The organism is Plesiomonas sp. ZOR0011 (genome assembly GCF_000800945.1).
Taxonomy (GTDB): Bacteria; Pseudomonadota; Gammaproteobacteria; order Enterobacterales; family CAMTGL01; genus Plesiomonas; species Plesiomonas shigelloides.
Genome location: NZ_JRKB01000043.1, coordinates 1 through 56,463 on the forward strand (window position 1 = coordinate 1; position 56,463 = coordinate 56,463).

Annotated in this window: 44 protein-coding genes, 1 tRNA gene and 1 pseudogene; 16 read left to right on the forward strand and 30 right to left on the reverse strand. The window is 51.6% G+C overall.

Annotated features, from left to right (window positions below; translation table 11 throughout):
- Positions 1–228: 228 nt before the first annotated feature.
- Complete coding sequence (locus L975_RS08025; protein ID WP_010862228.1) at positions 229–1,065, reverse strand: protein-glutamate O-methyltransferase CheR; 837 nt, start codon at positions 1,063–1,065, stop codon at positions 229–231.
- 3 nt (positions 1,066–1,068) lie between these two features.
- The gene (locus tag L975_RS08030; RefSeq protein ID WP_010862229.1) at positions 1,069–2,010 is read right to left on the reverse strand and encodes a chemotaxis protein CheV; all 942 of its coding nucleotides are present in this window, start codon (positions 2,008–2,010) and stop codon (positions 1,069–1,071) included.
- 92 nt (positions 2,011–2,102) lie between these two features.
- Between L975_RS08030 and flgA the strand changes: the two genes are divergently transcribed.
- The 3 genes from flgA (at position 2,103) to flgN (ending at position 3,753) form a co-directional block, all read left to right on the forward strand.
- On the forward strand, positions 2,103–2,834 hold the full coding sequence (flgA, locus tag L975_RS08035; protein WP_133240562.1) for a flagellar basal body P-ring formation chaperone FlgA: 732 nt from the start codon (positions 2,103–2,105) through the stop codon (positions 2,832–2,834).
- A 126-nt stretch (positions 2,835–2,960) separates the two neighbouring features.
- A complete protein-coding gene (flgM, locus tag L975_RS08040) occupies positions 2,961–3,278 on the forward strand; it encodes a flagellar biosynthesis anti-sigma factor FlgM (RefSeq protein ID WP_010862231.1) in 318 nt (105 codons plus the stop codon).
- A 55-nt stretch (positions 3,279–3,333) separates the two neighbouring features.
- Entirely contained in the window at positions 3,334–3,753 is a 420-nt protein-coding gene (gene flgN, locus L975_RS08045; protein WP_010862232.1) for a flagellar export chaperone FlgN, read from the forward strand.
- 173 nt (positions 3,754–3,926) lie between these two features.
- Here flgN and L975_RS08050 read toward each other — a convergent pair whose 3' ends face one another.
- Both L975_RS08050 and L975_RS08055 read right to left on the reverse strand, forming a co-directional pair.
- Positions 3,927–4,382: an LPP20 family lipoprotein gene (locus L975_RS08050; protein ID WP_010862233.1), complete on the reverse strand. Its 456-nt coding sequence runs from the start codon at positions 4,380–4,382 to the stop codon at positions 3,927–3,929.
- Positions 4,383–4,485: 103 nt separating this feature from the next.
- Positions 4,486–5,118 carry a FlgO family outer membrane protein gene (locus L975_RS08055; RefSeq protein ID WP_039045479.1) on the reverse strand — a complete coding sequence of 211 codons (633 nt, stop codon included), beginning with the start codon at positions 5,116–5,118 and terminating at the stop codon, positions 4,486–4,488.
- A gap of 174 nt (positions 5,119–5,292) precedes the next feature.
- On the opposite strand from L975_RS08055, the gene L975_RS08060 reads away from it, so the two are divergent.
- The 7 genes from L975_RS08060 to umuC all read left to right on the forward strand — a co-directional run bounded on the left by L975_RS08060 (position 5,293) and on the right by umuC (position 12,354).
- A complete protein-coding gene (locus tag L975_RS08060; RefSeq protein ID WP_047708056.1) occupies positions 5,293–6,468 on the forward strand; it encodes a flagella assembly protein FlgT middle domain-containing protein in 1,176 nt (391 codons plus the stop codon).
- A 70-nt stretch (positions 6,469–6,538) separates the two neighbouring features.
- Positions 6,539–6,615 (forward strand) — tRNA-Arg (locus L975_RS08065).
- 508 nt (positions 6,616–7,123) lie between these two features.
- The gene (locus L975_RS08070; protein WP_047708058.1) at positions 7,124–8,002 is read left to right on the forward strand and encodes an NAD(P)-dependent oxidoreductase; all 879 of its coding nucleotides are present in this window, start codon (positions 7,124–7,126) and stop codon (positions 8,000–8,002) included.
- A complete protein-coding gene (locus L975_RS08075; protein WP_039045426.1) occupies positions 7,999–8,739 on the forward strand; it encodes an SDR family NAD(P)-dependent oxidoreductase in 741 nt (246 codons plus the stop codon). Before L975_RS08070 ends, L975_RS08075 begins: the two co-directional genes overlap by 4 nt.
- 267 nt (positions 8,740–9,006) lie before the next feature.
- Complete coding sequence (gene dbpA / locus L975_RS08080; protein ID WP_039045427.1) at positions 9,007–10,410, forward strand: ATP-dependent RNA helicase DbpA; 1,404 nt, start codon at positions 9,007–9,009, stop codon at positions 10,408–10,410.
- A 246-nt stretch (positions 10,411–10,656) separates the two neighbouring features.
- Positions 10,657–11,079 carry a translesion error-prone DNA polymerase V autoproteolytic subunit gene (gene umuD, locus L975_RS08085; RefSeq protein ID WP_039045428.1) on the forward strand — a complete coding sequence of 141 codons (423 nt, stop codon included), beginning with the start codon at positions 10,657–10,659 and terminating at the stop codon, positions 11,077–11,079.
- A 3-nt stretch (positions 11,080–11,082) separates the two neighbouring features.
- On the forward strand, positions 11,083–12,354 hold the full coding sequence (gene umuC / locus L975_RS08090; protein WP_039045429.1) for a translesion error-prone DNA polymerase V subunit UmuC: 1,272 nt from the start codon (positions 11,083–11,085) through the stop codon (positions 12,352–12,354).
- A 59-nt stretch (positions 12,355–12,413) separates the two neighbouring features.
- Here the strand turns inward: umuC and L975_RS08095 are convergent, their stop codons facing one another.
- On the reverse strand, positions 12,414–13,400 hold the full coding sequence (locus L975_RS08095) for a membrane protein (protein WP_047708060.1): 987 nt from the start codon (positions 13,398–13,400) through the stop codon (positions 12,414–12,416).
- A gap of 205 nt (positions 13,401–13,605) precedes the next feature.
- The gene (locus L975_RS08100) at positions 13,606–13,989 is read right to left on the reverse strand and encodes a hypothetical protein (protein WP_039045431.1); all 384 of its coding nucleotides are present in this window, start codon (positions 13,987–13,989) and stop codon (positions 13,606–13,608) included.
- Positions 13,990–14,317: 328 nt separating this feature from the next.
- On the opposite strand from L975_RS08100, the gene L975_RS08105 reads away from it, so the two are divergent.
- From L975_RS08105 to L975_RS08115, 3 genes are all read left to right on the forward strand, one after another.
- Complete coding sequence (locus L975_RS08105; RefSeq protein WP_039045432.1) at positions 14,318–15,679, forward strand: esterase-like activity of phytase family protein; 1,362 nt, start codon at positions 14,318–14,320, stop codon at positions 15,677–15,679.
- A gap of 267 nt (positions 15,680–15,946) precedes the next feature.
- On the forward strand, positions 15,947–16,525 hold the full coding sequence (locus L975_RS08110) for a bifunctional 2-polyprenyl-6-hydroxyphenol methylase/3-demethylubiquinol 3-O-methyltransferase UbiG (protein WP_039045433.1): 579 nt from the start codon (positions 15,947–15,949) through the stop codon (positions 16,523–16,525).
- A 5-nt stretch (positions 16,526–16,530) separates the two neighbouring features.
- Complete coding sequence (locus L975_RS08115) at positions 16,531–18,972, forward strand: DEAD/DEAH box helicase family protein (RefSeq protein ID WP_052181346.1); 2,442 nt, start codon at positions 16,531–16,533, stop codon at positions 18,970–18,972.
- A gap of 106 nt (positions 18,973–19,078) precedes the next feature.
- Here L975_RS08115 and L975_RS08120 read toward each other — a convergent pair whose 3' ends face one another.
- Positions 19,079–19,984: a GlxA family transcriptional regulator gene (locus L975_RS08120; protein ID WP_047708084.1), complete on the reverse strand. Its 906-nt coding sequence runs from the start codon at positions 19,982–19,984 to the stop codon at positions 19,079–19,081.
- A 199-nt stretch (positions 19,985–20,183) separates the two neighbouring features.
- On the opposite strand from L975_RS08120, the gene L975_RS08125 reads away from it, so the two are divergent.
- Positions 20,184–20,705, forward strand: a complete 522-nt coding sequence (locus L975_RS08125; RefSeq protein ID WP_039045434.1) for a cysteine hydrolase family protein — start codon at positions 20,184–20,186, stop codon at positions 20,703–20,705.
- Between the two features lie 109 nt (positions 20,706–20,814).
- On the opposite strand, the gene L975_RS18110 is transcribed toward L975_RS08125, so the two are convergent.
- Both L975_RS18110 and L975_RS08135 read right to left on the reverse strand, forming a co-directional pair.
- Positions 20,815–21,129, reverse strand: coding sequence for a hypothetical protein (locus L975_RS18110; protein WP_156121138.1), 315 nt, complete (start codon positions 21,127–21,129; stop codon positions 20,815–20,817).
- Between the two features lie 152 nt (positions 21,130–21,281).
- A complete protein-coding gene (locus tag L975_RS08135; protein WP_010862250.1) occupies positions 21,282–21,779 on the reverse strand; it encodes a lactoylglutathione lyase family protein in 498 nt (165 codons plus the stop codon).
- A gap of 98 nt (positions 21,780–21,877) precedes the next feature.
- Between L975_RS08135 and L975_RS08140 the strand changes: the two genes are divergently transcribed.
- Together L975_RS08140 and L975_RS08145 are read left to right on the forward strand one after the other, a co-directional pair.
- Complete coding sequence (locus L975_RS08140) at positions 21,878–22,771, forward strand: LysR family transcriptional regulator (protein WP_047708064.1); 894 nt, start codon at positions 21,878–21,880, stop codon at positions 22,769–22,771.
- A gap of 584 nt (positions 22,772–23,355) precedes the next feature.
- Positions 23,356–24,321 (forward strand): acyltransferase, encoded by a 966-nt coding sequence (locus L975_RS08145; RefSeq protein WP_010862252.1) that lies wholly within the window; start codon positions 23,356–23,358, stop codon positions 24,319–24,321.
- Between the two features lie 159 nt (positions 24,322–24,480).
- Here the strand turns inward: L975_RS08145 and L975_RS08150 are convergent, their stop codons facing one another.
- The 21 genes and pseudogenes from L975_RS08150 to L975_RS18325 form a co-directional block, all read right to left on the reverse strand.
- On the reverse strand, positions 24,481–27,633 hold the full coding sequence (locus tag L975_RS08150) for an efflux RND transporter permease subunit (protein ID WP_047708066.1): 3,153 nt from the start codon (positions 27,631–27,633) through the stop codon (positions 24,481–24,483).
- Positions 27,633–28,718, reverse strand: a complete 1,086-nt coding sequence (locus L975_RS08155) for an efflux RND transporter periplasmic adaptor subunit (protein ID WP_167550121.1) — start codon at positions 28,716–28,718, stop codon at positions 27,633–27,635. The genes L975_RS08150 and L975_RS08155 overlap by 1 nt, the downstream gene beginning before the upstream one ends.
- Positions 28,719–28,892: 174 nt before the next feature.
- A complete protein-coding gene (locus L975_RS08160; protein ID WP_052181353.1) occupies positions 28,893–30,416 on the reverse strand; it encodes a carboxylesterase in 1,524 nt (507 codons plus the stop codon).
- A gap of 486 nt (positions 30,417–30,902) precedes the next feature.
- Positions 30,903–33,047, reverse strand: a complete 2,145-nt coding sequence (locus tag L975_RS08165; RefSeq protein ID WP_081995640.1) for an alkyl/aryl-sulfatase — start codon at positions 33,045–33,047, stop codon at positions 30,903–30,905.
- 131 nt (positions 33,048–33,178) lie between these two features.
- Positions 33,179–34,024, reverse strand: a complete 846-nt coding sequence (locus tag L975_RS08170; RefSeq protein WP_039045439.1) for a hypothetical protein — start codon at positions 34,022–34,024, stop codon at positions 33,179–33,181.
- 46 nt (positions 34,025–34,070) lie between these two features.
- A complete protein-coding gene (locus tag L975_RS08175) occupies positions 34,071–34,283 on the reverse strand; it encodes a hypothetical protein (protein ID WP_047708069.1) in 213 nt (70 codons plus the stop codon).
- Between the two features lie 27 nt (positions 34,284–34,310).
- Positions 34,311–35,951, reverse strand: a complete 1,641-nt coding sequence (locus L975_RS08180) for an MFS transporter (protein ID WP_010862259.1) — start codon at positions 35,949–35,951, stop codon at positions 34,311–34,313.
- Between the two features lie 80 nt (positions 35,952–36,031).
- Positions 36,032–37,051: a glutaminase A gene (gene glsA / locus L975_RS08185; protein WP_010862260.1), complete on the reverse strand. Its 1,020-nt coding sequence runs from the start codon at positions 37,049–37,051 to the stop codon at positions 36,032–36,034.
- Positions 37,052–37,365: 314 nt separating this feature from the next.
- On the reverse strand, positions 37,366–40,893 hold the full coding sequence (locus L975_RS08190; protein ID WP_047708071.1) for a hypothetical protein: 3,528 nt from the start codon (positions 40,891–40,893) through the stop codon (positions 37,366–37,368).
- 196 nt (positions 40,894–41,089) lie between these two features.
- Positions 41,090–44,143 carry a M66 family metalloprotease gene (locus L975_RS08195; RefSeq protein WP_081995641.1) on the reverse strand — a complete coding sequence of 1,018 codons (3,054 nt, stop codon included), beginning with the start codon at positions 44,141–44,143 and terminating at the stop codon, positions 41,090–41,092.
- Positions 44,144–44,363: 220 nt separating this feature from the next.
- Entirely contained in the window at positions 44,364–46,565 is a 2,202-nt protein-coding gene (locus L975_RS08200) for an immunoglobulin-like domain-containing protein (RefSeq protein ID WP_047708073.1), read from the reverse strand.
- Positions 46,566–47,445: 880 nt separating this feature from the next.
- The gene (gbpA, locus tag L975_RS08205; protein WP_218185582.1) at positions 47,446–48,870 is read right to left on the reverse strand and encodes an N-acetylglucosamine-binding protein GbpA; all 1,425 of its coding nucleotides are present in this window, start codon (positions 48,868–48,870) and stop codon (positions 47,446–47,448) included.
- A gap of 713 nt (positions 48,871–49,583) precedes the next feature.
- Positions 49,584–50,165: a type II secretion system protein GspM gene (gene gspM, locus L975_RS08210; RefSeq protein WP_052181347.1), complete on the reverse strand. Its 582-nt coding sequence runs from the start codon at positions 50,163–50,165 to the stop codon at positions 49,584–49,586.
- Complete coding sequence (gene gspL / locus L975_RS08215) at positions 50,165–51,472, reverse strand: type II secretion system protein GspL (protein WP_052181348.1); 1,308 nt, start codon at positions 51,470–51,472, stop codon at positions 50,165–50,167. Before gspL ends, gspM begins: the two co-directional genes overlap by 1 nt.
- Entirely contained in the window at positions 51,469–52,635 is a 1,167-nt protein-coding gene (gene gspK, locus L975_RS08220; protein ID WP_081995643.1) for a type II secretion system minor pseudopilin GspK, read from the reverse strand. Before gspK ends, gspL begins: the two co-directional genes overlap by 4 nt.
- The gene (gene gspJ / locus L975_RS08225) at positions 52,632–53,264 is read right to left on the reverse strand and encodes a type II secretion system minor pseudopilin GspJ (protein WP_047708076.1); all 633 of its coding nucleotides are present in this window, start codon (positions 53,262–53,264) and stop codon (positions 52,632–52,634) included. The genes gspK and gspJ overlap by 4 nt, the downstream gene beginning before the upstream one ends.
- Positions 53,265–53,308: 44 nt before the next feature.
- Positions 53,309–53,785: a type II secretion system minor pseudopilin GspI gene (gspI, locus tag L975_RS08230; protein WP_052181350.1), complete on the reverse strand. Its 477-nt coding sequence runs from the start codon at positions 53,783–53,785 to the stop codon at positions 53,309–53,311.
- Positions 53,786–53,788: 3 nt separating this feature from the next.
- Positions 53,789–54,349, reverse strand: coding sequence for a type II secretion system minor pseudopilin GspH (gspH, locus tag L975_RS08235; protein WP_052181351.1), 561 nt, complete (start codon positions 54,347–54,349; stop codon positions 53,789–53,791).
- Positions 54,350–54,808: a type II secretion system major pseudopilin GspG gene (gspG, locus tag L975_RS08240; protein WP_047708078.1), complete on the reverse strand. Its 459-nt coding sequence runs from the start codon at positions 54,806–54,808 to the stop codon at positions 54,350–54,352. It abuts the gene before it with no gap.
- Positions 54,809–54,856: 48 nt separating this feature from the next.
- Positions 54,857–56,131 (reverse strand): type II secretion system inner membrane protein GspF, encoded by a 1,275-nt coding sequence (gspF, locus tag L975_RS08245; protein ID WP_047708080.1) that lies wholly within the window; start codon positions 56,129–56,131, stop codon positions 54,857–54,859.
- A gap of 5 nt (positions 56,132–56,136) precedes the next feature.
- Positions 56,137–56,463, reverse strand: a pseudogene (locus L975_RS18325) (type II secretion system protein GspE); the annotation flags it as partial.

A 56,463-nucleotide genomic window follows, 5' to 3' on the forward strand; every position in this document is an offset into this window, starting at 1 on the left:
AGAGATAAGAGATAAGAGATAAGAGATAAGAGATAAGAAAGGATAAAAACACCGCCGCGCGGCACGTAGCGATAATCACCCGCGACCGAAACAAAAAACCCCGACAGAGGTCGGGGGACGGCCGGGAAAACCGGAAAGCTGATCAACGCAGCCTGCGGAACCGCGCTGATCGTGGTGTCCGGCCCTACACAATAAACCGATGCGGCGTAGGCACAGCGGCCTACGCGCTTACTTCAAGCGATAAATAATGCCCGGATTACAACGCACCATCTCAAAGCGCTCACTTAAGCCGCTCATCGATTCCGATGCGCCCAACAGCAAATAACCGCCCGGATTAAGGCACGTAGCCAGCTGGTTAATCACCTTAGACTTCATCTCGGCGGAGAAGTAAATCAGCACGTTACGACAGAAAATGATGTCGAACTTGCCCATCAGCGCATAGCTCTCTTTCAAGTTCAGCGGCTTGAATGACACCATGCTGCGCACTTTGCTGTTGAGGCGCATCCGGCCATCCGGCAGCGCTTCAAAGAACATGCGCTTACGCTCCGGTGACAGGCCGCGACCCAGCGCCAGATTGTCGTAAGCCGCCTCGCGGCACAAATCCAACATCTGCGGAGAGATATCGGTACCGACGATCTGCACCGGCTGTGGACCGGCCAACATGCCCGGACGGCGCGCTTGCGTCTCCAGCACTGTCATCGCAATCGAGTACGGCTCTTGGCCAGAAGAACAAGCTGCCGACCAAATCTTCAGTGGGCGCTTGCTCTGAGCCAGCTCAGGCAGCAAACGCTCGGCCAGAATGTCGAACGGATAGTTATCGCGAAACCACAGGGTTTCGTTGGTGGTCATCGCATCAACAACCGACATCCGCAGATCACGGTTCATGCCGGTCAGGGTATGCTTGAGCAGTTCAGACAGATGAGCATAACCATAGCGCGACAGCAGCGGAGTCAGGCGGCTGCGCACCAAATATTGTTTATTATCCCCCAGTACAATCCCGCACTGAGACTCCAGAAAACGGCTGAACTCTTTATATTCCTGATCACTGATGCTTACTGAATTCATTGATTACTCTGTTGCTAATTGCTGAAGTGCCTGCTTAACCGCACCGGCCAGCTCGTCGGGATTAAATTTGGCGATAAAGTTATTCGCGCCCACCTTGCTTACCATCGCTTGGTTAAACACACCGCTAAGCGAAGTGTGCAAAATCACATGCAGACCTTTAAGCTGTTCATTACTGCGGATCTCGGCGGTCAGGGTATAGCCGTCCATCTCCGGCATTTCGATATCGGAAATCACCAGCGCATAGTAATCCGTTACGCGGCCTTCCGATGCCACCTGACGCAGGCGATTCAGCGCTTCGCGGCCATCTTTGGCCATCTCGCATTCCAGCCCCACAGAGGTCAGCGCGCGTTCAATCTGCTTACGTGCCACACTGGAGTCATCGGCAACCAGAATTTTCTTACCGGCATTCACCACTTCTTGCGCCTGCGCCACCGTCTCATCCAGCACGTCTTGGCTGATGTGCGTGCGCACCGGTGAAATCTCATCCAGGATGCGCTCCACATCCAAAATCTCAACCAGCTCTTTATCCACCTCAGTCACCGCTGTCAGGTAGTTAATTTTACCCGCGCCTTTTGGTGGCGGCAGAATGGATTCCCAGTTCATGTTGATAATGCGCTCAACAGACTGCACCAAAAAGCCCTGCACTGAGCGGTTATACTCAGAGATAATGATAAAGCACTTAGACGGATCATCGACCGGCTTACCACCAATCGCCAAGCTCATGTCGATCACCGAAATGGTCTGACCCCGGATATGCGCGATGCCTTTTACGATCGGATTAAGATTCGGTAGCATGGTCAGGCGCGGGCACTGCAGCACTTCGCGTACTTTAAACACGTTGATGCCGTAACGCTGTGACCCGTTGAGTTTAAATGTCAGCAGCTCCAGCCGGTTCTGTCCGACTAATTGTGTGCGCTGATTGACCGAATCCAGAATTCCCGCCATAACGTGCTACTCCCAGGGGTATTTAAAGTGTTTCTTATAACTCGTATACCCCTTAGGATATCAGAGGTATTTTGCATAACAGGAGACGTTTTGTGTTTTTCTCAACGCCAGTGTCCAAGGCGACTCGCCCTATTGGTTTGTTTATCGGCATATTCTGCCTTTTCTTAAACGAAAATGGCATGGCCGCCAATGCTGAACCCGCCTATCAGGAGCCATCGAGCATTACGCAAGCCGCAGAATCCTTTGTGATCAGCCAGTTACCGTCAGAAAACACGCTCCAGCATCAAGTTCGGGTTACGCCGCTCGATCCGCGGCTTAAATTTGAACGCTGTGCCACCGATTTAGAAACCACCTTACCGGGGCGGCAAACTATTACCTCACGGGCCACCGTATTGGTACGTTGCCCGACCCAAAACTGGCAAGTGTATGTACCGGTCAAAATTTTGTCGGTCAGCCCAGTCGTGGTGAGCGCCCGCGCGATGCGCAGCGATACGGTGTTGCAGGCCGATGATCTGAACGTGGTGTATAAAGATGTGCGCCAAGCGCAAGCACGGATTTTTGACAATGTTGACGAGCTGGTTGGCGCCAAAACCATCAAACCACTCAATGCCAATGCGCCTATCAGCACCGCGCAAATTTGTCAGGTGTGCAAAGGCGATCGCGTGGTACTCAAAGCCGGTAAGCCGGGCTTGAGTGTGGTGGCCTCCGGCACCGCGCTCGGTAATGGCACCGTCGGCGACACTATTCAGATCCGCAATAGCCGTTCGCAGCGCGTGATTAATGCGGTCGTCAGCCGTGTTGGTGAAGCGGTTGTCACTTATTAACTGCCGGTAAGCACAGCAAAAAAGGCGAAAATAATTATTCAAGTAATCATTTGCTACGCCGATACGCTATAACAAGAGCGACAGACAGTGAATGACTAAAATTCAATTCGCCGCAGGACTATAAACATGAGCAGCATCGATAAATTAAATTACGCCCTGAAGATGAATTCTGCGCCGGTGGGTAAAAAATCCACCAACGCCAATGCAGCCGTCAATGCCGACGCGACTGCCGCGCCACAGCAGCCGGCCGTTGCCCGTGACGGTGTTACCTTAACCTCACAGGCACAAGAATTGAGCCAGATCCCGAAACAAGTCAGCAGTGACATGAGCTTTGACAGCGCTAAAGTGGCGCGTCTGAAAGCCGCCGTTGAAAGTGGTGAATATCAGGTTAATCCGGAAAAGCTGGCCGCGAATTTGCTTAAGTTAGAGTCAGGCTCTCACTAACGTCAGACCGGCCATCAGAAGACCGGCGCGGCGCTGACCCCGAAACGGAATCATCATGACGCTGAGCATCAACGACTTACTTGAACAGCAGCAGCAAACGCTGCTGGCGCTGGATCCTCTTATTGAGCAGGAGCTGCAAGCTCTGATTGCCCACGATGCCGAACAAATTCAGGCATTGAGCGAGCAAAAAAATCAGTTGCTGCAAACCCTGCAACAAGGCGATCAGGCGATTGCGGCGCATCCCGAGCGCAGCCAGTTATTGGCCGATGATCCGCGTTTGGTCGCGATTCGCCAAAGTCTGAGCTCTTGTCAGACCCGCAATGCATTGCTGGGCGAAGTGATGAAAGAAGCGCGGATTAGCCTCAGCCGTTTGGAAAGTCAGCTGATGGCGATTCGCGGTAAAGAAATGATGACCTACGATGCCGAAGGGCGTACCCGTAATACCTCTACGTTGGGGAATAATGTTCGGGTGTAACCCCTCGCTAACTTGCGCTTTCCAGTAATCAGTAATAGAGATTGCCACTTAACCGCGCAGACTGCTGCTCAGAGCCGGTTGATGTGAATGGTAAAGACACAAAAAGCACACAAAAAAAGACAGATGTCGTCCTGCGCATCTGTCTTTTTTATTGTCTTAATTTGAGGTTACGTTTAGTAAGTCGCTCCGCGCGCTGGCACCAAAATCACTGGCTGCGGTGCTGGCGCGGCCGGTTTAGCCGGTGCCGGCAGTGGCGGTAATTGTTTGACCTGACTCATATCTAATCGCAGCTCAGTCACATAGTTATCGCCAACCGGATAGCTACGTACCACTTCCGCACCGCGGATCACGCCCGCCGCCTGTGAGCGGATCCCCGCATCACGCAGTGCACCATCGGCGGCGACTTGCGAATCGGTATTGATGCGCAGACCATACACCTGCTCCGCCATATCGCGATACGCATCTAAACGCGAGGCTCGCATGGCCTGAATTTGCCGCTCCTGCAAAGTTTTGCCGCTTTGAGTGGCAATGGGGGCATAACCGACCGCGGTCAGTGTCTGCCGGCTACCCGACGAGGCGCAACCCAATAACAGCCCACACAGTCCGATTACGCCTAACCACTTACGCATTGTTTGTCCTCTGCGCCAGCGCAAGTCACCGCCGCTGACGTCACTAATAAATCAAATAGGTTCATGATGACGTAGGTTAACCGTTAGCTCGGTTTCCCTACCCTCACGGCGCCACAATACTTGGCGACGTAAAGCGGTTATCACCACGCACGATCATCCCATTACGCATCTGCACCAGATTCGGGTTGCCGATACTGCGCCCCAGTCGGTCTGCCGGCAAGAAGCCTTGCGCCGTGGCGATCACCACGCGATCGCTAAAGCGGATAATGCGCGCGTTAATCTGAATACCGGAGCCTTGGCGCAACATGGTACCGGTCAGCACGCTGTTCACCTGATAGGCTTTTTGCAAATCGCGCCAGTTACGGCTCAGGGCAAAATCCCCCTGCGGCGTGACTCGGATCTGGCCGGTGGTTTTATAGTCCAGCACTGTCATGCCGCGCTGTTGCAGCTGATAGATAAAGGAGTCAGCCATCAGATTGCCCAGCCAGTTGGTTTGATCCATCTGCTGTAAATCCACGAACGAGGCCACTGCAATCGGCCCACTGGCCGCCAGCGTTTTATTGGAGTCCACCAACTGACGCGCCATCGCGTCGACAAAAAAGTCCAGACTGTGGCGTGGCAACACCTGAACCTGATTCTTGTCCATAACATACGGCTGATCTGCCGAGGGTTGATTACCGGCACAGCCGGTCAATAACAGCCCGGAGAGTGCCGCCAGCGGCAGTAATGTCTTCATGTGCTTCACGTTCTGCGTCCCAGTCACATTCTCTGTTATCTTATCGCCCGTTACGGTAAAAACTTGAACCGGATGAAACGGAACATTAATTGCATTACTCATAACATCGCCAACCGGTACAGTTATCACCGGCAGCAGCCACTGCCGCGGGCAATCACGATTCAGGTTCACGTAATGACATTGACACTCCGGCCGCGTGCCACCTGTCTGGCCACCGTGCTTATGCTGGCCAGCAGCTTATATACAAGCAACCTTTATGCCGCTTGGTATCAGACCACCGTCAGTATTCCGACGCAGGCGGGTAGCGAGAGCCAATTGCGCTCGCTCGCGCTCAGTGATGCCAGCGGTCAGCTGCTCGGTTATGCCGGGGTGTCGATGAACTATCAGCAACCGCTGGTCGCATCGCTACTCTCCGGCGATAAAGACGGCCAGACCATTCGTTACGCCGCCGGCAGCCCCGTACATGCGGCAACGGTGGTCAATAGCGCTACTCAGAATGGCCGCTTTACCCTAACGTTACGTGCCGATATCACCCCTGATCGCAGCCTGTGCCGCCGACAAGGTTATCGCAAGCCGCTGGCGGTCTACCGCTTTGCACTCAATGACTTGACGCAAGCCTCACTGGGCGCGATTTTCAATATCGACTCGGATTACCCACGAGTACTGGAGCGTCAACTGCGCCAAGATTTGCAAGGTCTGCAAGTGCGCAGCTATCAGAACGAGCACCTACCCGCGGATGCTTCAGCCAACTGGCTGGCCGCCGCCGGTGAGCAGCAGCAAGCGCAATATCTGCTGACCGGACAGCTGATTGATTTAAGCCCTGCCCCTGTCACCGGTCTGAACACCTTTTTCCGCGTCAGCCCGATGAAGCGCCACTTTGCAGTTAATATCACCGTCTTTGATAGCTACAGCGGCGAGCAAGTTTTCGAGCGCCTGTATCGCACGGAAGCCGAATGGCCGTTTGAGCGCACCGAGCGTGTAGATACCAGCAGCGCCAACTTCTGGCAATCCGCCTACGGTTACGCGATTCGTCTGCAAACCGATCAGATAGCCCAAGATCTGGATACCGCCTTAGGCTGCTCGGCCACCCAAGCGCGTATCACTGAAATCAACGGCAACCGTCTGAAAATCAACATCGGCAGCCGCAACGGGGTACGTAAAGGCGATCGGGTTAAGCTGCTGCATACCACCGAGTTTGTCGATCAAAGTGGGAATGTCGCCGAGATGTTCACGCCGAGCGGTATGTCGCTGACGGTGTCGCAAGTCTACGCCACCTACGCGATCATCAATATCGGCAGCCTAAATACCGCTTCGACGATTCAGGTCGGCGATCTGGTGACTAAATCCTGAGCAGTCAGCCGGGATTACCGCGACAGAACTTAAAAACGCCGGATTTATCAGTATAATGACAGGCCGGCGTGCTCCCGTAGCTCAGATGGATAGAGCGTCCCCCTCCTAAGGGGAAGGCCACTGGTTCGAATCCAGTCGGGAGCACCATTAAAATCAATGATTTATAACACCCTCTCATCGTGCTAAAAGCCTATTTTTAGCTTAGGGCCCAACAGCTGACACGCTATAGACCACATATCAACATTTTACTCAAAGTTTAATGCGACTCTCTTTTCGCTTACGTATGCCTTTAGCGAAAGGTGTTCATTGACCGCGCCGTTATCGCTACTCAAAGATTCACTTTTCCTCAAGAAGTACGGATACCTCTGAGGGGATAATAAAGCACAGCTACATCCGTACCCCTCCCTGTACCCCTCTAATGCAGCGTATTGCAATCCATGAGTTTTTTTTACGCAGGCCATCAATGCTTTGAAAAAGCTCGCAAAGCGCAACAATCCATAAAAATTTCTTATACCTGCCAATCAAAAAAGCCATTTCTCACGGCGTAAAAGCGCAACTATAGTGTTTTCCTTGCCGCAAGACATTTTAATTTTCTATACCAGTAGATCTGTTTTCATTGCGGTCTCTTGCTCAACTCGCATAACAAGGAGTCAACTTGCGTCCTATTTCTGTCATCGGCCTCGGCGCCATGGGCTCTGCTCTTGCCTCCACCTTGCTCAAGGCAGGCCATCCGGTCACCGTCTGGAATCGCAGTGCAGCCAAGGCAACACCATTAATCGCGCTAGGAGCGACACTCGCGCCCTCAGTGAGTGAAGCTATCGCAGCGGGCGATATCACCCTAATCTGCATCGATAACTACGCCGTCAGCCAGCAGTTGCTGGACGAAGCGAGTAATGTGGTAACAGGCAAATTAGTGGTGCAGCTATCAACGGGCAGTCCACAGGGAGCCAGAACGCTAGAGGGCTGGTGCCATGCCCGCGGTGCCTGCTATCTGGATGGTGCGATCCTCTGCTTCCCCGATCAGATTGGCACTACCGATGCCAGTATCATCTGCTCAGGAGCCAGCGCCGCTTTTAGCGAGGCCGAGCCAGTTCTGCGCCTACTAGCCCCCACGCTTGATCATGTCGCGGAAGCCGTGGGCGCTGCTGCCGCCCAAGATTGTGCTGTTGCGGCCTACTTTGCTGGTGGCCTACTCGGCGCGCTACACGGAGCACTCATCTGTGAAGCCGAGGGTCTCCCTGTCGCCAAGGTATGCGCTCAGTTCAGCGAGTTGTCACCAATTTTAGGAGGCGATGTGGCTCACCTTGGCAAAACACTGGCCAGCGGCGACTTCGATCACCCCTACGCCAGCCTGAAAACGTGGAGTGCCGCCATTAGCCGGCTGACCGGTCACGCCGCCGATGCAGGGATCGACAGCCGTTTCCCACGTTTTGCCGCCGATTTGTTTGAAGAAGGGGTAGCGCAAGGATTGGGTCAGCAAGAGGTATCGGCCCTGATCAAGGTACTGCGAGCCCGCAATGGAGCAGCACAATGAACGATAAACAAATTGCTCTCGTTACTGGCGCCGCTGGCGGGATTGGCCGCGAGCTCTGCCTTGGCTTGGCCAACGCGGGCTATCGAGTAATAGCTACCGATCTAACCGCTTACGCTTTCGACCACCCCGAGATCCATTTTCACCCTCTCGATTTGCGTGACGAGCAGGCCATTGCACAGCTCTTTGCTGAAGTGCGCGCACAACACGGTGGTATTCATCTGCTGATCAACAACGGCGCCATCAGCAAGTTCCACACCCGTTTCGAAGAGCTTGGCACTGAGCAGTTCGATCACGTGATGGCGGTTAATGTGCGCGGCGCCATGCTGTGCGCTCGCGCTTTCGTTCAGGCCAACAACGGTCTGCCCTATGGCCGCATCATCAATATTGCCTCCACCCGCTGGCAGCAGAACGAACCCGGCTGGGATGCCTACGGCGCGTCGAAGGGTGCGTTGGTTGCCCTCACCCAGTCACTTGCCAACTCATTGGCCGAGTATCCGATCACCGTCAATGCCATCAGTCCTGGCTGGATCCAGACAGAGGATTACCACACCCTGACTGAAGCCGATCACCGCCAGCACCCGAGTGGCCGCGTCGGTCGCCCCGATGACATCACTCGTGCTTGCCTCTTTTTAGCCGACCCGCGGAATGACTTTATCAATGGTGCTAATCTGGTCGTCGATGGAGGAATGAGCAAGAAGATGATCTATCACACGTCCGCGTCATTCTGGGAAAGCTAACTGGGAAAACTAAGCCAAGCAGGCGCGGCCAACAATGTAGCGCAGCATTCCGTACCATCCCAATGACGGTCTGGGATCCTTGTCTCACCACTACGAGCAAAAGCGGTGCTTTGTTGCTACAATGGCTGGCTTCGGGGTTCGCTTGATGCAGCGTCAGTCGAATGAATTGACCGGTAAAATTACGCTAACACCGAGAAGCAACCCCGTACACAACACCCTTTACAGTAGCCCTGCTCAAGCGGGGTTAATCACCACAGGATACTTTCCTTGAGTAATTCAGATACCCAGCCTGCACACGCGTTTTCGACTCTTAAGCTGAAACCCGAACTGCTTGATAACCTTTCCTCCATGGGCTACCACGCGATGACGCCCATTCAGGCCCAGAGTTTACCTGCCATTTTAGCGGGTGAGGATGTGATTGGTCAGGGCAAGACCGGCTCGGGTAAAACGGCGGCCTTCGGCCTTGGGTTACTCAATAAGTTAGATGTGAAGCGCTTTCGGATTCAAACCTTGGTGCTGTGCCCGACTCGGGAGCTGGCCGATCAGGTCGCGCAGGAGATCCGCACCCTCGCTCGTGGGATCCACAACGTAAAAGTGCTCACCCTGTGCGGTGGCGTGCCGATGGGGCCACAGATAGGCTCGCTTGAACACGGCGCGCACATTATCGTGGGTACGCCTGGCCGGATTGTGGATCATCTAGAGCGTAACCGCTTAGATTTGAGCAATCTCACGATGTTGGTGCTCGATGAAGCGGACTGCATGCTGGAGATGGGCTTTCAGCCGCAGCTGGAAGCGATTATTGCCAGCGCCCCTCGCGAGCGCCAGACTCTGCTGTTCAGTGCGACCTTCCCTGAGAAAATTCAGACCATTACCCAGAAGGTAATGCATAACCCTGTAATGGTGAAAGTCGCGGTAACCCACGAAAAGAGCACTATCGCCCAGCACTTCTTCCATTTGGAAGAGGACAACGCACGGATGCAGGCACTGCGTTTATTGCTGCTCGAACATAAACCTGAAAGCGCTGTGGTGTTCTGTAACACCAAGCGTGAAACCCAGAACGTGGCCGATGAGCTGGCCGCTTCTGGCTTTAGCGTGCTGGCACTGCACGGTGATTTGGAGCAGCGCGATCGCGACGAAACCCTGCTGCAATTTGCCAACAAGAGTGCTCGCGTGCTAGTGGCGACCGACGTAGCGGCCCGTGGACTGGATATCGATGCCCTCGATGCCGTGTTTAACTACCATATGGCCCACGACACCGAAGTGCACATTCACCGTATTGGCCGTACTGGCCGCGCGGGTAGCAAGGGCGCAGCCTTTACCTTCTTTAGCCACGAAGATGGCTACAAGATGGCGCTACTGGAAGATTATCTGGGGCACGAAATTCACGACGAGCCGCTGCCATCAGCCAGCCTACTGGGGCAAACCCCGACAGCGCCAGCCATGATCACCTTGCTCATCGATGGCGGTAAAAAAGATAAACTGCGCCCCGGCGATATTCTCGGTGCGTTAACCGGCCAAAACGGCATCGACGCAGCCGCGGTGGGCAAGATTTTAGTCACCGATTACCGCGCTTATGTCGCGGTTAGCCGCAGTGTGGCAAAACAGGCTCTGAGCAAAATCACCAGTGGCCGTATTAAAGGTAAGTCATACCGCGCTCGTCTGATGAAGTAAGTTACTGCGCACCTCTCTACACAGAGCGCGTTGCTTACAACTCTGTCCTCGGCATCCATTCGGGTGCCGAGAGCAGTGTCTTGTCGTAGGCATTACAGCATCGGCTCCACCGCCGCCACTACATCCCTCTGAAACTCGCTACAGCACGCACATCCCCACTGTCCACGCAAAAACTAAAACCGCCCCTGTACCGGAAAGACTCTACGCAGTTATACTGTATATATTTACAGCTATTGGTGTGCAGCTATGTTTGCTATTCCTGAATCAACGCCCGATGAGCTCGCGCTTCCGCTGTTCTTATCGCCAGCCGCATGTGGTTTTCCTAGCCCCGCGCAAGACTACGTCGAACAGACTATCGATCTTAACCAGCTCTGCATTGAACACCCTGCGGCAACGTTCTATGTGCGAGCCTGTGGCGATAGCATGCTGCAAGCGGGGATCCACTCCGGTGATTTGCTGGTGGTTGACCGCGCGGTTACCGCGACACAAGGTGCCATCGTTCTGGCCTGCCTTGATGGTGAGTTCACTGTTAAATATCTACAGACCCACCCTCACCCCGCGTTAGTTCCCGCTAATCCTGACTTTCCGGTTATCTATCTCAACCAAGGGCAAGAGCTCGAGGTGTTTGGTGTCGTGACCTACGTTTTGCATAAAACCAAGCTGGGGTAAGCAATGAGCCGAGCCGTCGCCCTCGTGGATGTGAACAACTTTTATGCCTCGTGCGAGCGCTTGTTCCGACCGGATTTAAAAGGTCGTCCTATTGTGGTGCTGTCCAACAATGATGGTTGCGTGGTGGCGCGTAGCCCTGAAGCTAAAGCGTTGGGCGTGCGTATGGCGGAGCCATTTTTCAAGATACGAAAAGCCTACGAAGCACAAGGCGGGGTCTGGTTTAGCTCCAATTATGCCTTGTATGCCGATATGTCGCAGCGGGTGATGAGCACACTGGAAAGCATGGTGCCTTCTATCGAGATCTACAGCATTGATGAGGCCTTCATTGAACTCAGTGAAACGTGGGCTGGCGATCTCAGCGAATACGCCAAGCAGATAAAAAACCGCGTCTCTCAGTGGACTGGGCTGCAAGTCGGTGTCGGTATTGGCCCCACCAAAACTTTAGCCAAGCTGGCTAACTATGCCGCCAAGCGTTGGCCTGCAACCGGTGGGGTTGTTGACCTGCGCAATCCGGTGCGCCGTCAAAAACTGCTCGCCATCACTCCGGTGGAAGAGATCTGGGGCATTGGTCGGCAATTGCGAACCAGCCTTAACGCGAAAGGCATTCACACGGCGGCAGATTTGCTGCGCATAGACAGTAAATCATTACGCCAAGCGTACAGCGTAACCCTTGAGCGAACGCTGTTAGAGCTGCAAGGCTGCCCGTGTACTGAGCTGGATGTAACTCCAGCAGCCAAACAACACATTGTGTGCTCACGCTCCTTTGGCGAACACATCACCGAGCGAGCCATCATGCATCAGGCGCTCGCGGCTTATATGGAGCGTGCTGCAGAAAAGCTGCGTCAAGAAGGTATGTGCTGTCGTCATGTCACCCTTTTTATCCGCACTAGCCCGTTTAGTGGTAAAGAGCCTTACTACGGCAATAAAGTCAGCACCCAGCTGTCTGCCGCCACGGCAGATACACGTCAGCTGCTAGCGCTGATCCCACCCCTACTTGAACGTATGTGGCGAGAGGGCTATCGCTATTTAAAAGGCGGCGTCATGCTGGCGGATTTCACGCCCCTCAACTGCCAGCAAGGCGATCTGTTTACCAGTCCACAATACCACCAGCGCAGCGAAGCATTAATGCAGGTCATCGACCGCATTAACCACAGCCATCGAGGGAAGATTCATTTTGCCTCGAGAGGCACCGATACCTCAGAATGGATGATGAAGCGCGAGCATCTGAGCCCGCGCTACACCACGTCGTTGGCGGATATTTTGGTGGTGCGGTAACGTTTTGGCCCGAATGAATTATCCTAAGCCATCCATTCCATGTGATTTACGATGAATCACTAAATCTTTTCAATCTCATAGCCCTGCTTCTGCATGGCGTGTAACAGATTAGGTAAGTTGTCGCCCCATTGATTAGAGATAGCAATGCGCTCACCAGATGACAAAAGAATGAGATCACTTTCAGACGAGTGCCAACGGTTAAGATTTTTTTCAGCTACTTGCTCAATCAGTGTAACGGCTTTGGGCAAATTGAATTGACATAAATAATCGGTGATCTGCTTGAACTCGGTAAATTGGCGATCGAAGATCCAATGTCTGATGACAGCCAGAGCCAATTTTCGCTTGTTATAGGTTTCGCCGTTGAAGCGATATTTACTGTAATCTCGTGAGCTTTGTTGGCTAGCTCGTTGTTCCGCACGTTTTTCTCGGAATTTAATTTGATATGCTTCGGCTTCCGGAATTGGAATAATTTGTGTCGCATTGATTAATACGTCATTTTGATACTTAAATGGCGTCAATCGAATACAACTGATATCAATGCCTTTATCACGCAACCATAAAACAGAAGTTGTGAGTTCTTTACCAAAATCAGCGGATGCCAGAACTATACGTACATCATTACCAAAGTCATCAAGTTGACTTTCATCCAAATCGATAAATTCCAACAACGTTTCTTTAGCGTTGATATCTAATTCTTCATCTGCGATATAACGCTCGAAATACTCACAGGCTTTATCAAAAGTCATATTGGCAATCATGGACGCATAGCGCAACGCTTGCAGTTCCATATGTGCACCCATTTCATCACGCTTTAGCTCAATTACCACCAAATTGGCATTGCGGTCGATAGCGAGTAAGTCGATACGGCGACGACTATCTTCCCAATCAGAGAACTCCTCGGCGATTACGAGACAATCAGGAGCGATGACTGCAATATTTCGCTTTAACGCTTCTTGCAAATCCTGGCGTTCTTGTAATCCTTCAGCTGCAAAAGTAGTAGGCATGAGTGGCATCAATTTTTTATTGGCAATATGGTATAGGCTCATCACTAAACAACGTTTTGTATAATTAAAATATAAGGCTGTGCTTACCGAAAACACAGCCAATAATTAGGACGTAATAATGAAATCATGAATGATAACGCGACTAAATCCCAAGTGTTATAAGCTACAGTCATGGCAAACCGAATCGATGAAACAATTGCAGACAGCTACCATTCATCGAGTTCTGATTTAACGAGTTAGTGATAATTCACCGCAAGCCTCGTGGGCTCACAGGCTCTAAACAATTGATGTGTGCCCATGTGACCCCCTCTAAATCAGTCGCAATCTTAATAATCGGGTACACCACCTGATCAAACTGGCGGATTGACAACTTCTCCGCTTTCGGATCTCTCGCTTGCATCAACACCATGTAACCCGGCTTACCTTGCTTACAGGCCTCAAGGTGGCGAATACGCTCATTTAAGCCAGGGGATGGTTTATCTTGGGTACTTTGCACCTGAACTTTTCCCCCTTGTAGTTGGTGATACCAACCACGCAAGAAAATGGCATGATCATTTTCTGAACCCCAAGACCACTGCTGATTTTTAACTGGTGCATTCAAAACTTCGGCATGAAACTGTGTAATATTCATTCTATTTATTCATCCATTAGGTCAAGTCAATCACAGTGTCGCATACAAAAATTCGGAGGCTTTTAACCTACCGTGCGAAATCAACTCACTGAGACAGAAGTAGTATATGTTTGTCCACGTTAAGACCCGATACTGAACAGATTTACATGTCGTATTTTGGAACAGATGCCGATGGTTAGAAGAAGGGAAAGATCACCCCACAAATGAGTGACCACTAAGATAACTTTTAATTACCTCCACTCATGACCACTTTTGTCATGTCATTAAAATGTCATCCTTCTTCACTAGGTTTATTGGCTCTAACCTCTTTTGATGACGAGCTAATGCCATGAAATTAAAGCCGCTTTTTCTTTTTTTTGCCTCAGCACTCCCTCTACTGTCTCAGGCTGCAGACCTTAGCGTAGAACGCTATACCGTCTCTTTCCCCGCAGGGGATCGCGTCAGCTATAACGGAGCATTCGCAAAGAACTTCCCGCAAGGCTTACCCGTTGGCATTGGCTCAGGACTCGTATTTAACAGCGTAGAAAACGGTGATCTGCTGTTCACCACCGTCACAGATCGCGGCCCGAATGCCGATGCACCTTCAGTGGGCAAACAAGAGGCGAAGATTTTCGCTAATCCGGCGTTTGTCCCGCTCTTGATGGATATCCGCATCAGTAAAAATCAGGCCATCGCAACTGATGATCGCCCTTTGCATGATAAAGATGGCCCGGTGAGTGGATTGCCTTTGCCAAGCACGCTGATTGGCTCGACTAACGAAGCGGCCTTAAGCGATACCTTACAACCGGTATCCAGTGACCCTCGAGGCTTAGATACCGAAGGGATCACGCCAGATGGTAAAGGTGGATTTTGGCTCAGTGATGAATATGGTCCATTTCTGATTCACGTCGATAAGCAGGGAAAAATTCTGGAAAAATATGCCCCAACGCCGGCAGCCGGCGAACAAGGCGTGGCCACGGGTTTACCTAACATCCTCAAATGGCGTCAGCCGAACCGTGGCTTTGAAGGGGTGACGCGCCTTCCTAATGGCCAGCTATTAGTGGCCGTACAAAGTACGCTGGATATCGAAGGAAAAAGTAAAAATACAGCTCAATTTACGCGCCTCATGAGTTTTGATCCAACAACGGGTAAGACAGCCATGTACGGCTATCCAATTGATGTAGATAGCTATAAAAAAGCCAAAGATGCCAAAATTGGTGACATTGTGGCGCTAGATAACCAGCATATTTTGCTAGTGGAACAAGGTAGTGATAAAGACAAGCAGATGATCAACAAGATCTATCTTGTCGACCTCACTGACGCCAGCGATCTTGCGGCCTTTGATAGCAGTGGCACCGCCCCTGAGTTTGATGATGCAAAAACATTGGCCAAACGTGGGATAAAACTGGCGCAAAAACGCGAAATTGCCGACCTGCGTAAACTCGGCTGGCAGCATGAAAAAGTCGAAGGCCTCGCGCTCATTGATAATCATCGCATCGCCATACTGAATGACAATGATTTTGGCCTACAGCCTAAATTGATGAATGCCGAAGCAAACGCCAAGAAAATCACCGACTATCAGGTCAATGAGCAAGGCAAACTCAATGTAGATGGAAAGCCCGTAGCCACCACGTTGGAACTCCACCCACTGGAGCAACCAGAATCGTTGAGTGAGTTGTGGGTGATCACCTTGCCCGAAGCATTACGTTAATCGCTCTCGCCGACCTCTCACATGTGAAATACGGCGACACTCCGCTAAACATAAAGGCGCTTGGTGTTCTCAAGCGCCTTTATGCATAAATTCACTGGCATACCGCAGCCATCCGCTCATGAGGCTTTCTGTGTATAGGTCACATAGCCGCATGATGTATTTTCCCTGAATTGGAACATCAATCATCTTCTGGCTATCCCCACAGGCAAACCCATTGAGGTACATTTTCCCCGCCGATACAATGCCCTTATTAAATAAGGGGTTGTCATGTCTGTTAATTACTATAACCAAAATGCCCAAGCATTCTTTGCTGCCACTAAAGATGTTGATGTCTCTTCACTGATGGCGCGCTTTACGCCAGACCTTCCCCCACAAGCCCATATTTTAGATGCAGGTTGTGGCTCAGGACGTGATAGCAAGGCTTTTCTTGCCATGGGCTTTGCGGTGACCTCTTTTGACGCCAGTCATGAACTGGCTGCGGTTGCGGCCAACTACATCGGCCAACCTGTTCAGGTATGTACTTTCAGTGAGTTTACTCACGCACAGCCTTTTGATGGGATCTGGGCGTGTGCCTCATTACTGCACGTGCCAGCCAGCCAACTACCACACACCTTTGCGCATTTAGCTTCCCTGCTAAAACCGCAAGGCCTGTTTTATTGCTCGTTCAAATATGGAACGCACGATGAGGTGCGTGATGGGCGCGCGTTTACGCATTGCGATGAGGAACGGCTACAGCGCTTTATTGCGCATTCCGGATTAGTGCTACGCGAAACATGGAAGACCACCGATTTACGTCCTGGTCGTGAAAATGAATATTGGCTCAATGCCCTCTTAATTAAAGAATAAAAATAATGACCCATTTGGATTTGGCCGTACCATCACTCACACAGTCAGAGCATAAACTGATTACGGGAGGAGGCTCCGATCCCCTACTCCCGCAGTTGATACAAGCCATCAATCATGCCACTCAGATTGATATTGCGGTTTCATTTATCCAGCCTTCTGGGCTTGAGTTACTCTTTACCCCACTGCTCGATGCCCTAGAGCGTGATGTCACCATTAATATTCTGACGTCTGATTATCTGGCTATTACGAGCCCTTTTGCACTGCGCCGGCTGATGCAATTGCAAGAACGCGGCGCTCAGTGCCGGATTTTTGAATGCCAAGACAGCAACAGCTTCCACATGAAATCCTATATTTTTGTGCGGATGCATCAGGGGGAAATAGCTGAAGGCTGCGCCTTTATTGGCTCCAACAACATCAGTCGATCCGCCTTGCTTGATGGCCATGAATGGACATTACGCCACGACTACATGCCTCCTGCAAACTCACCGGCAGCGCAAGACTTCACCCATATTCAAGTCCAGTTTTTAGCCATTTTTCAGCATCCGTATACTCAACCACTCAGCCATACGTGGATTGACGGCTACCAGATCCGACATGAGCAGACGAAAATTCACACCCCGCTGCTAAAAGCTATCTGGAAAGATGACGACATCAGTGACACCCCAACCCCGAACAGCATTCAAGAACTGGCATTAGCCGCACTTGCCAATACCCGAAAAGCAGGCTTTAAACGTGGGTTAGTGGTACTTGCCACCGGTATGGGCAAAACATGGCTCGCCGCCTTCGATGCTCGCCAGATGCACGCCAAGCGCATTTTGTTCGTTGCGCACCGCGAAGAGATTTTGCTACAAGCGGAAGAAACCTTTTTACGCCTAAACCCACATGCCCATACGGGTTTGTATAACGGTAATCAGAAAAATGGGGATGCGGATTATCTTTTTGCTTCGGTAAGCACCCTAGGTCAAGATGCCCACCTGCAACGCTTTGCGCCTGATCACTTCGATTACATCGTTGTGGATGAGTTCCATCACGCCAGTGCACAAACCTACCAAGCATTGCTGGCCTATTTTACCCCGACATTTTTATTAGGGTTAACTGCGACGCCTGAGCGAACTGATCGCGCCGATATTTTATCGCTGTGCGATAACAATCTGGTATACAGCCGCGATCTGCAATTCGGCATTCACGCCGGTATTCTGGTGCCCTTTACCTATTATGGGATCAGAGATGAGAGCGTGGATTATCAAGAGATCCCATGGCGCAACGGCAAATTTGATCCGGTTAAGTTAGAAAACCAGTTTGCAACCGAACGGCGCGCGAAACACATCTTCAAGCACTGGCATGCCAAAAAACAGCAACGCACACTCGCCTTTTGCGTGTCAAAATCGCATGCCAACTATATGGATGCGTATTTTAAGCGTCATGGCATTCGTTCGTGCGCCGTATACAGTGATTCTACAATGCGGCGTAATGAAGCATTACGGCAGCTTAATAACGGTGAACTGGACATTATCTTTTCGGTCGATCTTTTTAATGAGGGCACCGATCTACCTGCGATAGATACGGTACTCATGATCCGCCCGACGGAGTCCAAGATCTTATTCTTACAGCAATTAGGTCGAGGGCTGCGTCTATCGCCAGCATCCAATAAAACCCAGCTCGTCGTGATTGATTTTGTCGGTAACCATACTGCGTTCTTAAATCGGCCAGCGGCATTACTGGGTACTCGTAATTTCCAGCAACTGAAAAAAGCGCTGCGTGAGCCGACACTCGCGCTGGGTTGCTTTGTCAATTTTGACCCTGTTGTAATTAAGTTGTGGTTAGCCTTGATAGAAGCAAAGGGGTTTACCGCGAGTGAACATTACGCAGAGCTTACCGAACAATTAGGCCATCGCCCTACCGCCACGGAGTTTTACCAAAGCGAGTACCCCTTCAGTAAAGTACGCCAACAATATCGCAGTTGGTTCGATCTCGTTGCGCAGCAAGAAAACAGCGATGATGAACTGCACCAAATACTGGCGCAACATCATGACTTCTTACTCAAAGGTATCGAAATGACCGCCATGAGTAAGTGCTTTAAAGCTATCTTATTGCAAGCGTTGCTGGAACTCGATGGTTTCAACTCCCCACCAACACTGAGTGCATTGGCGATTCGAAGTCACCGTGTGTTATCTCGCCACCCCGATCTGAAAACCTCTGAGTTACCGGAGAAAATGCGCTCAGTAGAGGCAAAAGACAGTGCATGGCTCACGTATTGGAAAGGCAATCCGATTAAAGCCTTTACACATGCCAATGCATCTGGTGAGCAGTGGTTTACTGTTCAAGACGATCGCTTTGTACCGACCTTCTCTGTTGAACATCAGCACACCGAACGTTTTCATCAACTGGTGCAAGAGCTGGTGGATTTACGATTGGCGCAGTATGTGGAAAGGCGTGTGGAGGCATAGCAGCGTTTGAACAAGAATGGAGAGCCTAAATCCATCAGAGTGATGTTATTTTTGAGCTGACACAGAAAATGCACGTATCGGTGAATTAAAAGCGTATTAGTCTGCTTTAACGACCAAAACGTTGACGAAATGCACTGGGTGTTAATCCCATGATGCGGATAAAGGCTTTCCGACAAGCTCCGCTATCGTCATACCCCACCTGATTGGCAATCAGCGTAAATGAATCGGTGGTAGTTTCCAGCAGTTCACATGCCCGTTGGATGCGCAGGCGCTGTAGGTATTCGTAAGGGGTGTGGCCAGTGGCTTTGGCAAAACGACGTAGCAAGGTGCGCTCTGTCACCGAGCCTTGCTGACTTAATTGGTTAAGCGTTATAGGTTGCGCCAGATGCACCGCTAACCAACGCTGTAATTTCTCGATCATGCTATCTCCGTGCAAAAACGATGGCATAAACTGCTGATAAAAGCGCTGCTCGCGCTCGGCGGTATCAACCACCAACAGCTTACCCAAATTACGCATCACCTGCGCCGATGCATAGCGCGCGACTAACTCCAAGCCTAAATCCACCCATGACATTAGCCCTCCGGCACTGATCACATCGCCATGATCAATCAAGATGGCATCTGTTTTGAGCGGTTGTTCGGGAAACTGCTGCGTAAAACTCTCAGCCAATCCCCAATGGGTGGTTACCGAACGTTGATGCAATACTCCGGCGCCAGCCAGCATAAAACTGCCCGTACAGGCTGAGGCGATCACGCTACCGCGCTGATGAGCTGTGCGTAACCACGCCAGCACCTTTGTGGCCATATAGGGCGCAGTCCCGGGCGGTAGAATCACCACATCAAAATGAGTATTAACACCGAGCGGATCGGTAAAGATAGCAGGCGAAAACAGTACCTTGAGCCCCTGCTGGCGGCACTGCGTATTGGCCAGCACAAACATCTCTTCCAGCCCATAAACTGCCGATTTTAGTGCCTGAGGATAGTGATAAATGCCAAGTGTAATCTCCGTCATCGCCGCCTCAATGCGCATCTTGTTCACGTGATAATGTCGGTATTAGACTGTTTTATGTCATTTTAGACACTACAGCAAATGCCGCTTCAGCGTCATACTCCTTAACAGCAGCTACACGCTTTACTCGATGTATTACCACTATCTCGTTCAACCCTAGCGCTGTAAATACAATGACCTTGTACTTGTAGGAGTGCGCCAAATGGAAAAGACTGCATTACTGATTATTGATCTGCAAAATGATTACTTCGCTGCCGGAGCCTTTCCGCTGTGGCAAGCCGAAGAGACCAAAGACCGTATTGTGGCCTTCATGCATAAAGCGCAAGCGGCAGGCGTAGAGATTATTCACGTGCAACACATTGCCGATCCTGCGTTAGGCTTAGCGCCATTTTTTAATCAAGGCACAACCGGCGCAGAAATTCACCCGGATGTTTTGGCCGCAGCCCCTAATGCACCGATAGTGGTTAAAACCTTTGCCGATAGTTTTGTGAAAACCACATTAGAACAAGTGTTGTCAGAAAGAGGCGTTAGCCGTTTGTGGGTCGCCGGCATGATGACGCAAAACTGCGTTACCCATACGGCAATCTCACGCTCAGCAGAAAAGTATGATGTCGCTATTTTGCCCGATTTATGCACCACGGTTTCTGAGATGCTGCATCTGATTGCTTTACATGCAGTTGCTACACGAATGGCATTAACACCAAGCGCTACGCTGTTGCCATAATAACCAAGCCAAAGGAATCGGTTATTAATCGTAGAAATAGCAATGTAAGCGGTATTCATCATTACCGAACGCCGCTTTATTTTATCACCAATATTTCATAACTGAAACTTCATAATGAAGAAGAAAATAGCGCCGAAATAGCGCCACCAACACGCATGAAGAAATGACCAAACTCGGTGAGAACATGCACGAACAACAGCGGCCAACGGTAAGCGATGAACATGGCCGTCATGAAGCCTAAAAAGAAAAACCAAGCGGGAAATAACCAATGGCGAGATGCCTGTTTTTCACGGGCATAGCTATCGTAGCTCACTCTTCTTTTCGGTTCGTGATAAGACGGCCTTTCTCCTGCGGAATAACCAAGATCGGATCGCTCTCCATCGCGAAACTCTCGTGGATGATAAATATCTTTGGGGTCAAACATAAGCAGCCTCCTTGCACATCAATAGTAACAAAGGCGCTATGTCAGCTCAGATTTGGATAGGAAATACGGGAAATAAAACACAAAACGTGCGGCATAATTGACTCAATTACACCGCATTATCTCAGCCTGCAGGAAAATCACACCAACAATGTTTATTCCTGATAAGCACCAGCGGAATACGTCAGCTCATAGCTGTGGCTATAAATCTCGATGATGTTGCCAAACGGGTCTTCCATGTAGACCATACGGTATGGTTTTTCGCCCGGATAGTATTCACGAACTGGCATGCGCTGCTTACCGCCTGCCGCCACAATGCGTGCAGCCAAGCCTTCGACATCCGGATCTTGCACGCTGAAGTGAAACACGCCCGTTTTCCAGAATTCAAAATTGTTCTCGCGCTGCTCGCTGTTCGGGAACTCGAACAACTCAATCCCGATTTTATCGCCGGTAGATAAGTGCGCGATCCGAAACGAACCCCAACCTGGGCCAAACACATCGTTGCACATCACCCCAATCGCCGAATCGTCTTCAGTGATGGTGGTGGCCGGCATAATCAGATACCAACCCATCACTTGGGTGTAAAACTCTACCGCACGATCTAAATCAGTAACGGTAATGCCGATATGCGAAAAGTTACGTGGATAAGTCATAAATCACCTGATGTTGTGTCAGAAAACAGGTGACATGATAGGAACACTGAGCATAATTAAAAATAAGGTCAAAATAATGGATACCATAAATATTTATTATGCTAAATCCACTCTGGTTAAAAACGCTGATCGCGATACAGGAAACCGGCAGCTTCACCCGCGCTGCGGAGCGACTCGATCTTACGCAAGCGGCCGTCAGCCAACATATCCAACGTCTGGAAGCAGAATGTGGGTCGCTGTTGCTGCGTAAACCTCGTCAACTCGAGCTCACGCCGCGCGGCTTACGCGTGTTGGCTTACGCCCGTGAACAACAACGGGCCAGTGAACGCCTGTATGCCGAGCTATCAGAAGATAACCCACATGCGGGCAACATCCGCCTCTCGACTCCCGGCAGTATTGGCCTTCTCATCTACCCTTGGCTGCTAGAGCTACAGCAAACCTACCCGACGCTCAGTATCCAGCACCGCTTTGCTCCCACCACCGATATCATCTCTGCCGTGCTTGAAGGGCGCAGTGAGCTGGGCGTGGTCGATCAAGCACCTGAACACCCCAGTCTGCATGCCGAACCCTTGGCGCGCGAACCGCTGTGTCTGGTGGTCCCCGCTTCGCTTGCTGAGGTCAGCTGGCCAGCGTTGCAGACATTAGGCTTTATTGATCACCCTGATGGTCGCGCTATGGCGCTGCGTTTACTTAGCCGTCAGTTTCCTGGCCAACGTTTAGATGACATTCCAGTCCACGGTTTTACTAACCAAATCAGCCTGATCCTTGAGCCGGTGGCGCGCGGTCTGGGCTTTACCGTACTTCCACGTTTTGCAGTGACCGCATTCGCCAGATCTGAATTAATCCGCGTGCATCACAGTGAATCGCCGGTTATCGATACCCTCTGGGCCATTCACCGCGCCGAATGGCCGCTTCCGGCACGCTATCAGCAATTATTAAGCGACATTAAACTGCGCATTACAGAGCAAAGTCAGGTAAACGGTGCGCAATAAAAACGTTGCACCGTGTTATTTTCCGCATATTTAAATATATGCAATATAAAAAACCAACAGGTGATAAGTTAATAGATAATTCCAATCCAAAAGAGGGATGAAACAACAGCAAGCCAAAGAAGATAAAAGGATAAAACCACGCCAACAGTCTGCCCAGCCCACAGGGCACAACAGCAAGGAAGGCGTAATAACTGATTAAAAAACAAAACATAAATAACACTGCAAGATAGGTATCAATATCACTGCCGTTATAGTTTTCCCACAACAATAAATGCTATGATTAACAGATGCGGCCATTAATTTAGGATGACGGCACCGCGCTAGTCATCTCAACCAAAGCGTTGTCTAAAAGAAGCACGACAGCGTTTTATTTCAACATCGCAGCAATATCCAGAATAAAGGTAAGGGCTATAGCGGGCTCTTTGCACAGAATAAATTAACGCTCTGTCATAAAAATAAATATGACACGCATTATAATAAATGGACATCGACAGCGGATAGCCAAGCTTTCTCTACACGGTACAACACTCGGTACAACCCAGTACATTCCACGCACACATTGACATTACGGTTAGCCATATAAGATGAACGAAATTGCCATCAGTATCGTGAAAACCATAGGTTGTCTGGCAACCGTAACCTTTTTTTCTATTTACAGTACGTCGGATAACTATAACTACAATTACCACTGGCTGCTGGAACTGCTGACCTTTATCTCCACAATCGCCACGCCGCTATTCTTTGTGGTGGCCGGTTACACCGATGCCAGCACCCGCAGTGAACCGGGCTGGCGCAACATAAAAACGCGTCGCTTAATGCTGGTGTTTATCTTCTGGCTCACCGCCCATTATCTGTTTACCCCTTATCAAAAGGGCTACCTGATCCATACGTGGTTTGCCATCTCATTTGCCGCGATATACCTGCTAAATCCAATGATTATCTGGCTATCGGCCAATCGACGTTATTTTATTGCGCTGGTGGCAGTACTGTTTGTCTTTTCCTTTTTGTACGATTTCATTTTCTCGGTCGGACACTTTGGCCTCAATCTGCGCATTGAACCACAATATCGCATATGGAACTGGCTGTTATTTTATTTAACCGGACAGCTACTCAGTGATCCCGAGATCTATAATGTCGTCACCCGAAAACGTAACATCAATATTATTATTGTCGCATTACCCATTATCTATGCGCTGAGCTGGTTATTTGAGCGGACGTATCTCTATCCACTGTTTGAGCGCGATAATAACTCCTTTTTCTTGATAGGTTCGCCTATCTATACCTTGGTGATCGGGGTGATCATTGCGTCCAATAAACTCAGTAAATACATTCACAGTGATGTGATTAAAATTCTGCTGACCAAAACCAGCAAATCGATGACCGGCGTGTATATCCTGCACTATTCGATTTTCGCCCTGTTCTCATCACAAATTGTTATCGACTCGATTGCGATCAAAATCGCGGTGTTACTGACTACCTTTGTGTCTTCGGTATTGCTCTCAATGCTACTGCTGTCGAACAAAGCCACCCGCGCCATCATTACCTTGTAAAAGGCGCGGTTAACACTAAGCACGATAACGAGATAACAAATTACATCGCTAAATCACATCACTCGCTGGTTATCTCACCGTAAAAAGTAAGGCCGGCGTGTTTGCACTGCGCCGGCCTTATTCGTTCAGAGATCAGTGTCGCGTTATAACTCGGCGAACTCAGTGCCCCGTCACCGGATCGGGCTTGTTAAAGCAGCTGTAAATCACCGGCAGAATCAGCAACGTCAGTACCGTAGCAAAGCCAAGACCGAACATGATCACCACCGCCATACTCTGGAAAAACGCATCACTTAACAGCGGGATTAACCCAAGTACCGTGGTAAATGCGGTCAGCAAGATAGGCCGCATCCGCGACGCGGCGGCATAAATCACTGCCTCTTTAAACGGTTTCTCTTTGCGCTGTAAGCCAATCTCTTCCACCAGCACAATCCCGTTACGGATCAGCATCCCGCTCAAACTGAGCAACCCAATCAACGCCATAAAGCCAAACGGGATCCCGGTGAGCAGAAAACCAAACGTCACCCCAATCATCGCCAGCGGTACGGTCAACCAAATGGCGACGGCATTTTTTAACGAGCTGAACATCAACACCGTGATGATAAACATGATGACAAAGGCCACCGGCAAGCTCAGCAACAGCCCAGACTGCGCATTCTTGGTGCTCTCATAGTCTCCGCCCCACTCCAGCGAATAGCCTTGTGGCAGAACCAACGAATCCATCTTCGGTTTGATCTGCTGCAGCAACTCGGCCGAGGTTTCGCCGCTGACAGAGCTTGGGTCAGCCATCACCGTCAGAGTTCTTTTCCGATCGCGGCGCATAATCAGCGGATCTTCCCACTCTGAGGTGAATTCACTGACCACGTTATCAATCGGGATAAAGGTGCGCTGGGCATTACTCCACACCATCACATCATTCAGGTGCTCGACATTTAAGTGCTCTTCGGCTGGCGTTTGCAGCATGATCGGCATCAAACGACTGCCGTCACGGTAAATACCGACCGGCGCGCCCTCAAAGTTCAGACGTAATGCCAAATCCACTTCGCGCTTATCCACCCCCAACTCAGAGCCCAGATACTGAGAGTATTGTGGACGGATCACCTGTACCCGCTCACGCCAATCATGCATCACTCCATCGGCGCTCGGCACAGTATTGAAAATCTGGATGGTTTGATCGGCCAAATTACGCAGCACTTCAGGATCGGCACCAATAAAGCGAGCCTCAATCGAGCTGCTGTTCGATGGGCCAAACATGATGCGTTTTGACTGCACCCGCACATCCGGATACTGAGCGCGAATATACGACTCAATCTCTTTCACCATGCCAGGAATGACTTGCAGATCATCGGTTTTCACCAAAATCTGCGCATAGTTAGAATACAAACGCTGGGCGTTGTAAGTCAGAATAAAGCGTAGCGCGCCTTGACCGGTAGTCACCACCGTGCCTTTAACCGGCTCTTTTTCACGAATATGCTGCTCAATTTCTGCGGCTACGCGCTCGGTGTGCTTGATATCGGTGTTAAACGGCAGCCACAAATCGACGAAGAAAATCGGCGTATTTGACGGCGGGAAAAAGCTCTGCCGCACCGAGCCAAATCCCCAGATAGACAGTGCCAGTAAGGCACCGAGGAGCAACAGCGTCGGGGTTTTAAAGCGCAGCAATTTATCCAGCGTGCCCATATAAATACGGAACACCGCCCCCGAGTAAATAGCCTCGTCTTTTTGCTCGCTGCCCTCAGCCAAGGTTTCTGTAACCGCCACGTCAGCGGGCTTAACGGTCGCATCCGCGGCTTTCTCGTCTACCGTACTGACCTCAGTAAGGGTTCCCTCACCGTGATCTTTGAAAATCCACTTCATCAGTACCGGCGTGATCGTGAGTGCAATAAACCAACTCAGCATCAAAGAGATCAGCAGAACCTGAAAGAGCGACTTACAATATTCACCGGTGGAATCATTCGACAGACCAATCGGCGCAAACGCCAGAATGGCGATAATGGTCGCCCCCAGTAGCGGCAGCATGGTTTTGCCCACCGCATACCGGATCGCTGCCAACAACGATTTACCCTGCTTACCGGCAATCAATACCCCTTCCACAATCACTATCGAGTTATCGACCAGCATACTGAGCGAGATCACCAGCGCCCCGAGCGAGATCCGCTGCAGCTCAATATCCAGCATTTTCATGATAAACAAGGTCCCCAGCACGTTCAGTGCCAGCGACAACGCAATCACAATCCCGCTTTTCGCGCCCATAAAGAGCAGCAAGATCCCGATAACAATCAACAGCGAAATCAGAAAGTTGGCGATAAAGCCATTCACTGCTGTTTCTACTTCAGAGGCCTGATCGTAGAACAGGCTCATCTCCATCCCAGCAGGGCGTTCGCTTTCCAGCTCGTTGAGCTTTTCCTTAACCAGATTACCGACATTAATCACGCTGACATTGGGCGCAAAAGACACCCCGAGCACCACCGCCTGCATACCGTTAGCGCGGTAAATATTGTTAGGCGCGTGCGTTACCCCTTGCGTGATGGTGGCAATATCGCGCAAATACACACTTTTCGGTGCCCCCGGCTCACTGATCACCACCGTGCTCAGCTCCTGCACACTGCTAAATTCACCGGTCGGATTGAGGCGGATCTTCTTGTTGCCCACCAGCACATTACCGGCATTAGACACCACGTTTTGCTGGCTCAAAATGGCATGCAAACGCTGCGGCGTGATATTGAACGACGCCATTTTGGCGCGCGAAACTTCAATTTGGATCTCTTCCGGAATAACTCCAGAGATCACCACTTTGCCCACCCCAGGGATCACCACCAGCTCACGGCGCAAGGTTTCGGCAAAATCTCGTAAGCTTTGGTTACTGTAGCCTTTGCCGTAAAGGGAAAGAAAAATCCCGTACACGTCACCAAAGTCGTCATTTACAAACGGCGGACTGACTCCGGGCGGAAACGCCAGCGCGGCGTCAGCCACCCGCCGACGCAAGGTATCCCAGATTTGCGGCAGCTCATTTGGGCCGTAGCGATCCAAGATGGAGACCGTGATTTGCGATAAGCCCACTCCAGAAATCGAGGTGATGTTATCCACATACGGCAATTGCTGGATAAAGCGCTCCAGCGGTAACGTCACCTCTTCTTCAACTTGTTTGGCCGACGCACCGTCATAGCGGGTAACGATAACCGCCGTTTTGATGGTAAACGCGGGGTCTTCCAACTTTCCGATGTTAAGAAACGAGATAACACCGCCCACCCCCAACAAGATAATCAGCAGCCAAGCGCGGGTATTGTCTTTTATGAAAAAATCTAGCAGTTTCATCATAAACCTCGCTCGCGAACCCAGATCCTCACTTGCTGATTTTCTTTAAGTTCATTGGCCCCTGTCGCTACGATGCGCTCACCATCGGATAAGCCGGAGAGCACCTGCACGCCCTCGGAGGTATACCCGCCCAGCGTCACGTTACGGGCTTCGACAAAATATTTACCTTCTTTTTCCTGCACCACCCACACGCAGGTTTTGCCGCAGATATTGCCATCTGGGCTAAAGACCGCATCCACCGGCACCACCACGCTCACGCGATTGGCCGCCGACGGGATGTTATCGAGATTGATACGCACCACGCCGCTCATCCCTGATAATAAAGGGAAATCTTTCGGCCGTGGCATAGTGAGCGTGACCTGATAAGTCAACGAGTTAGCCGATGCGTTAGCGCGGTGCTCTTTATATTGAGCAATAAACTCTTTACCGGGCAGGTTATTGATGGTCACTGTCGGCTGATAGGCTTTGTTCTGTTCATTGATTAGCTTGAATAAGCTTTCCGGCACATTGAACACCACATCCAATGTATCAAGGGAGTTTAAGGTCACAATGGTCTGCCCAGGGGAGATCACCTGATAATTGCTGACACTGACATTCGAGATAATGCCCGCAAATGGCGCGCGTAACTGCATATCTTGCAGCTCTTGTTTGACCAGATTCAGTGCCGCCAAAGCAGAATCTCGGGCGGCGCGCTGCACATCAAAATCCGCCTTAGACACCACATCACGGGCTCTGAGCTGCGAGAAGCGGTTAAATTGTTTTTGCGCCAAATTATAGGAAGCTTGGCGATCCGACAGACGATGCAGCACATCATAGTTGTTGAGGCTAGCAATCAGTTGCCCCGGAGTGACCCGCTCGCCTTCCAGCACCTCGACTCGATTGAGCGTGCCCGGCACTTTGAATGACAAGTCAGTCTTATCGCCAGCGACCACGCGCGCAGGGAAGGTACGAACGCCTTTTTTCAACGAATTACTCACGTCGTAGACATTCACCGGCCGCAATGTATCTTGCTCAGTCTGAGCACCTCTATCACAGCCGGAGAGGGCCATCACCAGACATACCATCATAATGCGCTTCATATTCACGGCAGCATCTCTTCACTTAACATTGAATGCGGTCACTCACAGAACAGCCGGGCGCGAACAGTCTGCTGAATCCAGAGCGATTGAATTTACTTTTTCGTGGCGTACCGGCTATCCGCTACGCCGCCATTTATGCTCGACCTTGTACCATCCGAACGGTGTTAGTACGGATTAAGCTTAGTGCTGATTAAGACAGGCCAAGAGATCACTGCTGTCACTGCACGCAATCCGGCCTTCGACCACATCCATCATGTAAGTAAAGAAAGGATTGGATGTGGCACGCATCAGTGCATCCATCCCCACGATCAATACCGATGATTCGCCGCGCATCGAAATTGTCCCTAGATTGATGCCATAGCGAGTTTTATCTACCGGCGCACTGCCATAGAGCGAGTCCGTCACAGAAAACGGCAGCGCAACGTGTGACAGCGAAAACATGTCATTCGGATAGCGGAGCCCAATCGGCGTCGTCAGGGTGCGCGTCTCGCCTGCGCGGGTCACTGTCGCCACCGCTTCCGGTGAGTTCGGCGTTAAGTTGGTAATCACGATGGTGTTGTAGTTGCGCGCTCCGCGTGGCAACAAGGAGTTGACCGCGGTGTAAGCGGAGCGGCGGAATAACGGAGGGAAGCTGACCGCATGGTTAATATCAAACAGCACCAGTTCGCTGCCGTTATCGCCTAAATAGCGGTATAACGAGTTCACTACCGCACGGGTGCTGACCGTGGAGTCCATCACCGATTGGAACGTTAAAATCGGCGGTACTTTATGCAAGTCTTCCGGTGTCAGCTCACGAATACTTTGCTGTAACTCTTGCGTCAGTAAAAATGACTCCCTGGCCGCTTTCACCGGAAACGAGTTATATTTGAACGGATTAAATTCCGGAATAATGCTCAGCCATGCGGATTTAGCAAACGCAGGGAAGATAGAAGGCAACCCCGCCAAGCCAGCAAAGCGAGCAAAACTGGTAATGCCGATCATCGGCGACAACAGAATGACTTGTTGTGGTATGCGCAGCGTTTTGTCATTGAGGCTAGAAAGGGTGTATTTCATCGCCAGCGCGCCGCCATTGGAAAAGCCCACAATATGCAGCGGCACCTGTTCACCAGCGAGCGCAGTGGCTTCGCGCACCGCCATACGGGTTACTGCCAACCACTCATTGCGCCCAACGCTAGTCAGCCCAGCCGGAACGGTACCGTGCCCCGGTAACCGCGGCGCCACCACCACAAACCCTTTCGACTGATACAGTGCAGCCATCTCAGTTAAACTATACGGCGTATCGGTCAGCCCATGCAGCAACACCACCGCGCCCTGCGGCTTGCCTTCTGGCATCAATAAATACGAACGGTTCCAGTCTTGATGGAATTTCGGCGGGTAAACCAAACTGTTTTCGTAATAACGATTCAGTTCCGTTTTTTCACTTTCGGGAATTTTATCCGTGACGTTTTCTTTTAAATTTTTATAAATATCATCTTCGCGCGCCAGATAATCACTAAATCTCGCATTATCAACCTGCGCCACCGACATTTCATCGGGCGTCCACGTGTGCCACGCCTGCAGTTTAGGGCCACGCTCAGTGTCATAAATTCGAATAGCAATCAGCGCCACTAAAAATACCAGTAGCAAGACGAAGATTTTCTTCACTGTCTTGACTGAAAATAACGCTAACCCGAAAATTTTTTTAAAAAAATTATTATTTAACATCATGAATACCCACCAAAAAGCAAGTATGCGCTGTTAATAATGGCTTTTAGTTCATACAGATAACGAGCCCGTACTTAGAATGAGTATAAACAGGGTTGGTTAAAATGCCACTGAGTGACAAGTTTTGTTATTGATGCCAGTTTAACTACACCCTGTTATATCTTTATATCATTCGTTATCATTTACTTAGCCAACAGCACCTGCCAGAAAATTGTCGATTACCGTCTGCGGTCGCTCTTATGGTTTCGTCTATATGGTTTGTCTATATTATTTTTATATATCGCTTCGTCGGTTTTATGACGGCACATCGCGGTACGTTTATTCTTTTTTTCATGTCGTACTCTCCCTCTACGTTAACTATTTCTTTATTCACGTACTTCCTAAAATCGCTCACCGATAAACGTACCGAGATGTCTTATTTTTTGCGTTATGAGCGCGCGCAATAAATCACGCCCATAACGGTTTATTTCGTTTGATTACGTGGAATTAATCCTCTTCTGAAGGATAAATCACATATTCAAACGGGTTATTGCTGTTATCAGTAGGCGCGGTAGTGCTGGTGCTGGTGCTAGTAACGGAAGCCGGAGTTGGCCGCGCATTGGTGGTTCCAGGGATAATTTCAAAGTCCGGCGTGAAGCGGACTAAGGTACTTTTCAGCTTGTTATAGGCTGAGCGATCCCCTTCCATCTTCACCTTGCCCGCTGACTCCAGTGCTTCAAAGGTCGTCGCCCCCATCATGACGTTGTTCAAATCAGCACGATTCAAGGTGATGGTTAAGGTCGGGTTCTTCGCCTGATAGTTGGCAATGTTGGTCAGGGTCGCGTTACTCATCTCAATTAAGTAACGTTCGTTGTTATCTGGCGTCACCAAGTTGATGGTAAAAGCCATGCCATCGGCTTTTTTGCTATCCATGCTGATGCCGAGGAAATCCAGCCATAACGAGGTCGGCATGGCGCTAATCACATCGGGGCCGGTGGTTCTTGGCGGTAACGATTGCGGAATACCGGTGCGTAACTCGTAAGCACCTTGCAAAAAGCTATTACGCAAACTGGTACTTTCTTTCTGATACCCGAGCTGTTCATACGCATCAGCCAGTAAATTACGGGCATCTTGGTTTTTCGGTTCGGCGTACACCAGTTTGTTCAGGATCTCGGTGGCCTCCAAGTATTTGCCTTGCTCGTTCAGCTCTTTGCCTTTAGCCAAAATCTTGGCCGCGCCGCCCATCATCTCGACATACAAAGGCGCTGATTCACGTGGCGACAGCGGGATCAGGGTGGCTGGGTTACCATCCCAATAACCGATAAAACGGTTGATGATCGCCCGTGAGTTGTGTGGCTCAGAGCCGTGGTAACTGCGTGCCGCCCATTGACGCTGCAAGCTTGGTGGCGCTTGGTAGACATTGTGAATTTCGTTGATGGTGACGCCCTGATTGGCGTAATGCAGCACCTGATTATTCATATTGGCATACAAATCGCGCTGTGCACGCAGCACTTCTTTGATGCGATCATTACCCCAACGAGGCCAGCTGTGTGAAGCAAACATCACCTGCACATCATCGCCAAATTTGTACAAAGCAGTATTGATCTGTTTTGACCAGTTCAGCGCATTTCGTACCGGTGCGCCGCGCAAGGTGTAGATGTTATGAATGGTTCCCGTAACGTTTTCTGCCGCCCAAAACGCGTTGAATTGCGGGAAGTAGGTGTTCATTTCCACCGGCGCTTCGGTATCTGGGGTGTTCTGGAACACCATTTTCACGCCATCAATGGTGATCTCTTCAAAATCATCTTTAATTAAACGATTTGGCACCAGCAGGCCGGTATTACCCACCGCCACATTCTTACCAATGGCCTGATCCACATGCCCAAACGGGCTGCGATCTAACAACACCGCATATTGATACTGAAAACGGCGTGCCATGGCATTACCCGCAAACACGTTTTCAGAAATGGCCGCTTCAACAAAACCGTCTGGAGCAATCAACGGTACTTTGCCGCTGGTCACATCGGCTTCATCCACTACGCCACGGACCCCACCAAAGTGGTCACCGTGCGAGTGCGAAATCACCACGCCAACCACCGGACGTTTGCCCAGTTTTTCATTCACGAACGCCAGCCCTGCCGCCGCTGTTTCGCGGGTTGTCAGCGGGTCAAAGATGATCCAGCCGGTATCCCCTTTGATGAAGGTCATGTTGGCCAAATCAAAACCACGTACCTGATAAATACGATCAGGCACCACTTCATACAGGCCATAGGCCATATTTAAAATGGCTTGTCGCTGTAATGAAGGATGAATACTGGCGAAGTCTTTACCTTGCAGCAGGAATTCATAGCTTTCCATATCCCAAGCAACGTTGCCGGCATCGGCCATGATCTTTTTAAATGGTGGTTTGGCAATAAAGCCTTTTTGGGATTCTTCAAAATCACGCGCATCTTCAAACGGTAAGCTGTTTTTATTCTGATCGTGCAGAGCAATCGTATATTTTGATGGTGGTTTGCCCTGTGGGTGGAAGTGTGCTGGCCCGCTATCTGTCGCTGTAGCAGCAGGCGTTTCACTGCCGGCGGCATAAGCCGAGGTGGTGGCATGAACGGTTATCATCATCGCGGTAATCTGAGCAAGCTTACTTAATCTCATGGCTCTGTCCTTTTCGTTTACAGATACAGATAGCAAAGCATCGGGTCAGTACAGCTACTACTTGGGGTCCGGCATCCTCTTTTTTGGTAATACGCATAAGCAATTAATTTAACTGCATGCAATTTCATTAACTACCAAGCAAAACCTAGGCCAACATATACACCTGAGGTCGCAACATCATAAACAAAACCGTCACGGTCATAATCAATCGAGAAGTAGCGGTAACCAAATCGACCTTGCAGTGTCGGGCTAAAGGCGTAGTTGACGCTGCCAATCATCTGCCACGTTAAATCGGAACCAGAGCCTGAGCCGCCAACATCGGCATAGCCCGTTACACTCCATTGGTTATAATTCACGAAATCATGCAGTACGCGGATCCCCACATAAGGGTCTACCCAGCGTTTACGCTCTGAGGTTGTCGGTGTGACGCTCACATCGGGCAATAAAGGTGATGTCAGGGTGGCATTCGCATCCCAGTTGATAATGTTGTAGCGCAGACCGGCAACCGCATCGACTTTGGTTTGCTCATCGAGCATGCGGTAATACCCCGCGACAGCATATTGTTGCTGCGTCACTTTGCCGTCAGCATCGATGTCGACCAAGCCGCGTGGGCCAGATAAGGTGGCCTGATCCGAGATCCGCAGATAGATGGCGTCTAGCATCACACCCCAGCGGTCATAGCGCGCTTCAAAGGCAGCCATCCCCGCCATGTCCATGCGATCCCAGATATCAGAAAAACTTTGCTCAAATTGCTGGCCGTTACCAGGGCCTTCCGCTATCCCCACCTTGCCGTCTTGGCCGACGGCCCAGATATAGGGCGTCAACTCATAATGCCACTGCGGAGTGCTCGCTTCGCTGCCAGCGGCCAACACCGTCGACGCAAAGAAAGAGGAGCTCAATACCATAACACCACAGCAAAATGCCTTTTTGCCGGTGCTTGTTGCCACGCCGATTGCCGTTTTAGTTGTACTGGCCATTGTGACTTTCCTTTTTCTGAATTGCCCTGCTTCCTACCTTGGTTTCCTACTCTGGATAGCTGGCCGCATACTCTGTTATGTAGAGCTCATGCTCAGCCTTACCGTGACGACCATGTTCACCAAGCTCACTGCCTGCAGGGACGTTATTTTGTGTTCCGGTATAGAGGTATTTTTTATTCAGTAACGCGGTCTTTATTACATGCTTATTGCTTAGAAAATCTGCCAGTGCGATTGAGTCAACCGCACTGGCATGTGTCATGCTTGCTGTTTCGTATGTGTCTTAACCTTATTTAGCTTTGGGTTTATCCAGATTGTCAGAGGTCAATTCACCCGGCAGATAATCCGGTAAACGGCTGGCTGGGAAAATCGCCAACAGTGACAGCATGGACATGATCAGCAGCCCGAACTTCAAGGCACGTAAGCGCGCCTCTTCATTGACGCGCACCGCTTCGGCCACTTGCTCCGGTGTGGCCGAAGTTTGTGCCAGTACGCTTTCCAGACGGTCATTGCTGACGAAGTTGATGCTGTCCATATTTACTTGCGATTGCAGCTCTGGAGTCAGGATCGGCGTTTCCGCCACCCCACGCATGACGTTAGCACTGAGTAATCCCACCAGTAAGGCCCCCGCCACCGCAGTACCGATCGCGCCCGCTAAGTTGTTGGTGGTACCACGTAATGAGCCGACATCGCCCGCCAGCTCTTTGGGTGACGAACTTACCAGCACGTTGAACACCAGAGTCACCAACGAACCCTGACCAATGCCGAACACCACCAGTCCGAACAGTACCGCGAACTCACTCCAGTTGTTGCGCACCACGAACGACAGCCACAACAGGGCGATAGTACAGGTGATAAAGCCGTAACGACCGATCTGCCGTGGCGTCCACTTACCGTAAAAGCGCACAATCAACATGGCGGAGAAGAACACTGACAGGTTAAACGGCATCATGGCAATGGCGGTCGCCATTGGGGTACTGCCCTGTACAATCTGGATATACAGCGGCACCGAGAAGTTCAGCATCGCCTCCAGTGCCACCACCGCAAACATGGCAATTACCGCCGCCCGCTCACTCGGCGAGTTAATCACTTCCAACGCCAGCAGCGGCGTCTTACCTTGCTCTTGACGACGGCGCGTCCACACCACGAAGGCTTGCGCCAACACGATACCGACCACAATCATGAACGGCGCCGGAGACAAACCGAACAAGGTAAACGGCGCGCTGTCCGTGGCTAAGCCAAAGCCCCAGCGATTGAGGTTATTAAAACCGAACGACATCAAAATGATCGCCGCCGCCGCCAGCACCACACCGACCAAATCAATGCTGACATCTGGGCGCGCCTTATCGGCTTTCAGACGAAAGCTCAGGATGAAAATAATCACCGACAGACCAATCAAGATCCCGAACGCCGGACGCCAACCAATGTAGGTACCCAGCACACCACCGATGAGGAACGCACTCACCCCCGCACCAGCACGGGCTGAGCCCAGTGCACCCAGCGCCGTGGCTTGTTGTGAGCCGCGGTAGTTTTCAGCAATCAAGGCCACCAGCGCCGGTACCAGTGCTGCTGCGGTCAAGCCGCTTAACGCTTGGGCGCTGATCATGATGGTGGCATTCGGGCTGAAGGTCATCATGATCTGAGCGACACCGAAGACCAGTACGCTGACCCGGAACACATGCACCGGCCCAAAGCGCTGGTTAAGTTTGGCACCCAACATCACAAAACCCGCGACCGACAGTGAGTACATAACGATCGCCGTGGCAATGGTAGTCGGTGGAACGTTAAAACTTCTGACCATCCCGCCCAACGCAACGGGCAGAGAGGCAACGTTGAAGGACATGAGCACCTGAGCCATCGCGATGGCTATCATTGGTACCCAGGATTCTTTGACTTCTTGACCCGTGAGGTGAGCTGATTGATTACCCATAAGATCTCTAGCCTTTTAACAGGTGTTTTTGTTCTGCCAACATTCACTGCGGTCTGCCAGCAGACCGCCGCCTGCGTGACTTAACCTTTGTCGATGGTTTTATCGATATACGGTTCGGAAACAAACATATCCATGCCCAAGGTGCGCGATAAAAAGCGCGCGGCCAGCTGTCCTTTCACACTGTTACCCGCACTGTCTAGCAACGGCGCAAATGTCCCTAAGCCGCCTTTGCCCGGGGAGACGGTAACGATCCCACCGCCAATCCCGCTTTTCCCCGGTAAACCAATGTCATACAGCCAATCACCGGAGGTTTCATACAAGCCGGCCGTCACCATAACCGCCAACGTGTAGTGGCAGACATCGTTGTCGACCACCCGCTCTTTGGTCAGCGGGTTGACGCCGCCGTCAGCCAAGGTTGCGCCCATCACCGCTAAGTCGCGCGCACTGACATTTAAAGCGCACTGACGGGTATACAAATCAGTCGCGACCATCGGATCACTGCCTAACCGCCCATAGCCTTGCAGCACGTTGGCGATCCCACGGTTACGAAAGTTGGTATCGCTGGCGCACTGATACACTTCTTCATTAAGTGTTAGTTTGCGTCCGGCAAAACGGCAAAGTCCGTCGTAAATAAATTTCCATTGTTCATCGCTCGTGGTTCCGGGCACGAAGCTGGTGGTGGCGATAGCGCCGGGGTTTACCATGGGGTTAGTGCGACCATCGGTAGTTTTTTCAATCGCCGCCACGGAGTTAAAGGCCATGCCGGTGCTATTCACGCCGAGCAGCTCACGCGCGACTTTCGGGCCAATGGCTTGGCACACCAGCGCAAACACAAAGGGTTTCGAGACACTCATGATGGTAAATTCATGGTCAATATCGCCGGCGGCGTGCAGCGAACCGTCGGTTCCCACCATGCAAATCGCAAACAGATCCGGATCGACGCGTTCTAATGCCGGATAAACCGTCGAAACCTTCCCATTCGTATCGGTACCGAAACGCGCATGCGCTTCTTGCACTAAGGTGGTCACGGTATGTTGATCTGGCAGGTGGCCGGTTGAAACATAGCTGTTAAATCCGGTGCTGGCTTTACTGGTTGGCATATCAAGTATCTCCGGTAGTCGCTGTTAATGACCATTCACTCAGCATGGCGGTAGAGATACAGTTAAGAATAGACAGGATTTTTAAAAACGCGGTGGCGTGTTGTGTTTATTGCGCAGGCAGAAGAACAAAAAAGAATCAACGAAGGGATGATTATAAGCGTTTGATTAGGGATAGATTACGCGAATGAACCCTCCTACAAACCTTACATGACGACGTTCTCTCACGATCGCTGGCGAGCCTCAAGCCCAACAAAAGGGCTGCCATGCAGCCCTTTGACTTATTACTTCGATGCTATCCGCACTTTATCCTGTGGTTAAATTTTCACCCACGCATCGTTCCAATGGCTACCGGTGCCAGGAGCATAATGGCTGGTAGAGCCACCACACCACCCACTAAATGGCCACGGTTTACACTCGTAATCACCCCCTGCATGACTCACGCGATCACCGGCCTGATAGGCGGTATCTGGGGTATAGGCCGGGTAATTATCTTGGTTGCCCTCATTCCCTTCATTACCGCCATTGCCTTCATTGCCCCCACCGGCAACGGTATCGACCAGCGTGACACTAAAACGCTGCTGCGAACCTTGCTTACCGCCTTCGGCCATCCCTTCCAGTAACAGGTCATAAGACCCAGCGCTGAGGTTGTCTAACGCCAACAACAAGGTGCCATTTCCCTCAATGCGAGCGCTGGCATTACCATGCGGATTACCCGCTTGCGCTAAGGTCGCGGAGATATCCACCGGATTTGCGGTGGTGAGCGCCAATGAAATAGCGACCTGCCCATTCACCAACGGGTATTCAGTATTGAGGTTATTCAGCGTGAACTCGCTGCTCGCCCCTGCCGTAGGCGGTACAAAATCGCCACTAACGTAGTTAATTTGCGTCCAACGGCTGCTAAATAGCCACTTATTACCATTTACATGATAAACATTGGGTAATTGAGCACATTGATTTTTGGTATTAATAAAACCAATACCGTAGAAACCCGACGTGCTCATGTAACACAGGGGTTGTCCATTTTGGTGCAATACCGGCTGATTAAGCTGTCCTTTTTGGTGCAGCGACAGCCAATCAAACTGGTTTGCCGAGGAAACTAGCGGAACAAATTGGCCATCCGATTGGCGATAACGGATCAGTTCACCGGCGTCACAGCGATAGCCGCCGTCTACCGGCTCCACATAACCGTAATACTGCTCACCATCGGTGAAGGTAAAGCGGCACAAGTTGCGCTTTTCGTTCTCTTTCGGCAGCGTACTCATCAGCAGCCGCTCTTGATTGTTCAGACCGCTCAGCTGCTCTGCACTAAACTCACTGCCGTTAGCCACCCAGCCCATTGGCATTTGCGAATACTGCATAAAATAACGGTCAATGGTGTACATGTGGCTATCCGCCCGGTACTTACGCGCCCCTTGATTCACCGAGTTATAGCGATAGCCATCATTCTCTGGTTTATGGAAACCATTCAGATCGTCATCCATATACGGCAGATCGCCTTTACGAATGTGGTAGTTTGCCAATTCGGTCATCAACGGATGCCAACCGTAGCCCCCGTTGGCAAACGCGCTTTGGTGACCATAGTGACCGCCATCAAAACCGTGGCCAAATTCATGTGCAATAACGCCCCAACCACCGTAATAGTGGCTGACGAAGTTAAAGGTATCGACGCCGGTGATCCCCGCACTACCCAGACCGCCGCCCATTGCAGTGATGCCCAAATTAAGGTGCGAGCGTTTCATCAAGCTCTGGTAATAATGGGCATAATCCTCGGCAGTAAAGATCCCGTTGGCGACGTAACTGTTGCCGCCGTTGCCAAACATGTCATAGCCCATAATGTTTTTGAAATTGAACCAGACATGCTTGAACTCTTCGGCCGATACCATGTACGCCAAGTTCGTGGCAATAATCAGCCACTCTTTGGCATACAGCGCATTCATGGCACGCCACTTGGTGTCATTCGGATTCGTGCTGGCAAATCCGACATTCCACGTTGGTTTCAAACGTGAGAGTTTTTGTGCAAACGGATCGCTGTCAGAGCTAAAACGGTGGGTAAATTGCGCCGGTAAGGCTACACGGTTATCAAACAAGGCATTGAGATCAAACACCCCATCGCGGTTCGCGCTGTTAAAGCGGCCGCTTTCGCCAAACGCACTCAACGGCAGAACAATCTGGGCATAAGCCGGCAGGCGATCAAATTGGCCGAGGATAAACCACTTGTTGACGCCACTGAGTTTGGACTCGATGTTGATATCACGCAGCTCTTGCGCCGCATAGTTGGTGATGCGCACGCGCTCATTATCGAGCAGCTCCGTTTTCACCAAAGAGTTGATATTGACCGAGCGCAGTGACTTATTGACCAACACTTCATACGGCTCATCTTTATCAAAGATGTACCCCACTGAGCTTGGCTGCAACTGATCAAATTTAAACTGCGGCACAGACAAGCTGCTGCCCGCCACAAACGCGATCTCTTTGGTCAGTAGCTCGTTGATGCCCAAGCCCTGGCTGTTGGCTGAAATCAACGTGTTCCCCGCAAGATGTAGATCATTGAGCGACGTTACCGGCGCATCATTAATACGCTTTACCGCAAAGGTTTCATTGGTAAAGCGGAAGCCGCCGTCAATAAAATCACGCATCGAATACCACGCGATCCGATCTTTAAAATTGACGACCAACTGCTCGCCATCGGTATCGATTTTTTGCAGTGAGCTATCGGCGATCACCTGCTCTGGTGCTAACGGCACGCCATCACGCATAGCTTGCTCAAGCTTGCGCAGGTCATAAATGTAGTAATTTTTGCCAGTGGTATGGGCAATCAAATAGTCTTGCAGCAGATGCATTTGCACCAGACGGTGGCTGTATTTGCCTTCAAACTCCAACAAGCCAGCAATCGGGGTTTTTAAGTTATTTTCCGGCAGTACATCTTGCTGGCGATAAACCTTAATTTGGCTCAACGCATCGGCCACCAGCACATACTGGTCATTCGCCACCACCGCTTGGGTGCGGTGCAAACTGTTGATCCCCGAATCGCGGCCGGTACCGAGTGTGGTGACATGCTGATGGTTATTATCCAGATCGAAGATGTCGACCCGATGCGAGTAACGCGATACCACGTACAACAGGTTATTGCGAATATACAGCTCACTGACTTGGTTGTATTCGCTGCCTGCTCCGGTGATCTGGCCGATCACTTGGCGAGAGGCCAGATCGATAATCTGCACGCTGCCCGGATTGCTATTCTGGCTGACATATAAACGATCTTGATAGCGCTCCACGGCGGTGATCAAGCTGGCATCCAGCCCCAGCTGTTCGGCTGGGATCTGTTCGCCGATATCCAAATTTTTCACCGTCGTATCAAACGAGTTGACGCGGCACGAGGCGGTTTCCAGTACCACATGGGTTTGCTCACCATTTTGGATGGTGCCGCGCGGGTAATACTCCATCAAACAGCCGTTGCCGTAATCATAATTTCCAAACAGCTTGTTAACGGCGACCACCCCACTGTCATACCAAGTGAGCTCCCAGTCTTGATTAAAGAAATTAAAGACATTACGGATGGAGGTTTCATCGGTAAAGGTCGGCTTTGGGAAATCAAACAGGATCCGGTTATCGGCAGTGAGACGATACTCGGTGCCGTTGACGTTCAGGTAACGTTGGCCGTCTTTAATGCTCACGTTATCGCCGTTTTCCGCTTCAGCGCGCAGCGCCGCCAAACGGTCGGTCATCAGTTGGTGATGTGTTTGATAGGTCTGGCGAAAATAATCTTGTTCGCTGGTGGTCGCCCACACTGAATGCGACAGACTTACCCCAATCATGGCGGCAAGGGTGGAGATCCTCATCATGTAACGCTCCTTTTGTCAGTGGCGTGAATAGGCAACCGTCGAAAAGTCAGTGCCTTAAAAGCTAAAACGGAAAGGGAATATCCATAGTGAAAATGAAGGGGCGGGCTGGCCGTCCCCTATTGGTTACTGAGCTAGGTTGCTGAGCTAGGTTGCTGAGCTAGGTTGCAGAGCTAGATTGCAGATCTAGATTGCCGGATCACAGGCGCTGCCATGCATCAGACCACGCGCTACCGGTACCCGGCGCATAATGGGCGGGAGACAGACCACACCAGCCGCTATACGGCCACGGCTTACACTCGTAGTTCGCGCCGCTGTTGCTGACGCGATCGCCGGCTTGGTAGCTATTGCCGGCCACATAGGCCGGATAGTCGCCTTCGCTCCCACCGCCTTGATTGTCTTCACTCAGTGTCACGGTATGACGTTGCACCACTGGCTGCTGGCCTTCGGCCTTGCCTTCAATCACCAGTTCATAGCTACCGGCGCTGGCATTGCTGACCGCCAGCGTCAGTGCGCTGTTGCCGTTCACCTGAGCACTGACTTCCCCAAAGCGCTGGCCGTTTTGCTGCAAGCTCGCGGCAATCTGCACCGGATTTTGGGTGGTCAGATTCAAACGGATGCTGACCTGACCGTTGACTAAGGTATAGCGGGAATCGAAATTACTGAGGGTAAAATCACTGCTGCCGGTCACCGGAGGTGGCGTGACGCCGCCGCTGCAATCACTGTCACCTTGCAGACGCCAGACACCCCATTCGCCGGTGGTACCCGGCTCTTCGCCTTGCGTCCACCATTCGGCACGCCAGCTCTTACCGTTATGGCTGGCCAGATCGCCGCCCACGTAGGTTGCCTCTGCGCGCCAGGCATTACTGCACTCACCGCCACCGTCGGTTTCCGGCAACTTACCATTGATGGTGTACACCAGATCGGTCGGCGCAACAGACAGCGCGGCTTCGCTCAAGGTGCGGTTGTTACACACCACTCGCGCTTTGCTCGGTTGACTGTCGCTAGGCACGTTAATGTGGAATTTGTTCATCACGGCGCTCGATGCGCGGTGATTCAGCAGCTTAAAGCGCAGCACGCTGTCACGGGTTTCGACCTGCAACTGACAGTCATTGCTGGACACTGTGGCGCTGTCATCGGGGTAGGTAAATCCATACGCTGCATGCAGTGCCGGATAGATGTAGCTTTGCAGACGCGCTTGCGGATCGTAGTAGCCGACCAAGGTGGTCACCGGAATTTCGAAACGCTGTGGTTGACGGGCAACGCGTGTATTCACCTCCGCCCGCTCTTGCCAGCGCTGGCCATCAGAGGTGAAAGTTTTCTTGTAGCCGTTGCTGACCAGAATTTCGCTGCCATTGATAAACAGATGACTGTTATAGCCTGCGCGATGGTCAATACTGATGCTGCGACCCCGGTTTTCACTTGATGCCGCCGGCATATAAATGTTACGCGCCCAGTGTCCGTTCCACATGCCAATTTTGACCAGCTCATACTCCGAAAGCAGCTGAGCCAGATTCTCGGCGCTCAGGTTATCGACCGGAGCATTGACCGTTTCGAGCCCTTCTACGGTATGTTGGTATGGATCCATGCGCGCGGTATCGGCATTCCATTTGCTAAATCCGGTCGGTGATTGGCTATCAAACACCGCTTTGCTAGCAAAGAAACGCTGGATCAGCGCCGCCGAGTTCGGGGTATATAAGGTAAAGCGGTTGGCTGCAGAGAATGGCTCGCCGCCGGCCATCGCATCCTTACCAAACTGACGCCCGTCAAACGGCAACTGACACTGACCGTCGAGACAGGTTTCGGCCTGATTTTGACGCGGGAAAAAGTTTGGAATAAAGCGCAGCTTGTCGCTATCCCAACCCCAGGTCGAGTTGATTTGATCGGCGCTGCGATGCACCGAGCCACGAAAACCATCCACATAGTGGCCCAAGCCAAAGTTATGACCCACTTCGTGGCTAAATTCGTTACCCAGTGAATTATCCAGCGTGACAATACCGCCGCCACCCGAACCACCGTGCACCTGTACGCCATTCGCATATTTGCCACGGCTGTTATGTGCCGCCAGCTGAGCGACCACAAACGGATGGCTACCCTCGCCTTCGCCCGCCGAGCTGTTAATACCGTAGTTAGCGTTATCAATGCCGTGCGAGATCAGCTCTTTACCGATCCGCTGGCGCATAGTGCCGCCATGCCAGCCGCCATCACTCGGGTCAAAGTCCGTCAGCAAAGTGCCGTTAGGCAACATCACTTCCGGTAAGTGCAACGGTGCATACTGGTTAACCACCATGCGACGCGCCGGAAGGGTCTGGAAGTATTCGCGCTGCGCGTCAAAATCCTTGGCAAACGAAAAGCGATCGCGCGGCTCTACCAACATCCCAATATCAATGGTGTGCAGCAGCAATTCGCCCGGTGCACCGACTGGGATATCCGTCAATTCACCGGTTAAATTGCCTTGGCGCACGGAAAGCGCGAGCCCTGGCACAATCCACTCGGCCGGTAACTCGCCACTCCACGTATCCGGGGCATAACTCAGACGGTTGTTTTCCAACTCGCCTTCGCGAAACCACTGGCCGTTGGCATATTTAAACGCGATGGTTTGGCCATTCGATACGGTGACTTTGCGCTCACCATAATAAAGGTTTGAGTTATAACCGGCGCGTGAACGCATCCGCACCATCTTGCCTTCCAGCTCAGCGCCTTGTGGCAGATAGATATCACGCACCCAACGGCCATCAGCGGTTTGGATCTCAACCAATGCACTCGTGGCCAGACGCTCTTTCAGAAAAGCGCCATTCTTGTCATCCAATTTGGCCAATTCAGCGCTGCTGTTAATGACCCGCGTTTCACCACTTTCAGGGGTAAAGTTAACGCCACCAGCAGGAACACCCGGTAGATGGTAGACCGTTTCTGGCAATGCCGATGGCGGCGCTAAGGTCACGGTGCCCAAAAGCGCGCCACTGCTATCACGAGCATCAACAAACATCGGCGTGACCGCGTCCGGTTGCAATGGCTGCACCAAAATCAGACTTTTGCGCAAACTGGTGAGGATAGGCTGGCGATCGCCTTCGAGGGCCTTAGACGGCAAGATTTGGCTTTGAGCAAACTGAACTTTGGCTTCTAGCTTTCCCACCAAATCATTTTTCGACTGGATACTGTTGAAATATAACGGAGAGGTGTCATTAGCGGATACAGGTAAAGCAGCGGTGACCAGTGAGACTGCAATCAAGCATGAGAGATAGCTCATTTCCATATTACCTACCTTTTATTAAACAACTGTTTATTAAATGAACAGCCATCAAACAACTGCGCCCTTATGCTTGTTAATTAATAAAAATCAACATGTTAATAAGAGCTGTTCGCTTTCAATCTCATCAGATACTCATACTGCGCGTATAAAAAGGGGCAGCCGAGCTGCCCCGATATGTCGATGAATATCGCGATGAGATAATCAGATTAGATAACGCGATGGATTACAGGCGATCCCACGCATCACCCCAAGCGCTGCCACTGCCTGGTGCATAGTGCGCCGGGGAGCTGCCACACCAGCCGCTGTACGGCCATGGTTTGCACTCATAGTTTGCACCGCCATTGCTCACGCGATCGCCCGCTTGGTAGGCATTACCGGCCACATAGGCTGGGTAATCGCCCTCGCCGCCACCGCCTTGGTTGTCTTCGCTCAGGGTCACGGCATGACGCTGTACCACCGGCTGTTGACCTTCGGCTTGCCCCTCAATTACCAGCTCATAGCTGCCCGCCGTGGCATTGCTCACCGCCAAGGCCAGTGCGCTGTTACCGTTAACCAGCGCATTCACCGCGCCAAATGATTGGCCGTTTTGCTGCAGGCTGGCGGCAATCTGGACCGGGTTTTTGGTGGCCAGATTAAAGCGAATGCTGACTTGACCGTTGACCAAGGTGTAACGGGAGTCAAAGTTGCTGATGGTGAAATCGCTGCTGCCAGTTACCGGAGGCGGAGTTACGCCGCCGTCACAATCGCTGTCACCTTGCAGACGCCAAACGCCCCACTCTCCGGTCGTGCCCGGCTCGTCACCCTGCGTCCACCACTCGGCGCGCCAGCTCTTGCCGTTGTGGCTTACCAGATCGCCACCCACATAAGTCGCTGTGGCGCTCCAACCGTTAGTGCACACGCCACCGCTTTCTTTCACGGTCACGTTACGCGCTTGCGTCACGGTCTGACCGGCACTGTCGCTCACTTGGTAGGTCAGGGTGTAACGGCCAACGGTGTTGTTATCTACACTGCCGCTCAGTTTGATGTGAGAGGTCAGATCGCCATCTTCTTCATCCTGCGCGCTCACGCCTGCCAATGGATCAAAGGCGGTGCCGAGGATCAAGGTGGTGTCGGCAATACCGCTGAAGGTTGGCTTCATGTTGTAAACTTCAACCGTGCGCACTTGCTCGGTCTGGTTGTTGTCGCTGTCGCTCACTTTGTAGATCAGCGGGTACAGGCCGATGCGCTGAGTATCCACTGATCCTTCTACGCGGATCTGCGCGGTCAGATCGCCGTCTTCACGATCGCTGGCGCTAACGCCGCTCAGTGGATCAAACTGCGCACCTTGCTTGATGCGGGTGTCGCTGATGCCGGAGAAGATTGGCTTGCCGTTTTCTACCGGTGGCGGAGTGATGTCCTGACCATGAATGAACGGGCCGTAGTTCTTAATGAACGACTCGTTATACGTCTGACCGGCAGCGTTGCGCCCCATATCCCAGTTGATAGACCAAGTCATCACCCCACGCAGAGGCTGACCTTGGCTCTTCAGACGATTGAAGGCGTTGTACAGCTTTTGTGGCTCTTGAACGTAGCCGGTTGCCGCGGCATCAATGTTGGTTGGAATACCGAACACCAGTTTGTCGTGTGGAATTTTGTAAAAACCGCGCGAGCCGTTGCTCAGAGAGTCCGCGATGTAGTAGATGAACTCTTCTTTCAGCGCGTCATTGTTCTGGGCAATCCAGCCGATACCATCGATGTAGATCCCATCGCCGCCTTGGTTGTAGAACTGCGGGTTGATCCAATCGTAGTAGCCTTCCAGATTACGGATGTACGGAATGTACGCACCGTTGGTGGTCAGATACGGGAACTCTGGCGCCATGGTGATCAGGAAGTTTTTACCTTGAGCGCGGTAGTGGTCTTTGACGATACGCAGCGCTGCTGGGATCACGGTCTGGTTGTCGGCAGCGGTGATCGCCGCTTGTTCCAAGTCGATATCCAAACCATCAAAGCCGTAAGTTTCCACCTGACGGATAATCTCATCTGCAAACGCCTGCTCTTGGCCTTTACGCAGTTCGATGTGTGCATCAGCGCCGCCCAACGCCAGCAGTACCGAGCGACCTTGGCGGTTCAGTTGAGCAATCTGTGCGATGAACTCGCTTTCACTCATGCCAACAGCTGGATCCAGCTTAAACGTCGGGATCGGATCGCTGCCGTACACTTTCATAAAGGAGACATCAACCACGTTGTACTGTGGGTTGACTTGATCAAGCTTCACACATGGCGCAATACCGCCTTTGTAACCGGCACCATCGCACCAGTTATGCCAGTAACCCACCACCACACCGGATGATGGATTAACCATTGTCTGACCGGCATTGGCCGCATGCAGCATTGGGCTACTCACGCCAATCAGGCAGCCCAGCAAAGATAGTTTCAGCTTGTTCATTATTTCTCCCATTTACGCGTTAACAACGCCTTACCAGCAAATACTCAAAACTCATACATACGCAGTGCAACGCCCCTAAAACGGTGTGCGGTACACGTGCGCTGTAATTGGTGCAAAATTCTGTGCAATTCGTTCTATCCCCTTCCTACTTGAAGCTGCAGCGGTGTTGGCTACGTTCGTTCAGCCCAATCACATAGTTTGCCTATGCTCATGGAGATTCACTCACGTGCCGCCTACCTGCAACTTCACGTTGTTTGGGTATATACAATATGGAACAACACGGATAGTCATCACCGATTGGGCGATTGACCTACGCGCGAAAACTTATTTCCGCCGCGCTCGCTTACACCCAGCGCGGCTATTTTTTATTCATTGTTGTTGTGGTGGCAGATTTAAAAGAAAAGAGCTGTTTTTTCATTCTTATTATGTGCGACGCATCTATTTTAAATGGATAAAACACACTTATTTCTGCCGCCATGACTTTTAAAGCGACAATATTATGACGACATTAATTTGACGAGCACGCTTCTGAATAGCCGTACAAATATATTACCCACAGACTCTTTGATTTCAGCACGTACTTAAAGTAAGTGTCAATGAGTTATATCTATTTAGCATTAATAAACAAAACAACCGCTCGCTTTATCCATACAAACAAATTTTAATATCATATAATTTATGGGATTAAATAAAGCCTATATGCAACTTACTGGCTATCTTTTTAATTAACGCATTTTATATAACACCGAATAACCCAATACGCATTTAATGGCATAAAAAAGTAATAAATAACGCCGTTTAAAAAGCCCTGTTAAGACAGGGCTTTTTTAGGTATTACTCACTTTATGTAGTGATAATTGAGTCTAATTCGCCAGTCGCGTTATTTTTTCTCAATCCACGCATCTTGCCAGTGTGAACCGACACCCGGCTCATAATGGGTTGCAGTTTCACTCCACTGCGTGCAATAGCCACTGTATGGGAATGGCTTACACTCATAGACTTTGCCGTTTTTCGGCTGCAGTACCGTGGTGCCGGCAACATAGGATTTGATGGACTGCGGGAACGTAAACTCATACTCACCGGATGGTTCGCCAGTTTCCTCCGCCTTCAGCATAAAATCAGCGCTTTTTTGCAGCACTTTTTGTTCTTTATTGCTGGCTTTAACCACCAAGCGATGATGACCGGCCTGCGCATCTTGCACCGCCAGCGTGACATTACGCGTGCTGTCTTGCAGATCAAACGCAGTGAACGCCTGTGCCACGCCGCCATGATTATAGATAGTCGCCTGAATCGCTAAATCGCCAACCGCACGCACGTCAAAGCTAATGCTGGCCTTACCTTCGCTTAAGGTATAGCTCTCTTGCAGGCCGCTCAGCTCAAGATCCAGTGGCAACGCACTTTCATCCTTAATGATTTCAATCTCAACTCGCTCCAATCCACTGTCTTTCTTGGCATAGACGGTATTTTGGCCATAAGCCGGATTGATATTGCCCTGCGCATCTTTCTGGCCAGCCTGATACAGAGTCTGGCTGCTATTAATCGCTTTCGACAGTGCGTAAGCCCACTGATTTTTCTCGCCTTGCTCATTTGAGGCGATGGTCAGCGTGGTGGACAACGCATGACGCTCACCTTGGGCATCAAACACACGCGTTTTGACTTTATCGCCGACGCTCAGATTGACGCTTGGATAGATGGTACCCACGTTTGCCCAGCCAAAATCAGGGATTTCGCTGTTATCGTCGTCAAACATCACGTCAATCATGTTATAGAAACTGTTGACGGTATCACCCACTTCCCACACCGCCAGAATGACGTGGTAACCGCTACGCTCAGGGATCACGATGTCATGGCTAAATTGCTTCGGCGGCTGCTGCATATCACCGCTATGAACCGCAAACGGTGTTAATTCAAATGCATCGCGGGTCAATGGCGCATTCTGATCCCAGTTCGGTTTGGTGATGTAATAACGCCACTCGCGCGTCACGTGGTTGGCGGTAAAATTCCAGCGAATGGTCTGTTTACCGCTTTTAATCGGCGTTTTACTCCAACGGGTGCTGGTTTGCGCATCCAGTTCACTAAATTGCACCAAGCCCGCGCTCGCCAGCTTGCCGTCCGCAGGGCCCGCTAACGGAAACCCATCAGGCCCTTCAATACTTTGTGGCTCCCACTGCACTGCGCCACAGTCACTGTTTAAGCCGGTTTTACAGGCGTAGCCACGTGATTGCGGCGCTTCCACATAACCGTGGGCCCAAGCCGTCGAGCTAAACGCGGCGATTGTTAGCAATGCAATTTTAGTCAGTTTCATCATAGTTCCAGTTTAGAGATAAAAAACAGCGCAGAAGCGATACTGCGCCAAAAAAGACCACCTCGGCGTGATACCGCTGCGGTCAAAAACGTTGATGCACTCCCTAAGAGGGATTTATTAAAATTTGTTTTATTTATATCCGCGATTATTTGTATCCGAGCCACGATACGGATATCAGCATTGATGCATATCAATAATAAATCAGCGTTGTTACTCATCCTCCGCCATGCAATATGCAAAGCGGATAAACTTAATTTTATATTGAGGTTTAAATCAATCGTCTGCGCTTGATATACATCAGACAAATTGGTGCACTAACTGGTCGCTTTAATAATCAATTTAATTATTTTATTAAGTAAACAGAAAAATTCGACAATAAACCGTCAAACCAAAACGCAAATAACGACAATATATTGACCCACAAATTCAGAAAGCAGTCAGAAAATAGAGCATACATTAAGCATGCAAATAGACTTCTCATTTTATTGGCATTTGAGCACAGGGGTAAATGGACTGTCAATAAAGCTTAGATGACGTTTTCATTAATTCGTAATATCCACTAATCAAAATAGATTAAAAACTCTAAATAGAACGCATTCAGATTAGCCTCTCTGAAATTAATCGCACAAATCACGGTTTATTTCTCACCGAATTTGATTTTTCATACCTCTAATTAGGTACTGTTGAGTTAGATGTCTGAGTGTCGATTAAAATTATGCCAACTCCAAATTCAATACGCGCACCTGCCCCGGCATCATTTCGGCACTGACATCCAAGAAACGCACTTGAATGCCAAACTCATCATGTAGCGTATTAAGCCATGCCAGCAAACTGTTAAAACTGAGCGGGTTGATGCTCAGTTGAATGCTATCGTCTTTATTCACAATCCGCGTTACCACTATCTGGTGCTGCTGCGCACTTTCGCTGATCACCTGCGCAAGTGAGCCTTGTGGGCGAGCGGGCCCCGCCTTAGGTTGTGCGTTACGGTGTGCCAGTATCTGCGGCTGCGCCATTTGCATGCGCGTTAATAAAGTTTGCTGCTGCTGCAATTGACTGCGCTCGTGCTCTAACGCTTGCTGCAACGGTTGCCAAATGCCCCAGTAATATCCACCCACCAGCAATGCAGCACTGGCCAGGATCACGAGGCGTTTTTCACGCGCTGAGCGCGCATGCCAATAAGGGGCCATCCGCAGCACTGCTATGCTGCCCACTCGAGTATAAGCATGACGCAGTGAATCAAAGCTTGAACCCTGTGCCGCCAGCCGCTCTGATAGGCGAGATAGATAACCGCGCATTAGGCTTTTCCTCCGCGTAAAATAAATTCGCCACTTACGCCACCACTTACGCCACTGCTGCGGTTAACGCTGCTCTCTTGCGCCAGCGGGCTTAACTCCACCGAGAAGTGCGTGGCCAGCTGACGGCGCAGCGTATCAAAATCGGAAAAACTCCCTGCTCGCAACTTTAAACGCACCTCTTGGCGCGGCTGATCAAAGCGCAAGTTAAGTACACTCACTGGCGTAGCGAGCGCGGCGCTGTCTAATGCCTGCGCAATGGTCGGTAGCAACACCAATAACTCCTGCGTACTGCTCGCTGATTGCGTTTCGCGCAGTGCGGCATTGAGTTGAGCGCGTAAATTGACGATCCGTTTTTGCTCAGGGAATAACTGGCGGAACTGCTGCTCTGCTGCCTGCCGCGCCTGCGCGCTTTGCTGCGCCACACTCCATAGCGCCACCGCTCGCTCAACGGTCAACAGTGACAACAGCAGCGCCGCCGTAAACGCCAACGGCCGCCAGCGCCGCCACTGACGCCGCACATCCGTACGTAAACGCCAGCGGCCAGTGAGCAACGTCGCGTTACTGGCGATAGCCGCACTGGATGTGGTGAGCACTAATGTATTGATATCTTTAACCGTCAGCGTATGTGCATCACGCGCTAACTCATCACCGGTTAACGCCGTTAATAAAGCCGGATAGTCAGTTAACGGCTGCCCGCTAAAGACTTGCCACTCTGGCGCACGTGACTCACCACGCGCCATCTCATCATGGTTGCTATCCGCCTGCAGCAATACGCTCGCCAGCGCCATATCGGTACTAAAACCGTGCCAGCCCTGCTGATGACACAGCACGCGATCGGCGGCGATCAGCAAGCTATTTTCCGGCAATGCAGCCCAATCGGGTAACACGCGTGCCGAGGTGATGTTTGCTTGCTCCAACCAATAGACAATCTGCTGCATGCGCCGATGTTCAATCACTGCCACGCTGGCCTTATCGCCTTGCAGCTGTAGCAAACTACAATGCAAAAGCTCGATATCTTGTGTCAGCTCTTCTTCCAGCAAGGCGGGTAGCACTTTATCGGCTTGGCGCTTCGCGCCTTTTGGCAATGCCACCGACCAGATACTGACCCACTCGCCGGGGATCAACAGCTGAACAGTGGTGTTTGGCGTGACTAACGCAGCTACACTCTCGAGTTCAGCATGGCCAAACTGACCTTGCTGACTGGGGGTTTGCGCTAACGCGCCAGAAGGCGGCTCTAAAGCAACGCACTGCCAGCGGATCGGCTGCTCGGCGCTGACCGGCAACAACAGACTCAGTAACTCACTCACTCCAAATCTCCTTGCTGATGCCACAGCACATAAAACCCTTGTCGATCCGAGGCCGAACGGCCAATCACCGCTTCACTGTCACGGCGCACACCGTTCATCTCAATACGCACTGACAGGCGAAAATAATCACTGCTCACCGTCAGCAACGTTTTTAGCCGCTGCTTAACGGCGCTATCCACATCGGCCAGCGCCGGTATTTGTAAAAAGGCCGCAACGCTTTCCCAACCTTGCTGCGGGCGCTCCCGCAAGATTTGTTCCGCCTGCATACGGCTTAAATAAGGGGTAAACACCGCTTCAAGCAGCGGCGCGTTATCCTCACCTAACGTGTTGACGTTAATACGTAAATTTTTCTCGGGGATAGTGCACAGCACTGGCGCGACGCGTTGATACAGATCAGCATCCATCCCTAATACCGGACGAATTTCGCTTACATCGGTCAGTAAGCTGTTGGGCGGATAAAAAGGCAGATCACGCGCTAGATATTCACCGTCTTCTCGCCCTTGCGCGGTTTGCACCACGGAATCAGCATCAATAAATTCCCATAAATTGTCTGCCAACAGCTCGGCGCGGTACTCCGGCACATCCTGACTTTTAAGCAGTGCCAATAATTGACGGACAACCAACGGCGTGCCGTTTTGTGCGGCGCTCTCTGGCGTTGGATTTGCGGGCGCTGGATTTTCAGGTACTGAATTTCCCGGCTCGCCGTTTTCGGGATCGGTATTTTCCCCGCCGCCCTCACCGGTATTGGGTGACGAGCCTGACGTTTGACCTGTCACTGAGGTTTGCGCTTCATGCAGCGCATTAAGGTTAAAGCAGGCCTGTAAGTCAGACAGCGCAAGGCTCACCCGCCCTTGTGGCAGCGCAAAGTGCAAATCCTCTTGCGCCCAGGCTTGTGACAAATTCACTGTCGGCTCAAGCCCCACGCTATCGCGTAACAGGCGCAAGGCCTGACTTTCGGCCGCCGTCGTCAGCCACGGCAATGCTTGATATTCTTGCTGATGCAACGCGAGTCCGATTTGCTGCTGTATCCGCCCACTCATGTTAGCGGCCAGCAGCGTCATGACGGCGAGCAGCACCATCACTATAATCATTGCCATACCACGCTTAGGCGTCTTAAGCTGTTGAGCCAGTCGACGCGACGTATTAGCCGGTTTTCGCTTCATGCCCGCCCTCCACGGCCAGAGGGCAATAGCGCGCCGCGCAGTAACCACACGCGCTCAATGGTGCCTAATTGCGGGAAATCGAAAGTAATGCGGATGGCCTGTGGAATCGCTTGCGGACTGCTCCACTGTCCACTCCAACGGCCATTATCATAAAACTGTACGCGCAGGGCATTCACCGGCGCTAACACCTGCACTTGCGGCGTCACGCGGCTATCCAGATCGGTTTGCGGCCACAGCCAACGCTCTAACTTACCCTCAGCGATTCGGTAGCCAACTTGGGTAAAGTGGCTGCGCGCCTGCATCATGTGCGGATTGACCACCCCACCTCGGGTAAAACGCAGCCCGACACCTTGCGAGCCCAGCACGCCATTGCCCACCAGCAACGCCGCTTCACGCCCAGCAGGGCCACTGCGCACCGTTTTGGGGATCATCTGCGTTAAATCGTGAGTCAGGTACTGCATCATCTGCTGCAATGCCTGCAACTCGCTGTGCTGCTGCTCGCTAATGCTATCGGCTTGCATCACACCGCTCACCACCTGCTGACTCATCACGCTCAGCATGGCAAAAACCGCAATCGCCACCAGCATCTCCAGCAGCGTAAAGCCTACGGCGGGAGTTCGCGTAGACATACCCGTCCTGCGATGAGAAGAGACTGTCACCCGAGTCGCCCTCATTAACGCAGCTCCGTCAGCGGTGCTGGCAACCAAATACGGCGCGTGACCAGCAACGCACTAAAATCGGCTTTGCGGCTGATCTCAATATCCATCGCTTGCAGCGTGCGATTATCACCCTCTACCGCGCGGGTGCGCCAATACCAAGGCTGGCCGTCCACCACGGTTTCCCCTTGCTGGGTTTGATAGGCCAACACACTCTCGCGACTTCCAGCTTGCAAATAGAGCAATGCACTTTGATTGTCGGCCAGCCAGTCACCCAGCATGCGCTCTTTTAAGCGCGCTTGGTGCGAAAGCGTAGTGCCCGACACCTGCATCACCGTCAGCGACGCCATGGCAAAAATGGCCAAGGCGATCATCACTTCGAGCAGGGTAAATCCGGTCTGCGGACCTTGCAGATGAATGCTTCGACCATAGATGCGGTGACGTAACGGAGTCGGATTAAAAGGAGTCGGATTAACCTGACGCATATTCGCCATGCCTTATCCCCCCGCCGTACATTCGGTCAGCTGCGGCGACTGCCCAGCACTGACACTGACTTGCCAACAGGCTGACGGATAGCTTTGCACAAAACGCAAACTAAATGGCCGCTCCAGTTGGTGCTCGGCAAACACCAGCTGCGGGGGGCGCTCAGCGCTGTGGCTTTGCATCTCCAGCTCAATGTCATGCAGGCTCAAACGTTGCTGCTGCAAATCCAAATCACCGGCGCGGACAGAAGGCAGCGCTGCCAGCTCTAATTGACTGCGCACCTGTGGCGGCAAGGTGACCTGCGCACTCTGGCGAGCACGCGACACCGGCTGCCACTGACCTTGCCGGCGCACCATCAGCTGATAACCATCAGGCTCCACACGCACGCCCACCATCTCGCCACTGACCAAGGCTTCATCACGCAAGCGCGTCCACTGCGACCAAAAGGCGGACGCTGCACCATGCGCGACGGGCTTGGTACCACTTGAGAGCGTAGGCACAATCATGCTGGTGACAGTGCCGAGCAGCACAATCACCAACATCATCTCGAGCAGAGTAAAGCCGCGCGTCACCACTTACTTATGCAGCTCCTGCATGTTCCAATTACCGATATCCACGCCATTGCCTTCACCTCCCTCGACGCCATCAGCGCCCAGTGAATAGATATCCACCTGACCGTGCTCGCCTGGGCTTAAGTACTGATATTCGTTGCCCCACGGATCGGTTGGCAGACGTTTGATATAGCCATTTTCACGGTAGCGACGCGGCTGCGGCTCACCATCCGGCTTGCTGACCAGCGCTTGCAACCCTTGCTGGGTGCTCGGATATTGGCCGTTATCCAGCTTGTACATATCCAAGCTGTTTTCCAGCGCGGTTAAATCACTGACCACTTTTTGCTGATCGGCGCGCTCTTTGTTACCGAGCAAATTGGGCACCACCAAACTGGCCAGTACGCCCAAAATCACAATCACCACCATCACTTCCAGCAAGGTAAAACCCGCTTGCGGCGTGCGTTTGACAGACTTTGAATACATGCGTTATCTCCGTGAGTTAGATTTTGGCCACTTACGCGCCAACCACACTTACATCCCAACCATGTTGTTGAGCTGCAGCATCGGCTGCAAAATGGCGATGACAATAAAAAGCACCACGCCCGCCATCAGGACAATCAGCAAAGGCTCAAACACCCCCAGCGCAATCCCGACTTGGGTATCAAATTCGCGATCTTGGTTATCCGCAGCTTGCGCTAACATCGGCTCTAGCTCGCCACAGCGCTCGCCTGAGGCGATCATGTACAGCATCATTGGCGGGAATAAGCGCAGCTCGCCGAGCGCAGCGCGCAAGCTACTGCCTTCGCGGATCCGTTCGGCAGCAGAAAGAATTTGCTGTTCGATATGGCGATTGGCACACACACTGGCGGCAATACGCACGCCATCGAGCACCGGAATGCGGCTTGCGGTGAGAATGCTTAAGGTGCGGGCAAAACGCGCGGTATTCAGGCCACGGCTCACGCGCCCAATCACCGGTAAACGTAAAATGACGCGATCCCAGCGCAAACGCAGCGCCGGTTTGTGCAGTAAACGCTGCATCAACACGGCTAGCGCCAGTAGCGAGATCAACAGCGGTAACCCGGCCACCTGTACGCCATCGCTTAAACTCATCAATAAGCGGGTGGAAGCAGGGAGCGCCTGCCCTAAATGCTCAAACTGCGCTACCACTTTAGGCACCACCGACGAGAGCAAAATGCCAATCACGCCGATGGCGACCAAGGTCAGCATCAGTGGATAGAGCATTGCCTGCAGCAAACGGCTTTTCATGCGCTGTTTTTGTTCGGTGTAATCGGCCAAACGCAGCAACACGCGCTCTAAGTGGCTGGATTTTTCCCCTGCCGCGACCATCGAGCAAAACAGGGAATCAAACACCTGCGGATGTTCACGCAGGCTATCTGACAACGTAAACCCCTCTTGGATGCGGGCACGTAAACTGAGCACCAGTGTTTTGATATGCAGCTTTTCACACTGTTCGCTCACCGCCTGTAAGCACTCTTCCAGCGGCATCGCCGCTTGCACCAAGGTGGCCAATTGACGAGTCAGCAGCGCCAAATCCGCCGAACTGACCCGCCGCTGCAACCAGCGCCGCCCAGAAGCTGCGCGCTTCCCCGTTGTTGGACTGCCCGCCGCATGTCCTACCGTAGTCGAGCGCGGCGCAGCAGCCGGCGTGTCTACCGCCCACACGTCCACCGGCAGCAAATCTTGCGCACGCAGCAGTTGCCGTGCATGACGGGGAGAGTCAGCCTCGGTCATCCCTTTACGAGTGCGCCCCGCAGCAGTTAAAGCCTGATAACGAAATAACGCCATCGCGCTTATCCTTCCTGTGTCACGCGCAACACCTCATCGAGCGAGGTGTCACCCGCCAGCACTTTTTGTAAGCCGTTACCTCGAATACCGGGGCGCAGGGCGCGTAGATGACTTTCCATCTGCGGCTCACCGGCACGCTGATGGATCAAAATGCGCAGCGCCTCATCCACCACCATCAATTCATGGATGCCAGTACGGCCGCGAAAGCCTTTAAAATTGCACTCAGGGCAGCCTTCAGGGTGAAAGAGGGTGATAGGAGTAGAATCATCTGGACGGATGCCGAGTAAACGGCGCTCTTCGCTATTGGCCGGCGCGGCGCGCCGGCAAGCCGG

Excerpts from the sequence above, each read along its gene's own strand:
- gspK (WP_081995643.1), bottom strand. The coding sequence starts at position 52,635 with ATGAAGCGAAAACCGGCTAATACGTCGCGTCGACTGGCTCAACAGCTT.
- L975_RS08030 (WP_010862229.1), bottom strand. The coding sequence starts at position 2,010 with ATGGCGGGAATTCTGGATTCGGTCAATCAGCGCACACAATTAGTCGGA.
- L975_RS08160 (WP_052181353.1), bottom strand. The coding sequence starts at position 30,416 with ATGTTAAATAATAATTTTTTTAAAAAAATTTTCGGGTTAGCGTTATTT.
- L975_RS18110 (WP_156121138.1), bottom strand. The coding sequence starts at position 21,129 with ATGTTTGACCCCAAAGATATTTATCATCCACGAGAGTTTCGCGATGGA.
- L975_RS08120 (WP_047708084.1), bottom strand. The coding sequence starts at position 19,984 with ATGACGGAGATTACACTTGGCATTTATCACTATCCTCAGGCACTAAAA.
- flgM (WP_010862231.1), top strand. The coding sequence starts at position 2,961 with ATGAGCAGCATCGATAAATTAAATTACGCCCTGAAGATGAATTCTGCG.
- umuD (WP_039045428.1), top strand. The coding sequence starts at position 10,657 with ATGTTTGCTATTCCTGAATCAACGCCCGATGAGCTCGCGCTTCCGCTG.
- L975_RS08200 (WP_047708073.1), bottom strand. The coding sequence starts at position 46,565 with ATGAACAAGCTGAAACTATCTTTGCTGGGCTGCCTGATTGGCGTGAGT.
- L975_RS08100 (WP_039045431.1), bottom strand. The coding sequence starts at position 13,989 with ATGAATATTACACAGTTTCATGCCGAAGTTTTGAATGCACCAGTTAAA.
- L975_RS08190 (WP_047708071.1), bottom strand. The coding sequence starts at position 40,893 with ATGATGAGGATCTCCACCCTTGCCGCCATGATTGGGGTAAGTCTGTCG.
- L975_RS08180 (WP_010862259.1), bottom strand. The coding sequence starts at position 35,951 with ATGGGTAATCAATCAGCTCACCTCACGGGTCAAGAAGTCAAAGAATCC.
- L975_RS08150 (WP_047708066.1), bottom strand. The coding sequence starts at position 27,633 with ATGAAACTGCTAGATTTTTTCATAAAAGACAATACCCGCGCTTGGCTG.
- L975_RS08110 (WP_039045433.1), top strand. The coding sequence starts at position 15,947 with ATGTCTGTTAATTACTATAACCAAAATGCCCAAGCATTCTTTGCTGCC.
- L975_RS08145 (WP_010862252.1), top strand. The coding sequence starts at position 23,356 with ATGAACGAAATTGCCATCAGTATCGTGAAAACCATAGGTTGTCTGGCA.
- glsA (WP_010862260.1), bottom strand. The coding sequence starts at position 37,051 with ATGCCAACCAGTAAAGCCAGCACCGGATTTAACAGCTATGTTTCAACC.
- umuC (WP_039045429.1), top strand. The coding sequence starts at position 11,083 with ATGAGCCGAGCCGTCGCCCTCGTGGATGTGAACAACTTTTATGCCTCG.
- L975_RS08175 (WP_047708069.1), bottom strand. The coding sequence starts at position 34,283 with ATGACACATGCCAGTGCGGTTGACTCAATCGCACTGGCAGATTTTCTA.
- gspI (WP_052181350.1), bottom strand. The coding sequence starts at position 53,785 with ATGGCGAATATGCGTCAGGTTAATCCGACTCCTTTTAATCCGACTCCG.
- gspG (WP_047708078.1), bottom strand. The coding sequence starts at position 54,808 with ATGTATTCAAAGTCTGTCAAACGCACGCCGCAAGCGGGTTTTACCTTG.
- L975_RS08105 (WP_039045432.1), top strand. The coding sequence starts at position 14,318 with ATGAAATTAAAGCCGCTTTTTCTTTTTTTTGCCTCAGCACTCCCTCTA.
- L975_RS08140 (WP_047708064.1), top strand. The coding sequence starts at position 21,878 with ATGCTAAATCCACTCTGGTTAAAAACGCTGATCGCGATACAGGAAACC.
- L975_RS08135 (WP_010862250.1), bottom strand. The coding sequence starts at position 21,779 with ATGACTTATCCACGTAACTTTTCGCATATCGGCATTACCGTTACTGAT.
- gspF (WP_047708080.1), bottom strand. The coding sequence starts at position 56,131 with ATGGCGTTATTTCGTTATCAGGCTTTAACTGCTGCGGGGCGCACTCGT.
- gspJ (WP_047708076.1), bottom strand. The coding sequence starts at position 53,264 with ATGTCTACGCGAACTCCCGCCGTAGGCTTTACGCTGCTGGAGATGCTG.
- L975_RS08170 (WP_039045439.1), bottom strand. The coding sequence starts at position 34,024 with ATGGCCAGTACAACTAAAACGGCAATCGGCGTGGCAACAAGCACCGGC.
- gspM (WP_052181347.1), bottom strand. The coding sequence starts at position 50,165 with ATGCGCGGTTATCTATCTCGCCTATCAGAGCGGCTGGCGGCACAGGGT.
- flgN (WP_010862232.1), top strand. The coding sequence starts at position 3,334 with ATGACGCTGAGCATCAACGACTTACTTGAACAGCAGCAGCAAACGCTG.
- L975_RS08075 (WP_039045426.1), top strand. The coding sequence starts at position 7,999 with ATGAACGATAAACAAATTGCTCTCGTTACTGGCGCCGCTGGCGGGATT.
- L975_RS08025 (WP_010862228.1), bottom strand. The coding sequence starts at position 1,065 with ATGAATTCAGTAAGCATCAGTGATCAGGAATATAAAGAGTTCAGCCGT.
- L975_RS08095 (WP_047708060.1), bottom strand. The coding sequence starts at position 13,400 with ATGAGCCTATACCATATTGCCAATAAAAAATTGATGCCACTCATGCCT.
- L975_RS08125 (WP_039045434.1), top strand. The coding sequence starts at position 20,184 with ATGGAAAAGACTGCATTACTGATTATTGATCTGCAAAATGATTACTTC.
- L975_RS08115 (WP_052181346.1), top strand. The coding sequence starts at position 16,531 with ATGACCCATTTGGATTTGGCCGTACCATCACTCACACAGTCAGAGCAT.
- gbpA (WP_218185582.1), bottom strand. The coding sequence starts at position 48,870 with ATGAAACTGACTAAAATTGCATTGCTAACAATCGCCGCGTTTAGCTCG.
- L975_RS08195 (WP_081995641.1), bottom strand. The coding sequence starts at position 44,143 with ATGGAAATGAGCTATCTCTCATGCTTGATTGCAGTCTCACTGGTCACC.
- L975_RS08050 (WP_010862233.1), bottom strand. The coding sequence starts at position 4,382 with ATGCGTAAGTGGTTAGGCGTAATCGGACTGTGTGGGCTGTTATTGGGT.
- L975_RS08165 (WP_081995640.1), bottom strand. The coding sequence starts at position 33,047 with ATGAGATTAAGTAAGCTTGCTCAGATTACCGCGATGATGATAACCGTT.
- L975_RS08055 (WP_039045479.1), bottom strand. The coding sequence starts at position 5,118 with ATGAAGACATTACTGCCGCTGGCGGCACTCTCCGGGCTGTTATTGACC.
- L975_RS08060 (WP_047708056.1), top strand. The coding sequence starts at position 5,293 with ATGACATTGACACTCCGGCCGCGTGCCACCTGTCTGGCCACCGTGCTT.